General features: G+C 71.0%; 47 protein-coding genes. 26 read left to right on the top strand and 21 right to left on the bottom strand.

Features of this window, described 5'->3' with window-relative positions; all coding sequences use genetic code 11:
• The first annotated feature begins 166 nt into the window (after window positions 1-166).
• Both ACFP2T_RS22470 and ACFP2T_RS22465 read left to right on the top strand, forming a co-directional pair.
• Window positions 167-814: a DUF4360 domain-containing protein gene (locus tag ACFP2T_RS22470; RefSeq protein WP_377424722.1), complete on the top strand. Its 648-nt coding sequence runs from the start codon at window positions 167-169 to the stop codon at window positions 812-814.
• 190 nt (window positions 815-1,004) lie between these two features.
• Window positions 1,005-1,643 (top strand): DUF4360 domain-containing protein, encoded by a 639-nt coding sequence (locus ACFP2T_RS22465; protein WP_377424721.1) that lies wholly within the window; start codon window positions 1,005-1,007, stop codon window positions 1,641-1,643.
• A gap of 426 nt (window positions 1,644-2,069) precedes the next feature.
• Here ACFP2T_RS22465 and ACFP2T_RS22460 read toward each other — a convergent pair whose 3' ends face one another.
• The 3 genes from ACFP2T_RS22460 to ACFP2T_RS22450 all read right to left on the bottom strand — a co-directional run bounded on the left by ACFP2T_RS22460 (window position 2,070) and on the right by ACFP2T_RS22450 (window position 4,411).
• Window positions 2,070-2,501, bottom strand: a complete 432-nt coding sequence (locus ACFP2T_RS22460) for a hypothetical protein (RefSeq protein WP_377424719.1) — start codon at window positions 2,499-2,501, stop codon at window positions 2,070-2,072.
• Between the two features lie 201 nt (window positions 2,502-2,702).
• A complete protein-coding gene (locus tag ACFP2T_RS22455; RefSeq protein WP_377424718.1) occupies window positions 2,703-3,905 on the bottom strand; it encodes a cation:proton antiporter in 1,203 nt (400 codons plus the stop codon).
• Window positions 3,906-3,910: 5 nt separating this feature from the next.
• Window positions 3,911-4,411: a cation:proton antiporter regulatory subunit gene (locus ACFP2T_RS22450; RefSeq protein WP_196202276.1), complete on the bottom strand. Its 501-nt coding sequence runs from the start codon at window positions 4,409-4,411 to the stop codon at window positions 3,911-3,913.
• Between the two features lie 276 nt (window positions 4,412-4,687).
• On the opposite strand from ACFP2T_RS22450, the gene clpB reads away from it, so the two are divergent.
• The 7 genes from clpB (at window position 4,688) to ACFP2T_RS22415 (ending at window position 11,901) form a co-directional block, all read left to right on the top strand.
• Window positions 4,688-7,279, top strand: a complete 2,592-nt coding sequence (gene clpB / locus ACFP2T_RS22445) for an ATP-dependent chaperone ClpB (RefSeq protein WP_377424716.1) — start codon at window positions 4,688-4,690, stop codon at window positions 7,277-7,279.
• Window positions 7,280-7,362: 83 nt separating this feature from the next.
• The gene (locus ACFP2T_RS22440; protein WP_377424715.1) at window positions 7,363-7,740 is read left to right on the top strand and encodes a hypothetical protein; all 378 of its coding nucleotides are present in this window, start codon (window positions 7,363-7,365) and stop codon (window positions 7,738-7,740) included.
• Between the two features lie 204 nt (window positions 7,741-7,944).
• Window positions 7,945-8,751, top strand: a complete 807-nt coding sequence (locus tag ACFP2T_RS22435) for a hypothetical protein (protein WP_377424714.1) — start codon at window positions 7,945-7,947, stop codon at window positions 8,749-8,751.
• A gap of 322 nt (window positions 8,752-9,073) precedes the next feature.
• Window positions 9,074-9,850, top strand: coding sequence for an SDR family NAD(P)-dependent oxidoreductase (locus ACFP2T_RS22430; RefSeq protein ID WP_377425189.1), 777 nt, complete (start codon window positions 9,074-9,076; stop codon window positions 9,848-9,850).
• Between the two features lie 184 nt (window positions 9,851-10,034).
• A complete protein-coding gene (gene pyrE / locus ACFP2T_RS22425; RefSeq protein WP_377424713.1) occupies window positions 10,035-10,574 on the top strand; it encodes an orotate phosphoribosyltransferase in 540 nt (179 codons plus the stop codon).
• A 57-nt stretch (window positions 10,575-10,631) separates the two neighbouring features.
• Window positions 10,632-11,009, top strand: coding sequence for an ArsR/SmtB family transcription factor (locus ACFP2T_RS22420; RefSeq protein WP_007073957.1), 378 nt, complete (start codon window positions 10,632-10,634; stop codon window positions 11,007-11,009).
• Window positions 11,010-11,103: 94 nt separating this feature from the next.
• Window positions 11,104-11,901 (top strand): class II aldolase/adducin family protein, encoded by a 798-nt coding sequence (locus ACFP2T_RS22415; RefSeq protein WP_377424711.1) that lies wholly within the window; start codon window positions 11,104-11,106, stop codon window positions 11,899-11,901.
• Window positions 11,902-11,936: 35 nt separating this feature from the next.
• On the opposite strand, the gene ACFP2T_RS22410 is transcribed toward ACFP2T_RS22415, so the two are convergent.
• From ACFP2T_RS22410 to ACFP2T_RS22395, 4 genes are all read right to left on the bottom strand, one after another.
• Window positions 11,937-12,653 carry a DedA family protein gene (locus ACFP2T_RS22410; RefSeq protein WP_377424710.1) on the bottom strand — a complete coding sequence of 239 codons (717 nt, stop codon included), beginning with the start codon at window positions 12,651-12,653 and terminating at the stop codon, window positions 11,937-11,939.
• Between the two features lie 142 nt (window positions 12,654-12,795).
• On the bottom strand, window positions 12,796-15,354 hold the full coding sequence (locus ACFP2T_RS22405) for a polynucleotide kinase-phosphatase (protein WP_377424709.1): 2,559 nt from the start codon (window positions 15,352-15,354) through the stop codon (window positions 12,796-12,798).
• The gene (locus tag ACFP2T_RS22400; RefSeq protein ID WP_377425188.1) at window positions 15,351-16,871 is read right to left on the bottom strand and encodes a 3' terminal RNA ribose 2'-O-methyltransferase Hen1; all 1,521 of its coding nucleotides are present in this window, start codon (window positions 16,869-16,871) and stop codon (window positions 15,351-15,353) included. The genes ACFP2T_RS22405 and ACFP2T_RS22400 overlap by 4 nt, the downstream gene beginning before the upstream one ends.
• A gap of 139 nt (window positions 16,872-17,010) precedes the next feature.
• A complete protein-coding gene (locus ACFP2T_RS22395; RefSeq protein ID WP_377424707.1) occupies window positions 17,011-18,543 on the bottom strand; it encodes an LPXTG cell wall anchor domain-containing protein in 1,533 nt (510 codons plus the stop codon).
• Window positions 18,544-18,711: 168 nt separating this feature from the next.
• Here ACFP2T_RS22395 and ACFP2T_RS22390 point away from each other — a divergent pair, with 168 nt between their 5' ends.
• The 3 genes from ACFP2T_RS22390 (at window position 18,712) to ACFP2T_RS22380 (ending at window position 22,113) form a co-directional block, all read left to right on the top strand.
• Window positions 18,712-19,191 carry a SigE family RNA polymerase sigma factor gene (locus ACFP2T_RS22390; protein ID WP_377424706.1) on the top strand — a complete coding sequence of 160 codons (480 nt, stop codon included), beginning with the start codon at window positions 18,712-18,714 and terminating at the stop codon, window positions 19,189-19,191.
• Between the two features lies 1 nt (window position 19,192).
• On the top strand, window positions 19,193-20,338 hold the full coding sequence (locus ACFP2T_RS22385; RefSeq protein ID WP_377424705.1) for an LCP family protein: 1,146 nt from the start codon (window positions 19,193-19,195) through the stop codon (window positions 20,336-20,338).
• Between the two features lie 200 nt (window positions 20,339-20,538).
• Window positions 20,539-22,113 (top strand): glycosyltransferase family 4 protein, encoded by a 1,575-nt coding sequence (locus ACFP2T_RS22380; RefSeq protein WP_377425186.1) that lies wholly within the window; start codon window positions 20,539-20,541, stop codon window positions 22,111-22,113.
• On the opposite strand, the gene ACFP2T_RS22375 is transcribed toward ACFP2T_RS22380, so the two are convergent.
• Window positions 22,104-22,316, bottom strand: coding sequence for a hypothetical protein (locus ACFP2T_RS22375; protein ID WP_377424703.1), 213 nt, complete (start codon window positions 22,314-22,316; stop codon window positions 22,104-22,106). The genes ACFP2T_RS22380 and ACFP2T_RS22375 overlap by 10 nt on opposite strands.
• A 136-nt stretch (window positions 22,317-22,452) precedes the next feature.
• On the opposite strand from ACFP2T_RS22375, the gene ACFP2T_RS22370 reads away from it, so the two are divergent.
• Both ACFP2T_RS22370 and fbaA read left to right on the top strand, forming a co-directional pair.
• Window positions 22,453-22,833, top strand: a complete 381-nt coding sequence (locus ACFP2T_RS22370) for a phage holin family protein (RefSeq protein ID WP_377424702.1) — start codon at window positions 22,453-22,455, stop codon at window positions 22,831-22,833.
• 129 nt (window positions 22,834-22,962) lie between these two features.
• The gene (gene fbaA / locus ACFP2T_RS22365) at window positions 22,963-23,988 is read left to right on the top strand and encodes a class II fructose-bisphosphate aldolase (protein WP_377424701.1); all 1,026 of its coding nucleotides are present in this window, start codon (window positions 22,963-22,965) and stop codon (window positions 23,986-23,988) included.
• 58 nt (window positions 23,989-24,046) lie between these two features.
• On the opposite strand, the gene ACFP2T_RS22360 is transcribed toward fbaA, so the two are convergent.
• Window positions 24,047-25,273, bottom strand: a complete 1,227-nt coding sequence (locus ACFP2T_RS22360) for an LOG family protein (protein ID WP_377424700.1) — start codon at window positions 25,271-25,273, stop codon at window positions 24,047-24,049.
• 263 nt (window positions 25,274-25,536) lie between these two features.
• Between ACFP2T_RS22360 and ACFP2T_RS22355 the strand changes: the two genes are divergently transcribed.
• Window positions 25,537-25,965, top strand: coding sequence for a DUF3151 domain-containing protein (locus ACFP2T_RS22355; protein ID WP_377424699.1), 429 nt, complete (start codon window positions 25,537-25,539; stop codon window positions 25,963-25,965).
• A gap of 44 nt (window positions 25,966-26,009) precedes the next feature.
• Here the strand turns inward: ACFP2T_RS22355 and ACFP2T_RS22350 are convergent, their stop codons facing one another.
• A complete protein-coding gene (locus tag ACFP2T_RS22350) occupies window positions 26,010-26,456 on the bottom strand; it encodes an NUDIX hydrolase (protein ID WP_377424698.1) in 447 nt (148 codons plus the stop codon).
• Between the two features lie 77 nt (window positions 26,457-26,533).
• A complete protein-coding gene (locus ACFP2T_RS22345; RefSeq protein WP_377424697.1) occupies window positions 26,534-27,136 on the bottom strand; it encodes a CGNR zinc finger domain-containing protein in 603 nt (200 codons plus the stop codon).
• Window positions 27,137-27,245: 109 nt separating this feature from the next.
• Here ACFP2T_RS22345 and ACFP2T_RS22340 point away from each other — a divergent pair, with 109 nt between their 5' ends.
• Entirely contained in the window at window positions 27,246-28,181 is a 936-nt protein-coding gene (locus ACFP2T_RS22340) for a GNAT family N-acetyltransferase (protein WP_377424696.1), read from the top strand.
• A gap of 15 nt (window positions 28,182-28,196) precedes the next feature.
• On the opposite strand, the gene ACFP2T_RS22335 is transcribed toward ACFP2T_RS22340, so the two are convergent.
• Window positions 28,197-29,822, bottom strand: coding sequence for a MinD/ParA family ATP-binding protein (locus ACFP2T_RS22335; RefSeq protein ID WP_377424695.1), 1,626 nt, complete (start codon window positions 29,820-29,822; stop codon window positions 28,197-28,199).
• 52 nt (window positions 29,823-29,874) lie between these two features.
• Between ACFP2T_RS22335 and ACFP2T_RS22330 the strand changes: the two genes are divergently transcribed.
• Entirely contained in the window at window positions 29,875-30,900 is a 1,026-nt protein-coding gene (locus ACFP2T_RS22330; protein WP_377424694.1) for a hypothetical protein, read from the top strand.
• Between the two features lie 133 nt (window positions 30,901-31,033).
• On the opposite strand, the gene ACFP2T_RS22325 is transcribed toward ACFP2T_RS22330, so the two are convergent.
• Entirely contained in the window at window positions 31,034-32,035 is a 1,002-nt protein-coding gene (locus ACFP2T_RS22325; protein ID WP_377424693.1) for a diacylglycerol kinase family protein, read from the bottom strand.
• A gap of 127 nt (window positions 32,036-32,162) precedes the next feature.
• On the opposite strand from ACFP2T_RS22325, the gene ACFP2T_RS22320 reads away from it, so the two are divergent.
• The 4 genes from ACFP2T_RS22320 (at window position 32,163) to ACFP2T_RS22305 (ending at window position 36,714) form a co-directional block, all read left to right on the top strand.
• Window positions 32,163-33,461: an adenylosuccinate synthase gene (locus ACFP2T_RS22320; protein ID WP_377424692.1), complete on the top strand. Its 1,299-nt coding sequence runs from the start codon at window positions 32,163-32,165 to the stop codon at window positions 33,459-33,461.
• 58 nt (window positions 33,462-33,519) lie between these two features.
• Window positions 33,520-34,809, top strand: coding sequence for a phosphoribosylamine--glycine ligase (gene purD, locus ACFP2T_RS22315; protein WP_377424691.1), 1,290 nt, complete (start codon window positions 33,520-33,522; stop codon window positions 34,807-34,809).
• 244 nt (window positions 34,810-35,053) lie between these two features.
• The gene (locus ACFP2T_RS22310; RefSeq protein WP_377424690.1) at window positions 35,054-35,659 is read left to right on the top strand and encodes a hypothetical protein; all 606 of its coding nucleotides are present in this window, start codon (window positions 35,054-35,056) and stop codon (window positions 35,657-35,659) included.
• 158 nt (window positions 35,660-35,817) lie between these two features.
• Entirely contained in the window at window positions 35,818-36,714 is an 897-nt protein-coding gene (locus ACFP2T_RS22305) for an endonuclease/exonuclease/phosphatase family protein (protein WP_377425184.1), read from the top strand.
• A gap of 49 nt (window positions 36,715-36,763) precedes the next feature.
• On the opposite strand, the gene ACFP2T_RS22300 is transcribed toward ACFP2T_RS22305, so the two are convergent.
• The 3 genes from ACFP2T_RS22300 to ACFP2T_RS22290 all read right to left on the bottom strand — a co-directional run bounded on the left by ACFP2T_RS22300 (window position 36,764) and on the right by ACFP2T_RS22290 (window position 40,203).
• Window positions 36,764-38,353, bottom strand: coding sequence for an AMP-binding protein (locus tag ACFP2T_RS22300; protein ID WP_377424689.1), 1,590 nt, complete (start codon window positions 38,351-38,353; stop codon window positions 36,764-36,766).
• Between the two features lie 3 nt (window positions 38,354-38,356).
• A complete protein-coding gene (locus ACFP2T_RS22295) occupies window positions 38,357-39,571 on the bottom strand; it encodes an acyl-CoA dehydrogenase family protein (protein ID WP_377424688.1) in 1,215 nt (404 codons plus the stop codon).
• A gap of 179 nt (window positions 39,572-39,750) precedes the next feature.
• Window positions 39,751-40,203 (bottom strand): SCP2 sterol-binding domain-containing protein, encoded by a 453-nt coding sequence (locus tag ACFP2T_RS22290; RefSeq protein WP_377424687.1) that lies wholly within the window; start codon window positions 40,201-40,203, stop codon window positions 39,751-39,753.
• 72 nt (window positions 40,204-40,275) lie between these two features.
• On the opposite strand from ACFP2T_RS22290, the gene ACFP2T_RS22285 reads away from it, so the two are divergent.
• The 4 genes from ACFP2T_RS22285 to ACFP2T_RS22270 all read left to right on the top strand — a co-directional run bounded on the left by ACFP2T_RS22285 (window position 40,276) and on the right by ACFP2T_RS22270 (window position 43,417).
• Window positions 40,276-40,920, top strand: a complete 645-nt coding sequence (locus tag ACFP2T_RS22285; protein ID WP_377424686.1) for a TetR/AcrR family transcriptional regulator — start codon at window positions 40,276-40,278, stop codon at window positions 40,918-40,920.
• Between the two features lie 140 nt (window positions 40,921-41,060).
• The gene (locus ACFP2T_RS22280) at window positions 41,061-41,441 is read left to right on the top strand and encodes an ArsR/SmtB family transcription factor (RefSeq protein WP_377424685.1); all 381 of its coding nucleotides are present in this window, start codon (window positions 41,061-41,063) and stop codon (window positions 41,439-41,441) included.
• Window positions 41,438-41,764 carry a hypothetical protein gene (locus ACFP2T_RS22275; RefSeq protein WP_377424684.1) on the top strand — a complete coding sequence of 109 codons (327 nt, stop codon included), beginning with the start codon at window positions 41,438-41,440 and terminating at the stop codon, window positions 41,762-41,764. The genes ACFP2T_RS22280 and ACFP2T_RS22275 overlap by 4 nt, the downstream gene beginning before the upstream one ends.
• 39 nt (window positions 41,765-41,803) lie before the next feature.
• A complete protein-coding gene (locus tag ACFP2T_RS22270; RefSeq protein ID WP_377424683.1) occupies window positions 41,804-43,417 on the top strand; it encodes a serine hydrolase domain-containing protein in 1,614 nt (537 codons plus the stop codon).
• Window positions 43,418-43,542: 125 nt separating this feature from the next.
• Here the strand turns inward: ACFP2T_RS22270 and ACFP2T_RS22265 are convergent, their stop codons facing one another.
• The 3 genes from ACFP2T_RS22265 to ACFP2T_RS22255 all read right to left on the bottom strand — a co-directional run bounded on the left by ACFP2T_RS22265 (window position 43,543) and on the right by ACFP2T_RS22255 (window position 47,092).
• Window positions 43,543-44,415, bottom strand: coding sequence for a pectate lyase family protein (locus tag ACFP2T_RS22265; protein WP_417629209.1), 873 nt, complete (start codon window positions 44,413-44,415; stop codon window positions 43,543-43,545).
• A gap of 324 nt (window positions 44,416-44,739) precedes the next feature.
• Window positions 44,740-45,603 carry a MaoC/PaaZ C-terminal domain-containing protein gene (locus tag ACFP2T_RS22260; protein ID WP_377424681.1) on the bottom strand — a complete coding sequence of 288 codons (864 nt, stop codon included), beginning with the start codon at window positions 45,601-45,603 and terminating at the stop codon, window positions 44,740-44,742.
• A 70-nt stretch (window positions 45,604-45,673) separates the two neighbouring features.
• The gene (locus ACFP2T_RS22255) at window positions 45,674-47,092 is read right to left on the bottom strand and encodes a 3-oxoacyl-ACP reductase (RefSeq protein ID WP_377424679.1); all 1,419 of its coding nucleotides are present in this window, start codon (window positions 47,090-47,092) and stop codon (window positions 45,674-45,676) included.
• Window positions 47,093-47,149: 57 nt separating this feature from the next.
• Here ACFP2T_RS22255 and ACFP2T_RS22250 point away from each other — a divergent pair, with 57 nt between their 5' ends.
• Complete coding sequence (locus ACFP2T_RS22250; protein ID WP_377424677.1) at window positions 47,150-48,442, top strand: acetyl-CoA C-acetyltransferase; 1,293 nt, start codon at window positions 47,150-47,152, stop codon at window positions 48,440-48,442.
• A 133-nt stretch (window positions 48,443-48,575) separates the two neighbouring features.
• On the opposite strand, the gene ACFP2T_RS22245 is transcribed toward ACFP2T_RS22250, so the two are convergent.
• Together ACFP2T_RS22245 and ACFP2T_RS22240 are read right to left on the bottom strand one after the other, a co-directional pair.
• Window positions 48,576-49,307: a hypothetical protein gene (locus ACFP2T_RS22245; protein ID WP_377424676.1), complete on the bottom strand. Its 732-nt coding sequence runs from the start codon at window positions 49,305-49,307 to the stop codon at window positions 48,576-48,578.
• Window positions 49,308-49,390: 83 nt separating this feature from the next.
• Entirely contained in the window at window positions 49,391-50,101 is a 711-nt protein-coding gene (locus ACFP2T_RS22240; protein WP_377424675.1) for a hypothetical protein, read from the bottom strand.
• Window positions 50,102-50,163: the final 62 nt, after the last annotated feature.

The following is a 50,163-nucleotide window of genomic DNA, read 5'->3' as shown; positions in this document are numbered from 1 at the left end:
TTAATGTCCATCCAATCGGCCGGGGGCCCTTGCTTTTGTCGCAAGCCGGGTCGTACCACTAATCACGGCGTAGTGCATCCATTTTTCAGACATTGACGAACATCAATAGTGAGAGTTAAAGTGAACGTGCGCGCGCGACATTATCGCCACGATCGGGAGGGAACCCATGATCAGTGTGCTGGCCATTGGCAGTCTCGTTGCCTCGATGCTCGGCGGCCCGATAGTCATCCCGACGGATCCGCCGGTGGATCCTCCGGATGCGCAAATTGTCATTGATGTCATTACCATCAATGGTTCGGGTTGCCCTGCCGGGACTGCGGCTGTCGCGGTCGCCCCCGACAACACCGCCTTCACTGTGACCTACAGCGACTATCTCGCCCAGGTCGGCGTGGGGGCGCGGCCGACCGACGCCCGGAAGAACTGCCAGCTGGCCCTGCAGGTGCATGTTCCGGAGGGCTTCACCTACGCGATTCTCCAGGCCGACTACCGGGGCTACGGGTACCTGGCGTCCGGTGCGACCGCCGTTTCGCGGGCGAACTACTACTTCCAGGGTTCCTCGCCGACGACGTACAAGAACCATTCGTTCAGCGGCCCACTGGACGACAGTTGGCAGACGACCGACACCTCCGAGCTGACCTCGGTGAGCTACGCGCCCTGCGGGGAGATGCGCTTCCTCAACATCAACACCGAACTGCGGGTGAACGTCGGTACGTCCAACCCGGCGACCACCACCAGTTTCATGGCGATGGACTCGACGGACGGCGGCATCAACACCATCTACCACTTCGCGTGGAAGAAGTGCGAAGAGTCCTGACGTAGTACCTCTGAACAGCGGATGCGGGAAATCTGTTCCCGTACCCCGTCCCAGGGGCGGGTACCCGCCCGGCCGGCATTGTCCAGCCGGTGCGGGTGCCCGACGAAGAGGGCCATCCGATCGATGGATGAAGTGTTATACATCGCGCGGGCAACGGCTCGCGCGACGGTGACCGAAGGGAGCCCCGCAAATGTTGCACACGTTAGTCATCGGCAGTCTGGCGGCGTCGTTATTGGGCTTGCCGGTACTCGACGACCCGGTGCCGACCACAAATCCGCCGGCCGAGCGCATCACCGTCGAGATAGTGACGGTCAACGGGTCGGGCTGCCGGCAGGGGACGGCGGCGGTCGCCACCGCGCCCGACAACACGGCGTTCACGGTGACCTACAGCGACTATCTCGCCCAGGCCGGCGCCGGAACCGCGCCGACCGACTTCCGGAAGAACTGCCAACTGGTCCTACAGGTAAAGGTCCCGGGCGGCTTCACGTACGCGATCGGGCAGGCCGACTATCGCGGCTTCGCCCATCTCGAGCGCGGCGCCAGCGGTATGCAACGGGCGAGCTACTACATCCAGGGCACGTCACCGACCGAGGCCCGGTCGCACTCCTTCGCCGGTCCGGTCAGTGACAGCTGGCAGACGACCGACACCACCGACGTGGCCTCGCTGGTCTACGCCCCCTGCGGCGAAGTGCGGCTGTTCAACATCAACACTGAGCTGCGGGTGAATCGTGGGTCGTCGCAGCCGACGACGACCAGCTTCATGATGATGGACTCCACCGACGGCAGCGTGAGCACGACGTACCACTTCAACTGGATGCGGTGCGACTAGTCAAAACCGGGGCCGGATCCCGGTGCAGACCTAGGAGGGCAACAACGACGCACGCCGGTACGGCAACTGCCGGTCGGCGTCGCGACGGCTCAAGCGAAGATTTCCGCTGGCGCTCGTTGACATGTGGTTCGAGCGCCAGCTCTTCCTGCCGGGCCCCGGGGCCGACGCCCCGGACGGTCCGAGTACCCCGCGGCCGGCTCCCCGATTCGGGCGCACGCGGCCGGTGTGGTCAGTAACCTGACCAGTGGTGCGGCCCGGAATTCGGGGCCATCCGGTACGCAGGTCAGGTCCCCTGCTCCGGCGTCGGCACCAGTGGTGGTTGGTGGTCCGGGGTCCACGGGGGGTCCCGGACCCGCCCTCGCCCGGAACGGCACAGGTCGGCTCGCCCTGCGGAGGCGTCGGCGACCCCGCTCGGGAGAGCCGTGGTCAGCCGAGCCGGCGGGCCTGCCGGACCAGGCCACCCTCACACCAGTCGCGGTAGTCGAACAGATCCGGCCTGGCCTGGAGCATCCGGGTGTTGTGCGCCCAGATGGCCATCTGCTCGTCACCGTGCCGTTCGGCCTGCTCGACCAGCTTGCGCAACCGCCGCTTCGGGTGGGCCTGGAACTTGGTCCGGATCCCGTCCGCCGCATAGATGTAGAGGCAGTGCAGCGCGAACCGGCGGGCCGGACATGATCGGTCCATCGCCAGGTCGAACAGCGTGGTGATCAGCCGGTCGCCGGAGACGAGTAGATCCCAGTCCTTCGGCATCGTGTGCAGCGGCACCGAATCGGGTTCGTACGCCCAGGCCCGCAGCTCGGCGGGTGATGGGTCGACCGGGTTGGCGAATCCTCGGAACGCGGAGTCCTGCACGCTCAAACGGACCGCCCTTCCGGTCGCGCGACCGCCGGAACGCCTGGCTCCGGCAAGTGCCAGTGGCTACTGCGGCGACACGGTAACGCGCTGTTGCCAAGCTGCGGAAGGGTCGCCACGTGCTATTTCATCAACCCGTTACGTGTCGGTGTACTCGGCCGAACGGTGATCCCGCTATGTGGTGCGCGGCGACGGGGCCGCGCACCGTCACTCGGTCGCCGTGGCCGGTGGCAACCCACGGGCCGCCTGCTGGCGGAGCCAGCGCTTGAACCACCCGAAGTCGGGCAACCGGGCCAGCATCGGGCCGGTCACCACGGTCACCAGCACGTACGCGGTGGCGAGCGGGGCGAGCTGCGGATTCACCAGGCTGGTGCCGACCGCCAGCCCGGCGATGACGATCGAGAACTCGCCCCGGGGTGCCAGCGCCAGTCCGGCCCGCCAGCGACCCGGCAGGGCGATGCCCACTCGTCTGGCCGCCAGGTAGCCCGTGACCACCTTGGTGGCCATGGTGACCACGGCCAGCGCGATGGCCGGCAGCAGCACCGGTGGAATGGCCCGCGGATCGGTGTTCAGCCCGAAGAACACGAAGAAGACGGCGGCGAAGAGATCCCGCAGCGGCGAGAGCAGTTCCGTCGCGTTGTGCGCCACCGGCCCGGACAGGGCGATGCCGACCAGGAAGGCGCCCACCGCGGCCGACACCTGTAGGCCCGCGGCGAGTCCGGCGACCAGCAGGGTGAGCCCGAGCACGCCCAGGAGCAGCGCCTCCGGGTCCTGCGCGGAGAACATCCGGGAGATGACGTGGCCGTACCGGATGGCCACCACGAGCACCGCGACCACGGTGACCACCGCGACGGTCAGCGCGATGCTGCCACCGAGCAGTCCCTGGCCGCCGAGGATCGCGGTCACCAACGGCAGGTAGAGGGCCATGGCGAGGTCCTCGATGACCAGGATGGACAGGATCACCGGGGTCTCGCGGTTACCGAGCCGGCCCAGGTCGGCGAGCACCTTGGCGATGACGCCGGACGACGACACCCAGGTCACGCCGGCCAGCACGATCGCGCTGACCCAGCCCCAGCCCAGCAGCAGCCCGAAGGCCGCACCGGGCAACGCGTTGAGGAGACCGTCGACCAACCCGGCCGGGGCGGCCGCGCGCAGGTTGCCGACGAGTTCGCTGGCCGAGTACTCCAGGCCCAGCATGACCAGGAGCAGGATCACACCGATCTCGGCGCCGACCTCGAAGAACTCCTCGCTGGCCGACAGCGGCAGTACCCCGCCGTGCCCGAAGGCGAGCCCGGCGAGCAGGTAGAGCGGGATGGGCGAGAGCCCGATCCGCCGGCTGAGCCGGCTGAGCAGCCCGAGGACGAGCAGCAGCGCACCGACCTCGATGAGCAGGACCGTGGTGTGATGCATACGCCTCAGCCGTCCGGATCGGCTTCGGCGAGGATCGCGGTGACACCGTCGAGTCCCTGGCGGGTGCCGACCACGACCACAACATCGCCGGCCTCGAACCGGAAGGTCGGATCTGGTGAGGCGATCACCTCGCGCTCCCGAAGGACCGCGACGATGGAGGCGCCGGTACGGGTGCGAGTCTGCGTGTCGCCCAACGGGCGGCCGACGTACCGCGAGCCGGCCGGGATGGAGACCTGTTCGGTCAGCAGCCCGGCGGCCTGCTGGCGCAGGCCGGAGAGCTGGCCCAGCATCAGCGAGGCGCCGAGGATGTCCGCCAGCGCCTCCGCCTCGTCATCGGTGAGCGGAATGTCGGCGGTGCAGGAATCCGGGTCGTCGGGGTCGTACAGCACCAGGTCTCGTCGACCATTGCGGTGCGTGACCACGCCGAGCCGACGGCCGGAGGTCGTCACCAGGTCGTGGCGTACACCGATTCCGGGCAGCGCCGTCTGTTCCACACGTACTCGCACGGGCCAACGTTACCGCTTGTCGATCGAGGGGCCGGGGCGTGGTTATTTGGACGGTGCCGAGCCCAGGTTCTGCCTGGGACAGTGGGTGAGCGGCGCCGGGTCGGCCTGCGGGCGGAGCGGATGTGACCGACGTCACGGTCCCGGAGTTGAGTGGAATAGACTCAACTCTGGTTGTGTCGTCAGTACTGGAGGCGGTGTCGCCCGTTGGGCGGCGACGCCGACGCCACGCTGCCGATGCCGGCCCGTACCGCGGCCGGCGGACCGTATTGGGAGCCCATGAACGCCGAACGTCTGACCACGAAGACCCGCGAAGTCATCACCGGCGCCGTCGCGACGGCGAACCAGCGCGGCCATGCCACCGTCGAGCCCTGGCACCTGCTGCTCTCGTTGCTGGACACCGGCGGCTCCACCGCAGCCGGTCTGCTGCGGGCCGTCGGGGCCAATCCGGCCGACGTCCGACGGGCCGCCGCCCGCGCGGTGGAGAACCAGCCGGCCGCCCGGGGATCGAGTGTCGCCGAACCGAGCCTGTCCCGCGAGTTCGTCAACGCCATCGGCGCGGCCGAACAGATCGCCCGGCCGCTCGGCGACGAGTACACCTCCACCGAACACCTGCTGGCCGGGCTGGCCCGGGTCGGCGGCGCGGTCGCGAGCACCCTGAAGAGCGCGGGAGCCAACGAGGAGAACCTGGTCGCCGCCTTCCCGGCGGTGCGTGGCGGCGACCGCCGGGTCACCACCGCCGACCCGGAGCAGACCTACCAGGCGTTGCAGAAGTACGGCGTCGACCTCACCGACCTGGCCCGGGACGGCAAGATCGACCCGGTGATCGGCCGGGACGCCGAGATCCGCCGGGTCGTCCAGGTGCTGTCCCGGCGTACCAAGAACAACCCGGTGCTGATCGGTGAGCCGGGCGTCGGCAAGACCGCGATAGTCGAAGGGCTGGCACAGCGGATCGTGGCCGGCGACGTGCCCGAGTCGCTGCGGAACAAGAAGCTGGTCTCGCTCGACCTCGGCGCGATGGTCGCCGGTGCGCAGTACCGGGGCCAGTTCGAGGAGCGGCTGAAGTCGGTGCTGGAGGAAATCAAGAATTCCGACGGCCAGGTCATCACGTTCCTGGACGAACTGCACACCGTGGTCGGTGCCGGCAAGGGCGAGGGCTCGATGGACGCCGGCAACATGCTCAAGCCGATGCTGGCCCGGGGTGAGCTGCGGATGGTCGGCGCGACCACCCTGGACGAGTATCGCGAGCACATCGAGAAGGACCCGGCGCTGGAGCGGCGGTTCCAGCCGGTCCTGGTCGGCGAGCCGACCATCGAGGACACCATCGGCATCCTGCGGGGCCTCAAGGAACGCTACGAGGTGCACCACGGCGTACGGATCACCGACGCCGCACTGGTCGCCGCCGCCACGCTCTCCGACCGGTACATCACCGAACGGTTCCTGCCGGACAAGGCGATCGACCTGGTCGACGAGTCCGCCTCCCGGCTCCGGATGGAGATCGACTCCCGGCCGACCGAGGTGGACGAGATCGAGCGGGCGGTACGCCGGCTGGAGATCGAGGAGATGGCGCTGGCGAAGGAGCCCGACCCGGCCTCCGCCGAGCGCCTCGAACGGCTCCGCAGGGAACTGGCGGACAAGCGGGAACAGCTCACCGCGCTCAGCGAACGGTGGCGCCTGGAGAAGGAACACATCACCCGGATCTCGACCGCCAAGGAGGAGCTGGAACGGCTCGGTGGCGAGGCGGAGCGGGCCGAGCGGGACGGCGAGCTGGAACGCGCCGCCGAGCTGCGGTACGGCCGCATTCCCGGTCTCCAGGGCGAGCTGTCCCGGGCCGAGGCGGAACTCGCCGGCCTCCAGGCCGACGGGGCGATGCTGAAGGAGGAGGTCGGCGCCGACGACATCGCCGCCGTGGTCGCCTCCTGGACCGGCATCCCGGCCGGTCGGCTGATGGAGGGCGAGACCGCCAAACTGCTCCGGATGGAGTCGTCGCTCGGCGGCCGGGTCGTCGGTCAGGTCGAGGCGGTGGCCGCGGTCTCCGACGCGGTCCGCCGGGCCCGTGCCGGCGTCGCGGACCCGGACCGGCCCACCGGCAGCTTCCTCTTCCTCGGTCCGACCGGCGTGGGCAAGACCGAACTGGGCAAGGCGCTCGCCGAGTTCCTCTTCGACGACGAGCGGGCCATGGTCCGGATCGACATGAGCGAGTACGCCGAGAAGCACTCGGTGGCCCGGCTGGTCGGTGCCCCGCCCGGCTACGTCGGGTACGAGGAGGGCGGGCAGCTCACCGAGGCGGTGCGTCGGCGCCCGTACTCCGTGATCCTGCTGGACGAGGTGGAGAAGGCTCATCCGGACGTCTTCGACGTACTGCTCCAGGTGCTCGACGACGGACGGCTCACCGACGGTCAGGGCCGGACGGTGGACTTCCGCAACGCCATCCTGATCCTCACCTCCAACCTCGGCTCGGCCACGATCGCCGATCCGACCCTGTCGGAGGAGGAGCGCCGGGAGGCGGTGCTCGCCGTGGTGCGGACCCACTTCAAGCCGGAGTTCCTGAACCGGCTGGACGACATCGTGGTCTTCGCCACGCTCACCGGTCCGGAGCTGCGCGGCATCGTGGACATCCAGCTCGACCGGCTCCGGCGGCGGCTCGCCGAACGCCGGCTCGGCCTGGACGTCAGCGACGCGGCCCGGACCTGGCTGGCCGAGCATGGATACGACCCGATCTACGGCGCCCGGCCGTTGCGTCGGCTGGTGCAGTCGGCGATCGGCGACCGGCTGGCGAAGGCGCTGCTGGCCGGCGAGGTGCGCGACGGCGACACGGTGCGGGTCGAGCTGGCCGACAGCAAGGAGGGCCTGACGGTCGTCCGGGCCTGAGCGCCCGGACCCGGCCCGAATGCTCCGGGACCGGCAGGTTGCTCGACGGGCGGACCGCTGTCCGCCGGGCGAGGATTGGTGGCATGACGGAGTTGCCGGGACAGTTCGACGACCTGACGTCGGCGGTGCGCGAGTTGGCCACCGCCGACGTCGTCGCGTTCGGCGGAGTGGGCCTCGCCGGTCAGGTCCTGCCGCCGACCGCGGCGTACCGGGCGATCGAGGCGGCCCTGCCCGAGCGGGGTGAGGCGGTCCGGTCCGGGCTGGACTGGTTGCTGGGCAACGGCTCGGCCGCGGGTCGGGCGTACGCCGCCACGCTGCTCGGCCAGGTCGATCCCGCCGCCGCCCGGGCCGCCTGGCGGGCACTGGCCGACGACGAGGCGGAGCTGACCACGTTCAGCGGCTGTCTGATGGACCAGACCACGCTGGGCGAGTACGCGGCCGCACGGCTCGAACAGGGCTGACGGTCCGCGCCGGTCCGGCTGGCCGTCCGCCCTGGTCACCGGCCGGTCGGCGGCGCCGCCAGCGGCGGTTCGCCCCCCGTCGATGAGGCGGCTACCGATACGGTGGGCCGAACTCTGGGAATCTTGCTCCGGGAGATACCTGATTCGGGGGACCCGACTCCGGGAAATCCTGAGCCAGGGACCTCATCTAGGGAAGGGAGAGCCGTGTCGGAACCAGTGAACCCCGCAGTGGCCGCGAGGCCGCGTCCGGGCAGCGTCACCATCTCCAGCTACCTGCTCTACGCAGCGGCCGTGCTGCTCGCGGTCGTCGCGATCACCGGTCTGGCCACCCTCGGCACCGTCGCCGACGTCTACGGCGACGCGTACGCCGGGTCGTCGGTCGAGGGCGCGGAGGACTTCATCGTCGGCTTCAGCGCGTTCGTCGGGGTGGTGCAGCTGTTGTTCGCCGTCGCCTACGTGGTGCTGGCGATGCTGAACAACCAGGGCCGCAACGCCGCTCGGATCACCACCTGGGTGGTGGCCGGGCTCGGGGTCTGCTGCACCGGGATCGGCCTCGGCGGCTCGGCGGCCGGCGGCATGAACACCAGCTCCACAGGCGACATGCCGGACCCGAAGGTGGTCCAGGAACAGCTGGAGGCGGCCCTGCCGTCGTGGACCGGGCCACTCACGCTGGTCTGCTCGATTCTCGTCTTCCTGCTGCTGCTGGCCGTGATCGTCCTGCTCGCGCTGCCCGCGTCCAACGCCTTCTTCCGGAAGCAGCCGGCCGGCTCCGAGCCGCCGGTACCGGGGGCGGCCTACCCGGGGCAGGCGGGGCCCGGGGGCGATCCTTCCTACCCGGCGTACCCGGGGCAGTCGCCGTCGCCGGGCGCCGATCCGGCCTATCCGGCGTATCCGGGGCAGACGCCGCCGTCCGGCACCGACCCGAGCAACCCGCCGAGCAACCCGCCCGGCCCACCGAGCAACCCGCCCGGCCCGCCGAGCAACCCACCGAGCAACCCACCGACCAGCTGACTTCGCGCGACGATCCCCCGGCCGGACACGACGTACCGCCGGGGGTTCGTCGTGTCCGGGGCCGGATCGCCGTCACCGTCGGGGTGGGGTCTCGTACCGGTGCGTCGTGGTCCGTCCGGCGCCGGTCTTTTCTGGCCGGGACGGCTCCGCTACGTTGTGGGAGCGGTACCGCCACCCCCGTGGTGCCGCAGTCCGAGCTACCCCCTCTGGACGCCGCCGATCTGAGGAACCGCCCGTGGCCCAAGCCTCCACCCGGCACGGCAGCTCGTCCCGCCCTGCCTGGCGATCGGCCGGGGACCGGACCGGGCGGCCGGCGCGGGCCCTGGTCACCGGCGCCACCGCCGGGATCGGCGCGGCCTTCGCGCGGCGGCTCGCCGAGGAGGGCTACCACCTCGTGCTGGTGGCCCGGGACGATCAGCGGCTCGCCGAGACCGCGGCCGAGCTGACCACGCGGTACGGGATCACCGTCGGAACCCTGCCCGCCGACCTGGCCACCGACGAGGGTTGCGCGACGGTCGAGAAGCGGCTGGCCGACGCGTCGGAACCGGTCGACGTGCTCGTCAACAACGCCGGAATCAGCCTCAACCGGTCTTTCGTCCGTTCGACCGTCGAGGACGAGTCGCGGCTGCTCCGGTTGAACGTGCACGCGGTGCTCCGGTTGACCCTCGCCGCCCTGCCAGGGATGACCGAGCGGGGACATGGGGCAGTGATAAATGTCTCTTCCGTTGCCGGCTTCGGGCCGGTCATGCCCGGGTCGACGTACTCGGCCAGCAAGGCATGGGTGACGAACTTCAGTGAGTCGGTGGCCCAGTCGGTGCGCCCGTCCGGAGTGCGGGTGATGGCGCTCTGCCCCGGCTACACCCGTACCGAGTTCCACGACCGGGCCGGCATCAACATGTCGAAGACTCCGGAATGGATGTGGCTGCGCGCCGACGACGTGGTCCGGGACGCCTTACGTGACCTGGATCGGGACCGCATGGTCAGCGTGCCGGACTGGAAGTACAAGTTGGTGGTCTTCGGCCTGCGACACGCACCGGGTCGGCTGTGGCGGGCGGTGGCCCGGGACACCCGGGGGCGGACCGGGCGCGCGGAGGGCTGATAACCCCGCCGCGTGGTGGATCCGAGGGACCGCCCGGCGGGTGCACGGCACCCGGGCAAGGGCAAGATTCAGTGCGGAGAGTAGCCGATTTTACGCCTCGTCGGCCACCGTCCAGGCGGCGTGCCAGGGCTTCCCGCCGGGTCGGCCGTTCGGCTCTCACCTAGGCGCAGTACCCTTACCCGCCATGGGGGACCACGACGACCTGCGTAAATTCATCACTGACCTCGCCGTCGTACACGGACGGGTTGTGTTGTCCTCAGGTCGTGAGGCGGACTGGTACGTCGATCTGCGGCGAGTGACTCTGCATCACGCGGCGGCACCGTTGGTCGGTCGGACCATGCTCGACCTCACGTCCGACTGGGACTTCGAGGCTGTTGGCGGCCTGACGTTGGGTGCGGACCCGATTGCCATCTCGATGCTGCACGTCGCCTCGGCGAGGCAGCGTCGGCTGGATGCCTTCGTGGTACGCAAGGCCGGAAAGACGCATGGTCTGCAGCGCCGGATCGAAGGTCCGGAGGTGAGTGGTCGCCGAGTGTTGGCGGTGGAGGACACCTCCACGACGGGAAGCAGCGTGCTGACCGCAGTGGAGGCGTTACAGGAGGCCGGGGCCGTGGTCGTGGGCGTGGCGGTTATTGTTGATCGAGGTGCGGGCGACGCCGTACGAGCCGCCGGATTGCCATACCGGGCAGCCTATACGTTGGCTGACCTCGGCCTAGTGGCCTAAAAGTTTGCCGATTCGGATCTGCTGATATGCAGGCGGGTCGATGCTGCTGGTGGAAGGATGGAATACGTGGGAACTGCGTTGGCCGAAATGACTATGCCTCAGATCTCGCCGCTTGCCGGCGAGCCGATCGAGCGTGCTGACGCTGAGCGGCTTGCGGGGGTCCTCAAGGCCCTCGCTGACCCCGCTCGGCTGCGGCTGCTCAGCCTCATCCAGTCGGCGCCCGAGGGCGAAGCGTGCGTGTGTGATCTCACCGCGCCGCTTGGCCTCTCGCAGCCGACGGTGAGCCATCACCTCCGTATCCTCACCGAAGCCGGCTTGCTGGAGCGGGAGAAGCGGGGCGTGTGGGCTTACTACCGCCTGGTGCCGACGGCGATCGCGACGATCGCCGATCTGCTGACCCCGCCGCGTAAGCGAGCCACCAAGAAGGCTCGCTGACTCAGCGCGCGGCCCGTCTGGTGTCCGCCCTGTCAAGGACGGCGCCAGGCGGTCCAACCGCTGATGGCGCGGTGGGTCCAGCCGGACCAGCGGCGTGAACTACCTCCAGGGCGACCTGCGGGATCAGCTCGCGTACGTCGGACACGACGTCGTCCGGGCTGGCCTCGTGGTCGGCTCGGGTGGCAACCTGTCCGCCCGGCTGCCCGACGGTGATTCCTGCTGGGTGACCGCGAGCGGCACCTGGTTGGACCGGCTCGACCGGGCCTCCTTCGTCCGGGTACGCATCCCGGACGGGGCGACGTACCCGGCCGGGTCGGTGTCGCCGGGTCCGCCGACTGTCCAGGACGGAACTCCCCTCCTGGACGGTGTCCGGCCGCCCGCGCCACGTGCCCCCGGCACGATGCCGGACCCGACGACACCGGACCCGACGACACCGGAACCGACGACACCGGGGCCGACGCCGACCAGCGAGGTCGGGCTGCACCTGGCGACCTACCGGGCCCGTCCGGACGTCCAGGCGATCGTGCACCTGCACCCGCAGACGGTCCTGCTACTCGACGCGTTGGGCGAACGAATCCGACTGGTCACCACCGATCACGGCTTCTACCTGCGTCGGGTGGCCCGGGTACCCTTCCGGGCACCCGGAACCCCCGAACTCGCCGAGTTGGCCGGCGAGGCGGCCCGGGACGGCACCAACTGCCTGGTGCTGAGCCAGCACGGCTGTTCGGTGCTGGGCGACAGCGTGGAACTGGCCCACAAGCGGGCCGCCAACCTCGAGGAGGCGGCGCGGCTGACCTATCGGGCGCTGGCCGCCGGACGGCTGGATGATCTTCCCGACTGCCCCGCCGAGTTTCTCGCTTGGATAGCCGAAACCGGGCCGACCAGCATCTGACCGGCCGACCCGCCTCGGTTACCTGCCCGCTCTGCCTAGTAGTCGCCGCGCCGGTGCCGCTGGGCCTCCTGCGCGGCGTGCTCCAGCTCAGCCTGCTCGGCCGGGGTGGTGCCGCGCCGGGCGGCCAGCCGGGCCCGCAGGAGTTCGATCGCGATCGGGATCACCGAGACGAAGACGATCCCGATCAGGATCAGCTCGATGTTCTCCTTGACGAACGGGATCTGGCCGAGGAAGAAACCGAGCACCGTGACCCCGGTGCCCCAGAGGATGCCGCCGATCACGTTGTAGACCACGAAGGTGCGGTAGCGCATCCCGCTCACCCCGGCGACGATCGGGGTGAAGGTCCGGACGATGGGCACGAACCGGGCCAGCACGATGGACCGGGCACCGTACTTCTCGAAGAACTCGTGCGCCTTGAGCAGGTTCTCCTGCTTGAACAGCCGGGAGTTGGGCCGGCGGAACAGCGCCGGACCGACCTTCTTGCCGAACGCGTAGCCGACCTGGTCGCCGGCGATCGCCGCGATCGTGATGAGCAGGCAGACGAGCCACAGCGGGTAGGTGATGTACTCGCCGTCCGCGGTGAGCAGTCCGGCGGTGAACAGCAGCGAGTCACCGGGCAGGAAGAAACCGATCAGCAGGCCGGATTCGGCGAAGACGATGGCCAGGATGCCGAGTAGCCCGAACGTGGAGATCAACCACTCCGGATCCAGGAATTCAGGACCTAGGGCCAGCGTGGTGGTGGGCGTCGGCACGAGCAGACCTCCGGAATTCTCGGCATGGCGCGGTGTGGATCCCGCCAGCATGGTGGCGGGTACCACAGCAGTCTAGGCGGACCCCACCGGCAGCCGTCGCGCGATGCCGGCGACGTCGATCCGGCCGAGCGATCATGGCGGTTTACAACCTGGGATCGACCGGCTCCGACTCGTTGGCGAGGATCGCGAAGACCAACTCGTGCCGTCGCCACAGCGGAGCGCCCTCGGCCAGCCGGTCCAGCGCCGCCAGGCCGAGCCCGTGCTCGCGCAGGGCCAGCCCTCGCTTCCGGCCCAGGGACCGGTCCCGGAGTACGGCCAACTGGTCCGGTTCGGCGTACTCCGGACCGTAGATGATCCGCAGGTACTCCCGGCCACGGCACTTGACGCCCGGCTGGAGCAGTCGGCCCCTGGCGTCCCGGGCGGCCAGTCCGGCGTACGGCTTCACCACCATTCCCTCGCCACCGGCGCCGGTCAGCTCCAGCCACCAGTCGGTCGCCTCGGCGATCGCGTCGGCGTCCCCGAGGTCCACCACCCGACGCCGGGTCGGGGTGAACAGTTGCGGATCGGCGGTGTGCAGCCGGTCGGCCAGCGCCAGGTGCCAGCCGTGATCCCGACCGGCGTGCGTGGCGCCCTCGCTGGCGAGCACGGCGAAGGGCGCCAGGGTCACGCCGTCCAGACCGTCGGTCGGTCGTACGTACCCGCGGTACGCCTCGGTGTAGCGGACCAGATCCGCGTGCCGTCGCGCCATCCGGTCCCGGAGTTCGCCGACCGGCAGGGCCCGCCCGTCGGCCCGGTCCAGCATCTCCAGTACGGCCGGCAGCGCCGCCCGCCCCGCCGCGCCGACCGAGGCGTACTGCTCGCGGATCAGTCCACCGGCCTTCGCCGACCAGGGCAGCAACTCGCAGTCGAGCAGCAGCCAGTCGCTGTCGAGTTCCGCCCACAGCCCGCCGGCGGTGACGGCGGCGCGTACCCGGGCCAGCAGGGCCCGGTCCTGCTCACCGCCGAAGAACGGTCGGCCGGTGCGGGTGTACACCACCCCGTCACCCGGGCCGAACCGGCGGGCGCCGGTGCCGTCCCGGCAGACCAGCACCACCGCGCGGGAGCCCATGTGCTTCTCCTCGCAGACCACCCGGTCCACCCCGGCGCTCCGGTAGTCCTCGAACGCCTGGGCCGGATGTTCCAGGAATCCCTCGACCGTGGCGGTCGAGCAGGGTGCCATCGTCGGCGGCAACCAGGGCAGCCAGCGCGGATCGACGGCGAACCGGCTCATCACCTCCAGCGCGGCGGCGGCGTTCTCCGCCGGTACGGTCAGCGTGCCGTAGCCGTAGTCGATGTGCCGGCGTCCGGTGACGTCCCGCAGGTCGAGCCCGAGGTCGTCCCGCTCCACGCCGCTCGGGCTCCCGCCCGCGAGGCCCGGTTCGACGAGAAGTGGCCGGACCGGCGGGTAGTACTCCTTCGCGGCCGGCACCGAGACCAGCTCCCGGCCGGGGTAGCGCAGGGCGGTCAGCGTGCCGCCGAAGACGCAGCCGGTGTCGATGCAGATGGTGTTGTTGATCCACTCGGGTGCCGGGGTCGGGGTGTGGCCGTAGACGACCATGGCCGAGCCACGGTAGTCCCGGGCCCACGGGTAGCGCACCGGCAGGCCGTACTCGTCGGTCTCGCCGGTGGTCTCACCGAACAGCGCGAATGCCCGGACCCGGCCCGACGCCCGGCCCTGGTACTCCGCCTTCAGCCCGGCGTGCGCGACCACCAGCCGGCCACCGTCCAGCACGTAGTGGCTGACCAGGCCGTCGACGAAGGCGGAGATCTCGGCGACGAAGCCGGGCTCCTCGGCGTCGAGCTGGGTCAGGGTCTCGGCCAGCCCGTGCGACACCGTGACGTTGCGGCCGCGCAGCTTGCGGAGCAGCTTCTGCTCGTGGTTGCCGGGCACGCAGAGCGCGGTGCCGGCCGCGACCATCCCCATCACCAGCCGGAGTACGCCGGGCGAGTCCGGCCCCCGGTCGACCAGGTCGCCGACGAAGATCGCGGTACGCCCCTCCGGGTGGATCGCGTTCACCGGTCGCCCGGCCTCGTCGCGGTGCAGCGTCCAGCCGAGCCGGACCAGCAGCGCCTCCAGTTCCGCGCGGCAGCCGTGCACGTCGCCGATGATGTCGTACGGTCCGGTCAGCTCCCGGCGGTCGTTGTACAGCTTCTCGTAACGGATCTCGGCGGCCTCGATCTCCTCGACGCCGCGCAACACGTGCACCTTCCGGAAGCCCTCGCGCTCCAGCCGCCCGATGCTGCGCCGCAGGTCCCGCTGCATCCGACCGAGTACGGGCCGACCGAAGGTCCGATCCGACCGGGCCTGCGTACGCTCCCAGCACAGCGGTTCGGGAACGTCCAGCACGATCGCCACCGGCAGTACGTCGTGTTCCCGGGCGACGGTGACCAGCCCGGCCCGGGCGTGCTGCTGGAGGTTGGTGGCGTCGACCACGGTCAGCCGACCGGCCCGGAGTCGCTTTCCGGCCACGTAGTGCAGCACGTCGAACGCGTCGGTGGAGGCGGACTGGTCGTTCTCGTCGTCGGCGACCATGCCCCGGAAAGTGTCCGAGGAGAGCACCTGGGTCGGCCCGAAGTGCGTGCGGGCGAAGGTCGACTTGCCCGATCCGGAGATGCCGACCAGGGCGACCAGGGCCAGTTCGGGGATGTCCAGTGTGGTCATCGGATCTCCTCTCCCACCACCGGCGTCGGTGCCGTGGGGTCCGCCGGTGCGTTCGGGGTGGACCGGGTGAAGACGGCGAGCTGGGTGGCGGCACCCACCTCGGGGTCCTCGTCGCCGACACCGCTGATCGTCACCGTGTAGCCGTGGCTCGCGGCGACGGTGTCGGCCCAGTCGGCGAACTGGGCCCGGGTCCACTCGAAGCGGTGGTCGTGGTGCCGGAAGGTGCCGGCGGGCAGGCCCGGGTAACGCACGTTGTACTCGACGTTCGGGGTCGTCACGATCACCGTCTCCGGCCGGGCGTGCCCGAACACGGTCGCCTCCAGCGCCGGCAGGCGGGGCGGGTCGAGGTGTTCGACCACCTCCATCAGCACGGCGGCGTCGAACCCGCGCAGCCGGTCGTCCCGGTACGTCAGCGCGGACTGCCACAACTTGATCCGGTCGCGCTGCCGGCTGGGCAGCCGGTCCAGGCGCAGTCGGCGCTCCGCGAGGGCCAGGGTCCGGGACGACACGTCGGTGCCGACGATCTCGGTGTAACGGCGGTCCCGGACCAGGTCGGTCAGCAGCGCCCCGCCGCCGCAGCCCAGGTCGAGGACCCGGGTGGCACCGCAGGAGCGAAGCGCCTCCAGTACGGCGGCCCGGCGCTGCGCCGCGAGCGGCTGCCGGACGACCGTGACCGGCAGCCCGGCGTCCTCGTCGGCCCCACCGTCGGTGGCCTCCACGACGCTGTCCGGATCGGCCGGCTCGTCCGCCAGCCGCAGTTCGGCGAGCCGGGCCAGCGCGGTCCCGGCCAGCGCCCGCCGGTGCGCCAGATAACGGCGGGTGATCAGGCTCCGCTCCGGATGTTCGGCCAGCCATCCCGCGCCGGCCCGGAGCAGCTTGTCGATCTCGTCCGGCGCGACCCAGTAGTGCTTGGCGTCGTCCAGCACCGGCAGCAGGACGTAGACGTGGTTCAGCGCGTCGGCCAGCCGGAGCGTGCCGGTGAGGGTGAGATCGACGTACCGGCTGTCGCCCCAGGCGGGGTGCTCGGGATCGAGCGGGATTCCGGTGGCGGTCACCGTCCAGCCCATCGGGGTGAACAGCCGGGTGGCCAGGTCCGCCCCGCCCCGGCACCGCAGCGCGGGCACCCGCAGCTCCAGCGGGATCGGCGTCGCGGCAAGCTCCGGTCGGTCCTTCGAGGCACCGCGCAGCGCGGAGCGGAACACGATGGACAGTGCCGAGGAGAGCAGGCTCGACGCGGCGTAGGGGCGGTCGTTGACGTACTGGCCGAGGGTGAAGTCGTCGGGTGTGGCGCTGCCGGCACCCCGGCCCGGCCTGCCCCGACGGCGGCCACCGGACAGGGCCAGGGGGTCCGTGTCGAGCAGCAGCGCGGCGGTGCACCGCTCGGTGCTGGCCTCCGGGTACACCACGTACGCCGTACCGGTGGGCACCGTGAACGAATGCACCCGGTCCGGATGCTTGACGAGCAGGTAACCCAGGTCGGTGGCCGGCTGGTGGGTGGTGCTCACGGTGATCAACACGGCAGTCATGCTGACACGTGACCGAGTGGCCCGTCGCCCCGTTTACCGCCGGCCGCGACGCCGACACCCCGGCGACCTGGATCGGGTCGCCGGGGTGTCGGTGTGCCGCAGATGGTGCGCGTTGGTGCGAGTCGGTGCGTCAGACGACGAAGCGGGTACGCCGACGCCGCGCGAGCACGAAGCCGAAGGCCCCGGCCGCGAGCAGCAGGATGCCGGCTCCGGCGACGATGCCGGTCGAGGCGCCGGTGACCGGGAGGCCACCTCCGCCACCCCCCTCGGTCGGGTTCACCAGGATCTGCGCCACGTCGTTCGACGCGTCGAGGTCGCTGGTCCGGCCCTCGCACCGGCAGTCGACGTTGATCTCGACCTTGCCGGAGGCGTTCGCGATCACCTCGTCGATCCGCAGCTTGAACTCGAACGTCTGGCGCTCGTCCTTGACCAGCAGAGACTTCGTGTAGCAGTGGTAGGCGGCGGCGCCCGGGGCGCCCGGGTTCTCACCGTCGCCGCCGCCGTCGGGCAGCAGGGGATTGCACCCCTCGGGTACGGCGACCACGGTGGTCCCGGCCGGCACGTTGAAGTAGATGTTGGTGACCGGTCCGCCACCACGGGTCGAGTCGAGGGTCGCCGGTCCCTCGTTGAGTGCACCGAGCGTCGCGGTCACGACGTCGCCGACCTCGCCGGTAACGGTGTCGCCAAGCGACACCAGGTCGGCGCCGTTGTCGCCGGTGGCCTTGACGATGAAGCCGGACGTGTCGTTCTCCGGGTCGACGTCGGTCTGACCGCCCTTCCGGCTGACGTTGTTCACCTTGGTCAGGGCGAGCTTGCCGGCCGTCCCCTTGGTGCCCGCGACGCGGGCCTGCGCGGTCCGGTCCTCGAAATCGGCCTGGGTCATCCAGCGCACGGAGTTGTAGAACGAACCGGGGGCGAAGGTGTCCGTCCGGAGCGTGAACGGCAGGAGCGCGGTGTACGTGCCACCCGGCTCCAGGACGTCGTCGAAGACGCAGGACTCGAGGATGTCGTCGCGGTAGAGGCAGTTGCTGAACCGCTGCGTGGCGCTGAGCGAGCGGTCGAGATCGAAGTCCGCCGCCACGCCCTGGGCCGGCTTCTCGCCGGCGTTGATCACCGTCACCGGTCCGTCGAAAGTGGCGCCGGGGCGGACGCTGACCTCGTCCTCCGGGCCGCCGACCAGGTCGACGCCCTCGGCGACCCGGATCTTCGCCTGGTGGCTGACCGTTTCGTATCCTTCGGCGCCGAAGCTGACCTTCAGGGTGCCCTCGTCACCGACCTCGGCGTCCTCGTGCGCGGCGAGTTCGACTTCGAAGTGGGCCTCGGTGCCGTACTCGTCGAGTCCGAGCGGGTAGGGGAGCTCGCAGACCAGGGTGTTGCCGGTCGGCGTGCAGTAATCGTTACCGTGCGCCTCCTTGACGGTGACCTTGCCGGTCAGGCCCGAGAGGTCGTACGTCACCTTCACCTGCTGCAGTTCGACCTGCTTCGAGGCGCCCAGTTCGGGTGCCTGCACCGTGCCGTCGTGGTCGACGGCGACGGCGCTGTTGGGGAACTTGACGAATAGGGTGGCGTCGGGCGCCTGGGCCGATGCCGGGCTGGCGACTGCGACGAGCATGCCCGTCGCGCCGAGCCCGGCCAGCCAACGCCGGACGGTCGTGTCTCGCATTGCGGGGGGTTCCTCCCGTGAAAGATCAAGAGCTAGCGGAGCTTAAAGGTTCCTCAACCGTTTGCGGGGTACCGTCGCGCCGAATCCGTCCGAACGGCTGATCTCGACATCCAGCAATCTTTTGGTCCCGTCGATCCGTCCTCTAAGGCAAGAGGCCCGGAGGTGTCCGTGACGTACGAGGAGTTCGCCGACTCCCGGCTCACCGCGCTGCTGCGCTACGCGGTGATGCTGACCGGCGATCCCCATCTCGCCCAGGATCTCGTTCAGGAGACGATGGTGCGGGTCCAGCTCAACTGGCGCCGGGTCGTCCGTGCCGACGTGCCCGAGCGGTACGTCCGCCGAATGCTGACCAACCAGTACCTCGACTGGCAACGGGGGTCCTGGGTCCGACGGGTGCTGCTGCGTGCGGATCCCGACGAGGCGGTGGTCGTACACGTCGACCACGCCGAGGCGACCGTGGACCGGGACCAGGTCTGGACCTGGCTGGCCCGGCTGCCGCGGCGGCAGCGGGCGGCGCTGGTGCTGCGGTACTACGAGGACCTGCCCGACGCCGAGATCGCGGAGGTACTCGGCTGCGCGGTCGGCACCGTCCGGTCGGCCATATCCCGGGCGCTTGCCACCCTTCGTGCCGAATTCGTGGAGGCCTGAGATGAGCGACGACGACAAGCGGGTGTTCGACGACTCGCGCGGGTTCGACGACTCGCGCGGGCCGGACCCACGAGTGGTCGAGGACGAGTTGCGGGCGACGTTCGCCCGGCACGAGCAGTTGGCCCCGGACACCGGACCGCTGCGTACGGCGATCGGGGTCGCGGCGGCGGCCCGGCGGCGCCGGCGACGTTCGGTGCGGGCGGCCGGGGTGGCGTTCGCCATCCTGGCCGTACTCGTGCTGCCGACGCTGGGGCGCGGTGTGGGTGTGGCGCCGATCGTGGAGATCGTCGTACCGCCGCTTGCGGCCGAATCGACCGGGCCCGCCGAGCCGCTGAACTTCCTGTTCCTCGGCATCGACGGCGGGGACGGCCGGGCCAACGGACACCGCGCGGACACCGTGCTGATCGTGCACGTTCCGGCGGACCGTAGCCGGCCCTATCTCGTCTCGATGCCCCGTGACCTCGGCGTCGAGGTGCCCGGTCACGGGTTCGGCAAGCTGAGTTCCGCGTTCTACCTCGGCAGTCACCGGCCCGGCGCCCGGCCCGACCTGGTGGCCGGCGCGGCGCTGACCGAGCGGACCGTCACCGAACTGTCGAAGGTACGGTTCGACGCCACCGCCACGCTCACCTACGCCGGCCTGCGGGAGCTGACCGACGCCCTGGGCGGAGTCCGGGTCTGCCTGCCGGAGCAGGTCAGGTCGCACCACACCCCCCGGACCTTCCCGGCCGGCTGCCAGAAACTCGACGGAGCCGCGGCCCAGGACCTGCTCCGCCAGCGGTACAAGCTGGAGAACGGGGCACACGACCGCGACCGCAACGGGCAACGGTTCGCCGAGGCGCTGATGCACAAGGCCACCGACCCGGCGACCGCGATGAATCCGATCCGGGTCACCGAACTGGTCCGGGCGGTCGGCGACAACCTGGTACTGGATCTCGACGGAACCACACCGGCCGAGTTGTTCAGCACGCTGCGGGGGGTGGCCGCCGCGGACGCGGTCGGGATCGGCTGGACGTACCACTCCGCGCGTGGGCCGGGGGGCGAATACGAGAGCCTGGACCCGGCCGAGAGCCGCAGCCTGTTCGACGCCCTCCACCGGGACACGCTCGCCGAGTGGACCGGGAAACACCCGGCCCGGGTGACCCGCTGAACCGGGCCGACGGCGGACGGATGGGGTGTCGATCGATCTTGTCGTGAGCTGTTCATGTCTTCGTCATCTCGTTCCCGCCCTGGTCAGCAGCGGTGGCCCGTACACTCGCCGGGTCCGCGGGGCGGTCCGGCGGGACGGAGGCGCGAACGATGACGCACGACGACGCCGGACGACCCCGTCGCAGGCCGGGCCGGATCGTCATGCTGGTCGACAACGGCGTGAACGGGGACTCCCGGGTACAGAAGCAGGCCCGTTCGGCCGCCGACGCGGGCTGGGACGTGACCCTGCTGGGGCGGTCGCCGACCAACGCGCCGCAGAGCTGGCGGCTCGGCTCGGCGCTGGTCCGGCTGCTCCCCATGCCGGAGCCGCTGTTCCGGAAACGCCATCAGTTCCGCCGCGCCTGGCTGCGCTGGCCGCTGGCCTATCCCCCCACCGGAATAGCCGAGCACCGGGCCCAGCAGGTGGCGGCCTGGCAGGCGGACCTGCGGGTCCGGGGGGCCCTACTCGATCTCGAAGCCCGGTCCGGGCGGCGTCGGCCGATGGCCGAGCGGTGGCGACGGATCCAACTGGTCCTGGCCAGGCTGCTCGGTTACTGGGTCTGGGTCCGGACCAAGATGCACAACCGGGCCCAGCACGCCCGCCGGTACCGCAACCCGTGGGACCGGGCGTACACCTGGTTCTGGCAGCTGGTGCACGGCGACGGCGCCTGGCGACGGCTGGAACCGGGGCTGTGGGACTACGAGCTGGCGTACGGGCCGGTGCTCGACGAACTCGCCCCGGACCTGATCCACGCGAACGACTTCCGGATGCTCGGGGTGGGTGCCCGGGCCGCGATCCGGGGCCGCGCCGCGGGGCGGCCCGTCAAACTTGTCTGGGACGCCCACGAGTTCCTGCCGGGAATCCGCCCGTGGCAGCAGAACATCCGCTGGCTGCCCGCGCACCGGGCACACGAGCGCGAGTACGCCCCGTACGCCGATGCCGTGATCACCGTCTCGGACGCCCTCGCCGAGCTGCTGCGCGCCGAGCACCACCTCGCCGAGACACCGGCCGTGGTGCTCAACGCCCCCGCCGTCGAACACGGTCCGGGGAGCCCGGACCAGCCCGTTCCGGACCTGCGTCAGCTCTGCGGGGTGGGCCCCGACGTCCCCCTGCTGGTCTACAGCGGCAGTGCCGCCGAGCCGCGTGGGCTCCGCACGATGGTCGACGCCCTGCCCGAGCTGCCCGGCGTACACGTCGCCCTGGTGGTCAACCCCGCCCTGCGGTACGTCGAGAAACTCGTCGCCCACGTCCGCCGGCTCGGCCTGACCGACCGGGTGCACGTGCTGCCGTACGTCGAACACTGGCAGGTCGTGCCGTTCCTGGCCGCCGCCGACATCGGGGTGATCCCGATCCACCACTGGCCCAACCACGAGATCGCCCTGATCACGAAGTTCTTCGAGTACGCCCACGCCCGGCTGCCGGTGGTGGTGAGCGACGTACGGACCATGGCGGACACCGTCCGGTCGACCGGTCAGGGGGAGGTGTTCCGCGCCGAGGACGTCGCCGACTACGTACGCGCGGTCCGGGCCGTGCTGGCCGACCGGGAGCGGTACCGGGCCGCCTACGACCGGCCGGGGCTGCTGGCCGGATGGACCTGGGCGGCCCAGGCCGAGATCCTCGACGGCGTCTACCGCCGCCTGCTGCCCGACCCCGCCGAGCCGCCGGAGAGTTCGTCGCCAACGGCACGGGTACCGGTGTCAGCCTCGGTCGGGTCGACGCGGGGAGATCAGCGGTAGTCGTCCTCGGGGCCGACCACCTGGGCCTGTTCGATCGCGTCCGCCTCGTTGACCTCCAGGCCGCGCGGAACGTCCGACTGCTCCTCGGTCGTCGGGTCCGCGACGGTGGCCTGCTCCACGGCGTCCTCCGGCGACACCTCCGGGTCGCGCTCGTCCGGGGTGAGGTGATCGCCGGGAGCGAAGTCCTCGTCGGGCTGTCCCATGTCGTCTCCTGCCGGTCCGTGCTGCTTTCACCACCGTACGGGCTGATCGCGCCGCCGGCACCGGAGAGCACCGTGCCCCCTCCCTGAGCCGGCTAAACCGCCCGTCCGGGTTTGACCCCCATGTCAGGATGGGACGGTGAGCTTCCTGATCAGGCTGCTGATCGGCGCGGTGGCGCTGTGGATCACCAGTCTGGTGGTGCCCGGAATCGAACTGACCGGCCGGTCCGCCCTGGACGACGCGCTGACGGTGCTCGTCGTAGCGTTGATCTTCGGCGTCGTCAACGCGGTCGTGAAACCGATCATCCGCGTCGTCGGCTGCGCGTTCTACGTCCTCACCCTCGGGCTGTTCGCCCTGGTCGTCAACGCGCTGCTCTTCCTGCTCACGGACTGGATCGCGGACCAGTTCGACCTGCCGTTCGAGATCGACGGCTTCTGGCCGGCGTTCTGGGGCGCCATCGTGATGGCGGTGGTGACCTGGTTGATCGGCGTCGTCGTACCGGACCGGTCCGAGCGCTGAACCTGGACGGGTGGGTTGCGGCGCCCTGACCGGGCTGCGGGATACTTCCGGCGGAGGACAACGCGGTCCGGCGCACTACATCAGACAGCGGCCGTCGAGGCCGAGAGCGGTTAGTAAGGAGCATTTGACATGCCCATCGCCTCCCCCGAGGTCTACGCCGAGATGCTTGACCGCGCCAAGGCGGGCCGGTTCGCGTACCCCGCGATCAACGTGACCTCCTCGCAGACCCTGAACGCGGCGCTGCGCGGCTTCGCCGACGCGGAGAGCGACGGCATCATCCAGGTCTCCACCGGCGGCGCCGAGTACCTCTCCGGCCCCACCGTCAAGGACATGGTCACCGGTGCGGTCGCGTTCGCGGCGTTCGCCCGCGAGGTGGCCAAGAAATACAGCATCAACGTCGCGCTGCACACCGACCACTGCCCGAAGAACAAGCTGGACGGCTTCGTCCGCCCGCTGATGGCCATCTCCAAGGACCGGGTGGCGCGCGGCGAGGAGCCGCTCTTCCAGTCGCACATGTGGGACGGCTCGGCCGTACCGGTGGCGGAGAACCTGGAGATCGCCTCCCAGTTGCTCGACGAGGCGGCCGCCGGGCACATCGTGCTGGAGATCGAGGTCGGCGTGGTCGGCGGTGAGGAGGACGGCGTCGAGGGTGCGATCGACGACAAGCTCTACACCACCGTCTCGGACGGCCTCCAGATGGTCGAGGCGCTCGGCCTCGGCGAGAAGGGCCGCTACATGGCGGCGCTGACCTTCGGCAACGTGCACGGCGTCTACAAGCCCGGCAACGTGAAGCTGCGTCCGGAGATCCTCAACGAGATCCAGCAGGCAGTCGGCGCCAAGTACGGCAAGGACAAGCCGCTGAGCCTGGTCTTCCACGGCGGCTCCGGCTCGCTGCTGGAGGAGATCCGCGAGGCGCTCGACTACGGCGTGGTGAAGATGAACATCGACACCGACACCCAGTACGCGTTCAGCCGCCCGGTCGCGGACCACATGTTCCGGAACTACGACGGCGTGCTGAAGGTCGACGGCGAGGTCGGCAACAAGAAGATGTACGACCCGCGGGTGTGGGGCAAGGCGGCCGAGGGCGGGCTCGCCCAGCGGGTGGTGGAGGCGTGTGAGCACCTCCGTTCCACCGGTACCACGCTGGCCAAGTAGGGCGTCGGACGGCGGATGGCCAGCAGGCCATCCGCCGTCGTCGTACCCGGGCCCCGCGCTACGGGGTCGCGGTGAGCAGTCGTACGGCCTCGTGCACGTCGTCGGTGATGTGCACGAGGCGGGACAGGTCACCGGCCGGCGACAGGGTCAGCAGCGGATGCAGCAGCGCCTCGATCGGCAGGGTCTGGGTCCAGAAGGCGCTGTCCAGGAAGACGTACGGGCCGCTCGCGCCGTCGGTGCCGTAGAACGTCTTGGTCGCCGCCTGGAACACCTCCTGCACGGTGCCGGCCCGACCGGCGGCGAACACGATCCCGCCCCGGGCCAGTCGCAGGATGGTGTCCTCGCGGATCGCGTTGGAGAAGTACTTCGCGATCCGGCCCGCGAACAGGTTCGCCGGCTCGTGCCCGTACAGCCAGGTGGGGATGGCCAGCCCGCCGCGCCGGGCCCAGGCGTGCGGGTCGGTGTCCATGGCACCGCCCCCGGTCCGGGCGCGGGGGACGGCGGGTTCGAACCGGGCCCGGACTCCGAGCGCGGCGGCGGTGTACGGGTCGTGGTCGCTGAAGTCCGGGGCGGTGGCGAGGAGGTCGATCGCCGCGCTCAGCTCGGCCGGGGAGCGTTCGGACAGGTAGGCGCCGAGATTCGCCGCCTCCATCACCCCCGGCCCGCCGCCGGTCACCACGAGCCGACCGGCCCGGGCGAGTTCCCAGCCCAGGGTCGCGGCCAGCCGGTACGCCGCGGTGCCCCGCGGCACGGCGTGCCCACCCATCACCCCGACCATCGAGCCGGGCCCGTGCCGGGCCAGCCAGGAGCGGGTGGCGTCGGCCAGGGCGTTGTCGATGGCGTGGTCGTGCAGCCGCTGGGCCAGTGCCTCCCGTACCTCCGGCAGCGCGCCGCCGTGCAGCCGGAAGTGCTCGTAGACCACGGCGTCGTACATCCCGGCGAAACCGTCCGACGCGAAGCCGGCGGCCAGGTCGTCGGGGGTGTAGAGCCGGGGCGGATGGGTCGGGTACGGCAGGGCGGTGAACGCCGGTACGACGTGCGCGCCACGGCGTACCAGCTCGGCCTCGATCTCCCGGGACGCGAACCGGCAGCCCACGAAGAGGGTCGCGGTCAGGTCGACGCCTGCCAGGTCCGGAACCGGATCGAGATCCAGACGGAGCCCCTGCACGGTCAGCCCGGCGAGGCTGCCGGCCCGGAGATGGAAGTCGAGTTCCGCACGCGACTCGATCTCGTCGGCGGTGTCGTCGTGCGGTTCGAGGATGTCAGCGGGGGGCGGAGTGGGCACCCTGCCATCTTGCTCCGGGCGGGCAACCGGCCGAGCGCCGGGCTCCGGGGCGCCCGGGGAGGGACGAAACCGGCGAGAGCCCGACGACCAGGGTCGCCGGGCTCTCTGTTACCGGGTCCTGGGGAGGCTCCGGACCTATATTTGTAGTCCAGTCGGGGGTGAACCGCACCGGCCGCACGCGTGACGATCGACTCAGCCGTTCAGCCATCATGTGTGACGCACCCCGCTCGTCAGGCCCTGGCCGGGCCGGGTTGAATGGTCCGATGCAGAACCTCTTGCCCGAACCGCCGGCAACGCTCCTACCCGGGGACGACGAAGCCGAGGCGGCACTCGCCGCCGCGCGGGAGGCCGACACCGACGAGGCGTACGCCTCGGTCGCCGCGCAGCACCCGACCTTCAGCGCGGCCTGGGCGGCTCTGGGCGCGCGGGCCATGGCCTCCGGCCAGGTCGTCGCCGCGTACGCGTACGCCCGGACCGGCTACCACCGGGGTCTGGACCAGTTGCGCCGCAGCGGCTGGAAGGGACACGGTCCGGTGCCCTGGTCACACGGCCCCAACCAGGGTTTCCTGCGCTGCCTGCACGTGCTGTCCCGGGCGGCCGGCGAGATCGGCGAGTCCGACGAGGCGGCCCGGTGTGCCCAGTTCCTCCGGGACTGTGACCCGGCGGCCGGTGACGCCCTCTCCAGCACCTGACCCGACCACCCGAGGTCCAGTGCGGCGGTGCCTGGCGGCCTTGCCTAGGGCCAGCCGTCGAGCCGGAAGGCATCGCCGGCACGGTGTGCGGCCACTGCGGCACTGCTGTAGGGAAAGGTGTTGCTGGGCAGCAGATGGGCCGGGGTCCACCTGATCTCGGCGCATTTGTCCGGCTCGGCGTTCACTGGCTCGCCGTGCCGGTGCGGATCGTAGCTGGCGGCGAAGACGAGGGCGATCCGTCCCTGTCCGGCCGGGCTGCGGTGGTGCACCGTCGTGGCCAACCGCAGTTCCGCCGGGTCGAGGTGCAGCCCGATCTCCTCGCGGGTTTCCCGGATGACGGCGGTGCGCGCGTCCTCGCCGGCCTCGAGCTTGCCGCTGGGCAGATTCCACTGACCGTCCGCGTAGCCGGTGCCGTCCCGGAGCGCGAGCAGCACCCGGTCCCCGTGCAACAGCAGGAGCATGACGTCGACCGGGTGGGTCGGGGGCGACATCCGCCGAGACTAACCGGGGCGGTCGACGGGAACCGATCGACCCGCCGACCGATCCGGCCGGCGTGCGTCGGTGGAATTCAGTCGGTGGCCTCGCGCAGCCGTCGCCGATAGCTGCGGTTCTTGTTCCGGGCCCCGCACAGCCGCATCGTGCACCAGCGGCTGGACCCGTTGCGGGACTGGTCGTAGAAGACCCACCGGCAACTGTCGGCCTGACAGACCTTCAGCCGGGACAGCGTGCCGTCGGCGTCGCCGAGGGCCAGCGCCGCCAGGATCGCCGCGAGCGTCCCGGAAAGCCCGGTCCGGGTCGGGGCGAGGGTGATCGTCTCGCCGACCACGACCGTGAGCGGCAGGTCGGCGGCTGCTTCGGCGAGCACGATCCGGCCCCGGGCCGGGCGGTCGGCGTTCGGCTCCGCCGCCGCGGGACCGGGCTGACCGGGTATCGCCGGAACGCTCAGCAGATCCCGGAGCGCCTCCCGGAACCGCAGCGCGCGGTGGACCTCGGCGGCGCCCGTTTCGCGTACGTCCGTCGGATGGCCGTTGGCGTTCAGCCAGTTCACGAGGCTGTCGACCTCGGCGAGATCGTCCCAGCCGCCCTCGAAGTCCACGCTGTTGCAGAAGTCCTGCACGAGGCGGAGCCGGCCCGGTGCGGGGCGGCGGGCGTCGGCACCCTCGGTGGTCATGGAGACCAGCATAACCAGTTGACCGGTATCGCCGTACCGTGATCTACTGCTGCATCGCGATGCCAGTGAAAACACTTAGACGGTATCTCAAGTGCGAAGGACTGCTCCGGTGACGACGATCCGTACCGCCCATCCCGACGAGATTCCGGCCCTGGTCCAGTACCCCGACGACGCTGAGCGGAACGACGCCACCCGCGCGTACCTGACCGACCTGCTCGGCAAGGGCTGCACCCGGCCGCAGTGGTGTCTGGTGGCGCAGGACGGCGACCGGCTGGTCGGCAGCGTCGTGCTGTGGAGCCTGCCCGGCGGCGAGGCGCCCACCGACGTCGTACTCCTGGAGGCTCCCTGGGGCGACCCCGAACTGGCCACCGGGCTCGGGCTGCTCACCGAGGCGGCCACCGTGGCCCGCGCGCACGGGGCCACCAGGTTGGGCCACGCCATCGACTCGCCGGCCCAGGCGCCGCAGTTCCAGCGCGACCGCGAGCGCCGGATCGACCTGCTGAGCCGGTCGGGGTTCGCCGTCGCCCGTGACGGCCGGCGCTTCCGATGGCTGGCCGGCGCCGAGCTGCCCGCGCAGGACCCGAGGTTGCACTTCCGGTCCCTCGCCGAACTGGGCCCCGATCCCTTCGTCGACCTGCTGGAGGCCCTGCTCGCGGACACCGCCGACGCGCGGCTCGGCGCCGACGTCCGGGCGCACGGTCCGCGCAGGGCGGCCGAGCTGCTGTTCGAGGAGACCGCGGAACTCGACCACGAGCCGCAGTGGTGGGAGATCGGGTACGACGCCGACGGGTCTCCGGCCGTGGTCAGCCTGCCGGCCAGCAACCCCAGCTTTCCGGTGATCGGCTTCGTCGGCGTCGCTCCCGACCACCGGGGCAGGGGCTACAGCCGGTCGGTCGTGGCACGCGGGACCAGGATCCTCGTCGAGAACGGTGCCACCGAGATCCGTGGCGACTGCGACGTGGAGAACATCGCGATGTACAAGGGCTTCCAGCGCGCCGGCTACGACAACTTCGCGGACCGGCTCGAATTCGCCCGGTCGCTCTGACCCGGCGAGGTCGCCCTACAGTCCTTCCGCCACCGAGGCGGCGATTTTCAACCAGGCGTCCCGGGTCGCGGACGAGAGCTGCGCGTACCGGATCGGCTCGCCGGTGTCGATCAACCGCTCGTACGGGGCCAGCAGCACCGCCCTGGTCCGGGCCGCGAAGTGCCGCTCGATCGCCGGCAGGTCGATCTCCTTGCGTGACGGCGGCATGGAGACCACCGTCACCGCCTGCCGGACGAGCCGCTGCCGGCCGCTCTGCTCCAGGTGGTCCAGCATCCGGGCGGCCGTCTCGGCGGAGTCGTTACGCGCGGACATGGTCACCACGAGCTGGTCGGTGGCGTCGATCGCCGCCTGCCAGTTCTGGGCCCGGACGTTGTTGCCGGTGTCCACGAAGATCAACTTGTAGAACCGGCTGACCACCTCACGGATCTCCGCGAACGCGGCGGCGGTCAGCATCTCGCCGCCGGTCGCCGACTCGTCCGAGGCGAGTACGTCGAACATGCCCTCGCTCTGCGAACGCACGTACTGCGACAGGTCGCCGACCCTGCCCTGCGCGCCCCGGAACTGGTACAGGTCGCGCAGCATGTCCCGGACCGTCCGGGAGTGGAAGTCCTGCTGGGCCCGCATCCCGAGAGTGCCCTGGGTCTCGTTGTTGTCCCAGGCGAGCACGTAGCCGCCGCGCTTCTGCCCGAAGGTCATCGCCAGCAGCAGGATCGCCACCGTCTTCCCGGCGCCGCCCTTCGGGTTGACCACCGTCACCTGTCGAAGCCCGCCGAAGTTCCGGCGGATCATCTCGATGTCCTGCTTGAACTCCTGCTCCTGCCGACCGGGCGCGAGCTTGACCAGCCCCAGGGTGGTCTTGTTGACCGCGGCCCGTACGCCCATCTGGGCGACGGGGTCGGCCGGGCGGACCGCCCGGCGGCGGGCGAAGTCCTCCGCCGTCGGTGTCCCCGAGTCCGGCGTCCAGAGCGGATCCGGGTAGCTCTGGGACGCCTGGTTCGGCACCCGCTGCACGCCGGGCGCCTCCGGGTACGGCTGCTGCGGCACCTCGGTGACCCCGGGGTGCGGGGGAACGGGCGGCGGTTCGTGTCCGGGCGGCGGTTGCGGTGCCCAGCCGGACTGGTGCCCCGCCGTCGACGGCGGGCCCGGTACCGGCGGCGGATAGGCCGGATACCCCTGGGTGGCCGGGTAGCCGGAGGTGGCCGGATAGTTGGTCGCGGTCGGCGGCGGGTAGGCCACCGGGGGCGGCGGGATGTGCTGGGGCGGAAGCGGGGGAGCCGGCGGATGGACCGGTGGCCCCGGCACCGCCGGGTACGCCGACACCGGATGTGCCGCCGGGTAGGGACCCGGGGCAAGCGTGGGCGGGTACGGGCCGACGACCGGCGGGGCCGATCCCGTCGTGGGTTCCGCTCCGGTGGTCGGCTGGGGAGTGGCCGGTCGCTGCGGCGGTTGTGCCCACGGCGACTCGGTGGCCGGGCGGGGCGTCGAGCCGCCGTCCGGCTGGCTGCGACTGCTGGCCGGCAGCGTCGCCCGACCCCGCGCCGGCGGCTCGGCCGGTCGACTGCTCTGGGCGGCGGCGCCGTCCTCGGGCGGGGCCGCGCCGGTCTCGGTCGCGCCGCCGTCGGGCTGGACGGACTCCCGCAACTCGGCTCCGCTGCCAATGCCGGTCCCGACGTCGGCTCGTCCGGAGTCGCGGGTGGGCTCGGCGACCGGCGTCCCGTCGGCGTTCGGGCTGACCGTCGCTCCGCCGGTGCTCCGGCTGGCCGCGGCCTCACCCGTGGTCGGGGTGGCGGACGCTCCGCTGGCGGTCGGGCTCGCGGACGCCTCGCCGGTGGTGGGTCTGGCGGCCGCCTCACCCGTGGTCGGGCCGGCGGAACCTGTGGTCGGGCCGGCGGAACCTGTGGTCGGGCTCGCGGAACCCGTGGCCGGGTCCGTCGGCGTCCCGCCGATGATCGGGCTGACGGAGGCCGTCCCGGTGGTCGGGCTGACGGACGCCTTTCCGGAGGGCCGTGGCTCGACGGACGCCTTGCCGGTGGTCGGGCTGACGGAGGCCTTTCCGGACGGGCGCGGTTCCACCGACGCCTTGCCGGAGGGTCGCGGCTCGGTCGGCCCGGGGCGCTGCTCGGTGCCGTTCGCCGGCCGGTCCGGTGACTCCGGCCGGGCCCGGCCGATCGCGTCCGTCGACCCGGTGTTCTCCGAACGCCCTGTCGTGTCGGGACGGCGGATGTCGCCGGTGCTCACCGTGGCGCGACCCCGGCTGGAGGTCCCACCGGTGGCGGGCCAGGCGCGGTTGGGGGCCGGTGCGGCCGAGCTCGCTGGCCCGGTGTTCGGCACGCCGGAGTGCGGACCCGGCACGGGCGGAGCCGGCGGCGGCTGGAGCGGGACGGCGGTCACCGGCGGAACGGGTACCGGCTGGCCGACGGCGGGGACGTGCGGAACGGCGGGACCGGGCGGAGGGCCGAAGGCGGGCGGAATGGCCTGTACCGGCGACACGGGGCCGGGAGGTGCCGGTACCGCGGGCGGTGTGGTCGGGTGGAACGGCGGGTTCGAGACGGGCTGCGGGACTCCCGCCAGCGGGTCGGGCGGGGGCGGGGTGGCGTCCGGCAGCGGCGGTGGGGGCGGTGCCCAGCCGGAGATGGGCCCGGAGTCCTCGCGCGGCTCGGCGACGATCTCGTCCGGTGGCCACAGCGGCTCTTCCGCACGCGGCGCCGCCGGCACCTGACCCGGCACGTACACCCGGTTTCCATGATTGTCCACCACGGCCTACCTACCTCCCCTCCCGCTACCGAGGATATGCCCGCCGATCGGCCTTCGGCCGGGCACGGAGGTCCCCACCTACAGCCTTCCACAAGAGATCAGTGGTCGTACACTGCCCACGCCCCCGGCTCGGTCCACCAGGACCGCTTCCGGTTCAGCGTGCCGGAGACGCCGTCGTCCAGGAACGGAACGTCCGGGTCCCGAGGGGTGACGGCGACGGCGCGACCCCGGGCCCGACGCACCTCCAGGCGTACCCGTTGGCGGCCCCAGCGGGACCGGGTCACGACCGGAACGGCCACGGCGACCTCGACCACGCCGTCGGTCGGGTCCGCCGTCGACAGCAGTTCCAGCCCGGACAGTTCGGCATAGCCGCCCGCGTTGCCGATCGCACAGGCGAACAGCGGATCGTCACCACTCGACAGCACGGCGTCGTCGACCTCGACCCGCCCACGCCAGGCCAACGGCTGGCCGGCATCGTTGGCGGCGCCGAGCAGCGCGCCGTCCAGGGTGACCGAACCACCGTCGTTGCGGAGCAGGTCGAGGCGGCGAACCCGGCCGTCCAACACCGCCGCCGCGACCCCGGCGGGGTCTCGGGGCAGCCGGAGTTGCCCGACCAGGTCGCGGAACGTCTCCGGGGCTGCCGTTCCCGACCTGGCCGGATCGAGCGGCAGCAGGCCGATCGGCGGCAGGTCGGGAACCGTGCGATTGCCGGCGAGGTCCGCCGGGCGGCGGCTGGGCGGCGGGGCGTACCGGCGGACCATGCGACGCATTACTGCGCGCAACTGGCCGTCACTCGCAGTAGCGATCACGAGCCGCGTCTTACTATCCGGATCGGGCCAGTCGAGACCGTCCGGCCGGGGTGGGCCGTCCAGCCGGGCCAGTACCGCGTCGATCTCGGCATCGGAGCGGGCGGTCACCGGCTCGACCCGGGCACCCCGGGCCGTGAGAGCGTCCGCACAGGCCAGCACCGGTACGCGTGGGGTGTCCGCACAGTCGGCCCGACTGGCGGCCGGGCCGGAGGAGCAGCAGTCGCCGCCCGAGCCGCAGCCCGCCGAGCCGTCCTCACCCGAGTCGAGGGTGAGCAGTACCACGTCGTACACCGGGAGTCGCCTCCTGCCGCCAGCCCGGCCTCTGCGGGCCGGGTCGTCACTTTTTGTTAGCCTGACACCTCGGGCTCGCCACGCGGTCGCCACCTGGCACCCGAGCCCCCTGGAGGCGGGTTTAAAGATGCCGGCGATCGTGCTCATCGGGGCGCAGTGGGGCGACGAGGGCAAAGGCAAGGTTACCGACCTGCTGGGCGACCGGGTCGACTACGTCGTCCGGTACTCGGGTGGTAACAACGCCGGGCACACGGTGGTCACCCCGGACGGACAGAAGTACGCGCTGCACCTGATGCCGTCGGGTGCGCTGTCTCCGACTGCGATGATCGTGATCGGAAACGGCGTGGTGGTCGACCCCAAGGTCCTGATCTCGGAGATCGACGGTCTGGCCGAACGGGGCGTCGACGTCTCCCGGCTGCGGATCTCCGGAGACGCGCACCTGATCATGCCGCACCACCGGGCCCTGGACCGGGTGGTCGAGCGGTATCTCGGCTCGTCCCGGATCGGCACCACCGGCCGGGGAATCGGCCCGGCGTACGGCGACAAGGTCGCCCGGATGGGCATCCGGGTGCAGGACCTGCTCGACCCGGGCATCCTGCGCAAGAAGCTCGAACTGGCGCTCCGGGAGAAGAACCAGATCCTGTTCAAGGTCTACAACCGCAAGGCGCTGGACATCGACGCGGTGACCGAGGAGTACCTCGGCTACGCGGAGCGGTTGCGGCCCTACATCGCGGAGACCCGGGTGGTCCTCTGGGACGCGCTCGACCGTGGCGAGACGGTGCTGCTCGAAGGCGCCCAGGCGACCATGCTGGACATGGACCACGGCACCTACCCCTTCGTGACCTCGTCCAACCCGACCGTCGGCGGTGCCTGCGTCGGAGCCGGCATCCCGCCGATGTCGATCACCCAGGTGATCGGCGTGACGAAGGCGTACACCACCCGGGTCGGTTCGGGTCCGTTCCCGACCGAGTTGTTCGACGACAACGGCGCCCACCTGCGCAAGATCGGCGCCGAGTACGGCACCACCACCGGCCGGGAACGCCGGTGCGGCTGGTTCGACGCGGTGATCGGCCGGTACGCGGTCCGGCTCAACGGCATCACCGACCTGGTGGTCACGAAGCTCGACGTGCTCTCCGGACTGGACAAGGTACGGATCTGCGTCGGCTACGAGATCGACGGCGAGCGGTTCGACGACATGCCGATGACGCAGACCGCGATCCACCACGCGGTGCCGATCTACGAGGAGTTCGACGGCTGGTGGGAGGACATCTCCAAGGCGCGCTCCGAGGCGGAACTGCCGGAGAACGCCCGCCGCTATCTCGCCCGGCTCGAGGAGCTGTGCCGGTGCCGGATCAGCGTGGTCGGTGTCGGGCCCGGCCGTGAGGAGAATATCGTCCGGCACGAACTGATCCCCGCCCGGCCGTAGGGCGAGGACCCCGGCCAGCCGGTCGCCGGATGCCGGCCAACCCGTAGGATCGGTGGTTGTGCGCGTACTACTTCTCGGTGGCGGCGGGCGGGAGCATGCGCTCGCGCTCGGGCTCGCCGCCGATCCGGCCGTCGACCATCTGATCGCCGCACCGGGGAACCCGGGCATCGCGGCGGTCGCCGAGCTACGCCCGGTGGAGATCACCGATCCGGCGGCGGTCGCGGCGCTCGCCGTCGAGGTCCAGGCCGACCTGGTCGTCGTCGGTCCGGAGGCACCCCTGGTCGCCGGGGTCGCCGACGCGGTACGGGCCAAGGGGATCGTCTGCTTCGGCCCGTCCGGAGCAGCGGCCCGGATCGAGGGCTCGAAGGCGTTCGCCAAGGACGTGATGAACGCGGCCGGCGTACCGACCGCCCGGGCCCGAGCGGTCGTCAACCCCGGCAGCGGGGTCGGGGCCGCCCTGGTGGCGCAGGCGCTCGACGAGTTCGGTGCCCCGTACGTGGTCAAGGACGACGGACTTGCCGCCGGCAAGGGTGTGGTGGTCACCGACGACCGGTCGGCGGCACTGGACCACGCCGCGTCGTGCGATCGGGTCGTCGTCGAGGAGTACCTGGCGGGACCCGAGGTCTCGCTCTTCGTGGTCACCGACGGAGAGACCGCGTTGCCGCTGCTGCCGGCCCAGGACTTCAAGCGGATCGGCGACGGCGACACCGGCCCGAACACCGGCGGCATGGGGGCGTACGCGCCGCTGTCGTGGCTGCCCGAGGGCACGGTCGACGAGGTCATGGCGACGGTGGTCCATCCCACCCTCGCGGAGCTGCGTGGCCGCGGTGCCCCGTTCAGCGGCCTCCTCTACGTCGGTCTCGCCATCACCCGGCAGGGCCCACGGGTGATCGAGTTCAACGCGCGGTTCGGCGACCCGGAGACGCAGGTCGTACTCGCGCTGCTGGAGACGCCGCTCGCCGGCCTGCTGCACGCGGCCGCGACCGGGACGCTGGCCGGGCACCCGCCGCTGCGCTGGCGGTCCGGTGCGGCGGTCACCGTGGTGGTCGCGTCGGCCGGCTATCCGGGCACGGCCCGCAGCGGGGACGTGATCACCGGCGCGGAGCGGGCCGGGATCATCCACGCCGGGACCGCGCGCCGGGCCGCCGACGGCACGCTGGTCTCCGCCGGTGGGCGGGTGCTCTCGGGTACGGGTCTCGGCGCCGACCTGTCCACGGCCCGGGAGGCCGCGTACGCCCTGGTCGCCGGGGTCGGCCTGGACGGTGCGCAGTACCGGCGCGACATCGCGGCGCTCGCCGCGGCGGACCGGCTCGACGCACCGCAGCGGGTCGCACCGACCGACGGCTGAACCCGAGCCTGCCCGGTCTCTCGGCGCGGCGAACGGGCCCGTCCCGCGCCGATCCGCGCCGATCCACTCCGATCCGCTCCGCTCCGATCCACTCCAAACCGTCCGATCTGGACGGCCGGCGGACCGGTACCCGTGACCAACCTGCTCCGGCTGGCACGAAACCGTGATTCGTCGATCACGCCGCGTTCCTACCGTAAGGATCACCCCGGCCGAGGGCCGGGGTTCCCGGCGGTGGAGGAGCGACATGCACAGGTACCTGACTCGGGCGGCCCTGGTCGTCCTCGGTGCGGCGATGACGGTGGGGTCGACCGGTTGCGTGACGATCCAGACCGGCGGGAGTCGCCCGGCCACCTCGACGCCGGCTCCCGGTGACGAGGGTCTGGACAGCGCGCCGCCCGGCGGACCGACCGGTCAGCCGGAGTCGAGCGCGAGCCCGGCCGGCGGTGGCGGCCAGAGCGGAAGCGGCCATACCGGCGGCGGCAAGACCGGCGGTGGCGGAAACTCCGAGGGTACGAAGGACCCGAAGCCGAGCGGCCCGACCATCGTCTCGTTCCGGATCAGCCAGAAGCCGAAGTGCGCGCAGGGCACCAACATCAACCCGATCCCGGGCGTACCGATCATCCTCGAGTGGAAGGTGACCGGCACGGACAAGGTCACCCTCTCCGTCGACGGCCCCGGGGTGTACGACAGCTATCCGGCCCACGGCAGCGCGACGATCGACTTCCCGTGTGCCGGCCCGCCCGGCGACACGGTGACGCACACCTACCAGCTGCGTACGGTCGGCGGTGGCGAGGTGCGGTCGAAGACGTTGACCGGCTCGGCCGTGGTCTACGAGATCGGCGAACTCTGATCGACGGCGGGCTCCGGCTCACCGGTGGACCGTCCGATCTGTACTGACGGGCCCGGCGCAGGACGTTATTCTCCCGGTCATCGAAGGTCCGATCATCGGGAGGCGTGGCGATGCGGGTTCGACGACGGCTCGGAACTCTTGCGGTGACGGTGTTGACCATGGTGACGGCGGCGGTAGTACCGGTCGCCACCCCGGCCGGGGCGGCCGTGGTCAACACCACCTACCACGTCTGGACCTGGAACGTCGCCGGTTGGGCCATGCACCGCGGCGCCACCGGCAACGGACTGGTCACCGCGCTGAGCAATTCGATCCGCAACCGGAGCGCCCATTTCGCCGCCCTCAACGAGTTGTGCTGGAGTCAGTACAAGGCGGTGCAGGCCAACCTGCGCGGCTCCGGCTGGGCTCAGGACGTGGAGAACTTCTCCCGCTTCGAGCCGCACAACGACACCGGCTGTGGCGGCGAGCCGTACGGGCTGGCGATCTTCAGCAAGGCGCCGCTGGGTCCGGCGAACCGGTACGCGTTGGCCGCCGACGGTAGTTCGGAGCGGCGCAAGCTGCTCTGCGCGCCACTGGAGGCCCGGCCCTGGCTGCGGTTCTGCACCACCCACATCACCCCGTCGAACGAGGTGATCGGGACAGAGAAGATCAACGAACGCCAGCTCGGTGAGGTGCTCTCCCGGCTGGACAGCTTCCACGCCGCCGGCGACACCGTGATCATCGCCGGTGACTTCAACGCCCAGCCCGACTACGGGCGGATGAACCCCTGGTACTCGCGGAACCTGAACGTCCCGCTCAACCCCGGCAACACCGGTTCCTACCGCGAACTCGACGACACCGACCCGGCCAGCCCGGGGTACGGCGAGACGACGGTGGCCGACGGCGACACGACGGGACCGAACGGCCAGGGCAAGAAGATCGACCTGGTCTTCGTACACCAGGACCGGATCGTGGGCGGTTACACCGGTGACTCGTTGTCCATCGCCACCACCTGCGGCGGGCCCTGCTCCGACCACCGGATCCTGATCGGCACGGTGACCGTCGCCGTCACCACCTGACCCGGTCCGCTCCGGTCCGCCCCGTCCGCTCCGGCCGGCGGGCGCACCGTCAGGCCTGGTGGTACCGGCGCAGTTCCCGGGTCAGCACCTTTCCGGTGGCGTTGCGCGGCAGCGCCGGTACGAAGATGACGTCCCGGGGGACCGAGAACCTGGCCCGGTAGCGGCGGACGTACTCCCGTACCGCCTCCGGATCGAGCACCTCACCGGGAAGCAGCACCAGGTACGCCGCCAGCCGCTGGCCGTACGTCCGGTCCGGCACGCCGATCACCGCCACCTCGCGTACCTGGGGCAACTCGGCGAGCAGGTTCTCCACCTCGGACGGGTGGACGTTCTCGCCGCCAGAAATGATCATGTCGTCAGCGCGCCCGTCGACGAAGAGCAGTCCGTCGGCGTCCAGATGGCCGAGGTCGCCGGTGTCCAACAGCCCGCCACCGTCACCGCCATCGCCGCCATCGCTGCCGTCGCCCCCGGTGCCCGACGTGTACCCCTCGAACAGCAGCTCGTTGCCGACGAGGATCCGGCCGACCTGACCGTTCGGGGTCGGGTTGCCGTCCCGGTCGAGGATCGCCAGTCGGGTCCCGTGCGGCGGGCGGCCGGCGGTGGTGGGAGCCTGGCGCAGCTCGGCCGGGGTGGCGATGGCGGCCCAGGAGACTTCGGTGGAGCCGTACAGGTTGTAGAGGACGTCGCCGTACCGGTCCATGAACCGGGTCGCCAGGCCGCCGGGCAGGGCGGAACCGCTCACCGCGACGACCTCCAGCGGCGGTTGGGTAGCCGGCGGCGGCACCTCCAGCAGCCGCTGCACCATCACCGGTACGGCGAACAGCGCGGTACACCGGTGCCGCTCTACCGCGTCCAGGGCGGCCTCCGGCTCGAACCTGCGGTGCAGTACGACGGTGCCCCGCAGCGCGAAGGCCATCTGTAGTGCCGCGTACCCCCAGGTGTGGAAGAGCGGGGCCGCGATCATCATCCGGGTCCCGGCGTGCAGCGGGATCCGGTCGATGATGGCGACGAGCGGGCCGAGCCCGTTCGGGGTGGGCCGTCGGGCTCCCTTCGGCGTACCGGTGGTGCCGGAGGTGAGCACGATGGTCCGGCCGTCCCGCCCCGGGCGGCGCAGTTCGCCCAGCGGTGCGGCGGCGACCAGGTCCGCGCACCCGCGTTCGTCGAGCTGGTCCACTTCCGGAGGGAGTCCGATCGTCCGGTCGACGAATTCGGCGTCGTGCACCAGCAGCCGGATCCGCTGCTCCTGCACGACGTCCGCGAGCTGTGCCCCGGAGAGCCCGGTGTTGACCAGCACTATGTCGGCGCCGAGCAGTGGTCCGGCGATGGCCGTCTCGACGAGCCCGTGGTGGTTGCGGCAGAGCACGCCGATCCGGTCGCCCTCGGCGATGCCGTACCTCGCCCGCAGCGACCGGGCCAGCCGTCCGGCCCGGTCCAACAGATCCCGGTAACTGATCTCACCGAGTTCCTCGTCGACCACGGCGATCCGGTCCGGATCCCGGGCGGCGGCCTGACGTAGCTCCCCGGCGAGGCTGAAACCCCAGTTCCGTAGCGCGCCGAGCTGGGCCGCGACCCGGATCGGCGAGCCGGGCTTGAGCAGGCCACGGCGGGTCAGGGTGGCGACGAGAAAGGGTAGGGCCATGGGTCAGCGGATCTGCCGTCCGGAGATGGCTCGGGAGATGACCAGGCGTTGGATCTCGGAGGTCCCCTCGAAGATCGTGTAGATCTTGGCGTCCCGGTACCAGCGTTCGACCGGATGATCGCGCAGGAAGCCGGCGCCGCCGAGGATCTGCACCGCCTTCTCGGTCACCGACACCGCCACCTCACCGGCCTTGAGCTTGGACATGGATCCCTCGCCCGCCGTGAACGGGCGGTTGTTCCGGCCCATCCAGGCCGCCCGCCAGACCAGCAGCCGGGCGGCGTCGATCTCCGTACGCATGTCCGCGAGTTGGAAGGCGATTGCCTGGTTCTCGATGATCGCCCGGCCGAACTGGACCCGCTCCTGGGCGTACGCCAGGGCGTATTCGTACGCCGCGCGGGCCACCCCGATCGCCTGGGCCCCCACGGTGGGTCGGGACAACTCGAACGTACGCATCGCCGCCTGGCTCTTTCCGCGCTGGCCGGAGCGGGCCCGGTCGAGCCGTTCGAGCAACGCCTCGCGTCCGCCCAGCAGGCAGCGGCCGGGCACCCGTACCTCGTCGAGGAAGACGTCGGCGGTGTGCGAGGCGCGCAGGCCCAGCTTCTTGAGCTTCTTTGTCGCGGTCAGCCCCGGGGTGCCGGGCGGCACCACGAAGGCGGCCTGCCCGCGGGAGCCGAGCGAGGGCTCGACCGAGGCGGTCACCACGTGCACGGCGGCGATCCCGCCGTTGGTGGCGTACGCCTTCTGGCCGTTGAGCACCCATTCGTCGGCTGCCTCGTCGTACCGGGCCCGGGTGCGCATGGCGGCGACGTCGGAGCCGGCCTCCGGCTCGGTGCTGCAGAACGCCCCGACCGCCGGTTCGTCGACGCTGCCGAAGCACTGCGGCACCCACTCGACGAGTTGGTCGGGGGTGCCGGCGCCGTAGATGGCGGCCACGGCGAGCGTGGTGCCGAAGATCGACAGCCCGATGCCGGCGTCGCCCCAGAAGAGTTCCTCGCTGGCGATCGGCAGCGAGAGGCCGCTCGGATCGGCCCAGCAGGTGGCGATGAACTCGAAGCCGTACAGCCCGACCTTCGCCGCCTCCTGGATCACCGGCCAGGGGGTCTCCTCGCGGGCGTCCCACTCGGCCGCGGCCGGGCGTACGACGTCGGCGGCGAAGCCGTGCACCCAGTCGCGCAGGTCCCGTTGCTCCTCGTTCAGGTCGAGCGAGAACTCGGTCACGACGTCTCCTCTCCGCGCGTCATCACATCCCGGGCCCGGTCACGTCGGGTCCCGGGATCGGCCATGTCAGGTGTCGGGCCCTGGTCGGGCCTCCGGTCGGTCGGCCCGACCAGGACTTGCACCGGCTCGGATCAGGCCTCGGGATCTCGGGTCAGGCCTTCGGGATCAGGCCTTCGGGATCAGGCCTTCGGGATGTCGAACAGGTTGGCGATGTTGGCCGCCAGCCCGAGGTCACCCTTTGCCTTCAGCTTGCCGGTCATGAACATCATCACCGGGTTGGCGCCACCGGAGACGATCTTCAGGAACTCGACCGGTCCCATCGTGAGGGTCAGCTTCGGGTCCCGCTGCGGGGTCTCCGAGACCGTGCAGGTCGCGTCCTCGATGACGATCTCGTAGGTGTCCGAGCCACCGTCCGGGCGGCCCGTGATGGTCCAGTGGATGACCGTGTTGGTCGAGCCCGCGCGGTCGGCCCGGAACAGCGACGGCATGCGACCGAATACCGCGCCGAGTACGGTGTCCCGCAGGTCGCTCCGCATCACCTCGGCCAGCTTGTCGTCCGGAGTGGACTTGACGAGCTGGGCGAACTGCTTGGGATCGACCGAGGCGAAGGTCGCCGGATCGAAGTCAGTCATGGAGTGGACCTTCCGGGCTGGGTCAGTGGTTACTGATGCGTAACCTTACGCACGAGTAGGTAAGCTCGCAAGGTGTCCACCACGCCCACCTTCAAGCGGCTGCCCCGAGCCGTACGCGAGCAGCAGATGCTCGACGCGGCCGTCAAGGTGTTCTCCCGGCGCGGCTTCCATGCGGCGAGCATGGACGAGATCGCCGACGAGGCCGGGATCTCCAAACCCATGGTCTACGCCTACCTGGGCTCCAAGGAGGAGCTTTTCACAGCTTGCCTGCATCGGGAGGGAACCCGGCTGATGGAGGCGATCGTCGGCGCCGTCGTGCCGGACCTGCCGTTCGACGAGCGGCTGTGGCGTGGCCTGCGGGCGTTCTTCAGGTTCGTCGGGGCGCACCGGGACGGCTGGGCGGTGCTGTACCGGCAGGCGCGCGGGGAGCGCCCGTTCGCGGACGAACTCGCCGCGATGCGCAGTCGGATCATCGAGGTGGTCGCCGGAATGCTCGACCGGGGCCTGGCCGCCGAGGGGCGCGAGGTCCGCGCGGCAGAGCGGGAGGTCATGGCGTACGCCCTGGTCGGCGCGTCGGAGTCGCTGGCCGACTGGCTCGCCGACCATCCGGACGCCGACCCGGACGGGATGGCCACCCGGATGATGAACTTCGGCTGGACCGGCGCCGGCAGCATGCTGGCCGGTCACCAGTGGCGCCCGCCTCCGGTCGACGACTGAGTCGTACCGCCTCCGCACTGACTCTTCCCGCCGCCCGATACCGAACCGGTATCGGGCTTGACGCATGTGGCCGGGGGTGTCAGTCTCTTCTGACAGGGGGGTGTCAGTCCGGACTGACACCCCGGAAGGGAACCAGAGGCATGGACCAGGCTTCGCCCTCCGGCGACGAGTTGCTGCGGGTGCTGACCGCGATGGCCAGCCCGCACCGGCTGCGGATCATCGCCGCGCTCGCCGAGGGTCGCACCTACGTCAGCCAGTTGGCTCGACAGCTGCAGATGAACCGGCCGCTGCTGTACATGCACCTGCAACGGCTGGAGGCCGCCGGCCTGGTCACGGGGGCGCTGGAGACGGCGCGGGACGGAAGCTCGGTGAAGTACTTCGAGCTGGTGCCGTTCGCGCTGGAGTTGACGCCGGAGGCGGTCATCGCGGCGGTGCGGTCGCTGGGCGCGGAACAGGTGGGGATGGATGGGCCGGCACCGGGTGCCCCGGAAACCGGTGGATCGCGAAGGGACGAGAAGTGAGCACAGTAGTACTGAGTGCCGACCTGGACATTGCGCAGACGGCCACGATCGCCTCGACGGTGCTGGTGGTCGCACTGGTCACCGTCGTCGGTCTCGTGGTTCTGGGGTTCTACCGGGCCCGGCGGTCGGCGGTCGGGGCGGATCGGTACGAGGCGCTGGCCGAACGCGTCGCCGAGGCCGGAGCGCGGACCGCGGAGGCCGGCCAGGCCACCGCCACCGAACTCAAGGGCCTGCGCGCGGAACTGGGGGCGGCCCGCGACGAGTTGGCGGAGGTCAAGCAGCGGCTCGCCGAACTGGAGCGCCTGCTGAGTCAAATCGGTTGACCAGGCGTTGGTCGACTCCTCGACTGGAGGGATTGAGACATGGGCGTCCGTTCGCGGTGGGCGGGGATGGGGACGATCCTGTTGGCGGCGCTCACGGCGGTGCTGGTCCCACTGGCCGTGGCCGTTCCGATGGGACCGGCGGCCGGTAACCCGGCCGATTCGGGGTCGACGGCCGATTCCGGGTCGACGGCCGATTCCGGATCGAGCGATGACGATGTCGGCAGGGCCACCGAGCACGAGATCGCCAGGGTGGAGACGTACCTGCGTCGGCACATGGCCGAGATCCGGATACCGGGCCTGGCGTACGCGGTCGTCCGGGGTACCGAGGTGATCGGCCAGGGCACCTGGGGCGTCGACGGCGACGGGGCGCGGGTGACACCGCAGACGCCGTTCGTGGTGGGCTCGGTGTCCAAGTCGTTCACCGCGCTGGCAGTACGGCAACTGGTCGAGGCGGGACGGGTCGAACTCGACGCGCCGGTCCGCCGGTACGTCCCGGAGCTGCGACTGGCGGACGAGTCGGTCGCCGCCCGGATCACCGTACGGCAGTTGCTGACCCACACCACCGGGCTGCCCCAGGTCGTGACGATGGGCCTGAACGACCGGTACGACAACGCGCCGGACGGGCTGGCCCGGTCGGTACGGGACCTGGCGACGGTCTCGCCGACGATGCCGCTCGGCGAGGCCTACCAGTACAGCAACGCCAACTACATGATCCTCGGTCTGCTCGTGGAGACGGTGACCGGGCAGACGTTCGGCGGATACCTACGGGAACACGTGCTGGACCCGCTCGGCATGACACACTCCGCCACCACCGGGGCCGAGGCGCGGGCGGTGGGCGTGCCGCCCGGACACCGTTACTACTTCGGTCACCCGACCCGCTTCGACCCGCCCTTCGACGCCTCCGGTGTGCCGTACGGCCACCTCGCGGCGAGCCTGTCGGACCTGACGCACTACGCCGTAGCCCAGCTGAACGACGGCCGGTACGGCGACGCCACGGTCCTCTCGCCGCAGGGCATCGCCGAGTTGCACGCCGGTCAGGTCGCCGTCGGCGGGGGCGGCAGCTATGGGCTGGGATGGCGGGAGAGCACCCTCGACGGTTTCGGTGACCGCCTCGTCTGGCACGCCGGAGCGGCCGCCAACTACTTCGGGCACATCCTGCTCGTACCGGGATCGGACCTGGCCGTCGTGATCCTGTCCAACGTGTACAGCCTCGCCATGGACTGGCCACTGGCCTCGATGGCGTTCAACGTCGCCCGGATCATGCGGGGCGGCGAGCCGGTCGCGGCTGCCCGGGACTCCGCCCTCACCTGGACGCTCACCGGGTTGCTGGTCGTCGTCGGGCTGCTGCTGATCGTCCTGACCTGGTCGGTGGTCAGGGCCGTCCGGCGCAGACGGAGGGCGGGGGTGCCGGCCGCGCGCCGTCGGATCGTCGTCGGCGCGGCGGGCTGGGTCGTCGGCTGTGCCGCGCTGGTGACCGGCGCGCTCTGGGCGCTTCCGGCGATGTTCGACGGCGCCGGCCTGGCCCAGGCGATGCTCTACACGATGGACATCGGCCACGCGATGGTCGCGGTCGCGGTGCTGGCCGGCACGATCGCGCTGGTACGCCTCGCCGCCGCCGGGTATGCCCTGTCCAGACCGCGCGGCGGCGGATAGCGGGTACGCCACCTCCAGCCCGCTAGGGCGGGGGCAGGTGTGGACGCCGAGGTGCCGGGGTGCTCCGATCGTGTGGATCGGAGCACCCCGGCGGGTGGCGCGTTGCCGTGCGATGGTGCGGACGATCAGATCCGACCGGTGCCGGCACCGCCGGTGACGATCGACTTCACGTTGGCGGCGGGGTCGACGCTGACGCTGTACGGGAGGCTCCGCACGCTGCCGCCGGTCTGGCCACTGCCGGAGTTCACGAAGTGGTTGTTCCGGGCGACCAGGGTGCCGGGGCCGGAGTCGGCCTCGCCCAGGTGGTACGGGTCGTCGGTGTTCTCGAAGTAGTTGCCCTCGACGAGCACACCGGCGCCCTCGGTGGAGGCGACGCCGTAGCCGCCGACACTGTTGTAGTAGTTGTTGAAGACGTGCACCGGGTTACCGAAGCGGACCCGGGGGTGCCGCTGCTCGGAGCCGTCGAACCAGTTGTGGTGGTACGTCACGCGCAGCTTGCCGCTGTCCTCGCCCGAGTTGTCGTCGGAGTGGCCGAGCAGGAACGACTTGTCGTGGTTGAAGACCCGGTTCCAGGAGACGGTGGCGCAGTCCGAGGCCCGCTTGATGTCGACCGCGCCGTCGGAGCCGTTGCTGAAGCTGTTGTGGTCGATCCAGACCCGGGTCGAGTACTGCACGTTGATCGCGTCGTCGCTCCAGTTCCGGAAGTTGATGTTCCGGATGATGACGTTGCTGACGCTGGCGACGTTGAGCCCGCCACCGGTGATGGCCGCGCCGCTGCCCACACCGATGATGGTCTTGTTGGCGGCGACCTTCTGCATGCCGCTGATCGACAGGCTGCCGGAGAACCGGATCACCCGGGCCCCGCTGGCCTGCATTTCGCTGACCAGTTGGCTGCCGCTGGTGACGGTCACCGGGGAGGCGCTACCGCCGCCGGTGGTGCCGCCACACTGGGTCGCCCAGCCCTGCATGTTGAACGAGGCGGCCGACGCGCTGGGCATCGCGGTCAGCGAGGTGGCCGCGAGTACGGCGGCGGTGGCCGCAGCGAGCAGTGGCACCCGGGTGAGCCGCCGGGTGCGGTCGGACTTGGTGGTTCTGGTGCTGGTCACAGCTACCTCCGAGTGGAAGTGGTCCACCCCGGCGGCCGGGTCGCGGGTGGGACGCGGGCGCCGCCAGCGGTAGGTGGACGGGTGCGGCGGGGGGTTCCGCGCACCGGGACGGGGGAGCCTGGAAAGCGCTTTCCAGGTCATAGCGAAGACTATCGATGCACCTTCGGCCCTGTCAACGGTAAATTTCGATGTTTGGTCCAAGCTGTCGGCTTAGCCCTAGATCGACGCCACTCCGCCGACCAGGTACGGCCGGCCGCGCTTGGTGTCGTGCAGGCCGAAGGTCCAGGCCGGGGTGGCGCTGAACGCGACCGTTCCGGGCAGCGCCAGTGGCAGCTTGAACGCCACTTCCACCTCGTACGCGTCCGGCAGCCGGCCCTCCAGCGCGGCCAGGCAGCGGGCCTTGCTCCACATGCCGTGCGCGATCGGCCCCGGGAAGCCGAAAAGCCGGGCCGCGATCCGCGAGGTGTGGATCGGATTGCGGTCCCCGGACACCCGGGCGTAGTCCCGGCCCACCCGGGGCGGCACCCGCCAGAGCGCACTCGGAGCCGGCGGCGCCGGATACTCCCCGGGCTCGCGCCGGCCACCATCCGCCCCGCCGCGCTCCCGCCGCAGGTACGTCGACACGCCGCGCCAGACCACCTCGGGGCCGACCGAGGCGGTGCACAGTACGTCGAACTGCCGCCCCCGGTCGTGCGGACGCAGGTCGACGGCGCGTACCGACAGGTCCAGCGGCTCGGCCGCGTCGATCCGGCGGTGCACGGTGATCCGGTTCGCCACGTGCACCAGACCGACCAGCGGCAGTGGGAACTCCGGCGCGCTCATCAGGCGCAGCGCCAGCGGAAAGGCCAGCACGTGCGGATACGTCGGCGGTAGCGCGTCGGCGAGCCGGAACCCGCACACCCGGTCGTACCCGGTCAGGTGGTCGCGATCGACGGTGACCCCCCGGACCACCAGCTCCAGGTCGGGCAGCCGGTCGGCCCGCCGTCCCGGACCGAAGCCCGGGGCGAGCCCGATGGCCGCCCGGCGGTAGAGCGGCCCAGCGGCCGGAATCGTCGACAGCTCGACCTCGGCGTCGGTCATCACGCCTCCACTCGATCGGTCGTCTCGCCTCGATCGGTCATCAGGCTGCCTCCAGTCGATCGGTCGGTCGTCAGGCCCCGAGCACGCTCTGGCCACAGACCCGGACCACGTTGCCGGTGATCCCGGCCGATCCCGGCGAGGCGAACCAGGCGATGGTCTGCGCCACGTCGACCGGCAGGCCACCCTGGGCCAGGCTGTTCAGCCGCCGGCCCGCCTCGCGGAACATCAGCGGGATCCGGGCGGTCAGTCGGGTCTCGATGAAGCCCGGGGCGACGGCGTTGACCGTGATGCCCCGCTCGGCGAGCAGTGGCGCCATCGAGTGCACCAGCCCGATCACCCCGGCCTTCGAGGTGGCGTAGTTGGTCTGGCCCCGGTTGCCGGCGATCCCCGCGATCGAGGAGACCGCGATCAGCCGGCCGCCGTGCGGAATCAGTCCCCGGTCCAGCAGTACCTCGTTGATCCGCTCCTGGCTGGACAGGTTGACGTCCAGGACCTGGTCCCACCAGTCCGGTTTCATCCGGCCGAGGGTCTTGTCCCGGGTGATCCCGGCGTTGTGCACGACGACGTCCACCCGGCCGTGCCGGTCGGCCAGGTGCTCGGCCAGCCGCACCGGTGCGTCCGGCGCGGTCAGGTCGAGCTGTACCGCCGTACCGCCGACGCCGTTCGCCACCTCGGCGAGCGCGTCCCCGGCAGCCGGTACGTCGAGCGCCACCACCTGGGCGCCGTCGGCGGCCAGCACCTCGGCGACCTTCGCGCCGATGCCCCGGGCCGCCCCGGTGACCAGGGCGATCCGGCCGGCCAGCGGACGTGCCCAGTCGACCTCGGGTACGTCGGCCGGGGTGATCCGGACGACCTGCCCGGAGACGTACGCCGAGCGGCCGGAGAGCAGGAAGCGCAGCGTCGACTCGACGGCCCGTTCGGCACCGGGTGCGACGTAGACGAGTTGGGCGGTCGTGCCCCGGCCGAACTCCTTGCCGATGCTGCGGGTCAGGCCCTCCAACGCGCGCTGCGCGGTGGCCTCCCGGGGGTTGGTGCAGGACTCCGGCGGGCTGCCGAACACGATCACCCGGCCGGACGGGTGCAGTGCCCGGGCCAACGGATGGAAGAAGTCGAAGAGGGCGCGCAGCCCGGTCGAGTCGGTGATCCCGGTGGCGTCGTAGAGCAGGGCGCCGTGGAGGACCGGCCGGGCGGCGGTCGCCGCGCCGTGGTCGGCTCCCTCGACACCGGCGGCCCCCTCGACACCGGTGGCCCCCTCGACATCGGCGGCTGCGTCGGTATCGGCGGAGAGCTCGACACCGGCGGTGGTGAGCAGCTTCGCCAGGGGTTCGCGCAACCGGCCGCCGGGGGCGGCGTCCAGCCGGACCGGTCCGTGGATCAGCGGGTCGCCGGGGCGGTCCCGGCGCAGTCGGGGCGGGTCGGGCAGGCCGAGGCGCTTGACCAGCGCCCGGCCGGGTCCGGTGTGGGCGAAGCTCGCGTACCTGTCACTCATGGGCGTAGCCTACTCACGGGTAAGGTCGTGACAACCCTGTGTTCTGGAGGCGGCACCGTGGAAACCGTACGTCGCGTCGCGGTCATCGGGGGCAACCGGATTCCGTTCGCCCGTTCGAACGGCCGGTACGCCAAGGCATCCAACCAGGACATGCTGACCGCCGCCCTGGACGGGCTGATCGCCCGGTTCGGACTGGCCGGCGAGCGGCTCGGCGAGGTGGCCGCCGGAGCCGTGCTGAAGCACTCCCGGGACTTCAACCTGACCCGCGAGGTCGTACTCGGCTCCCGCCTCGACCCGCGCACCCCGGCGTACGACCTCCAGCAGGCCTGTGGCACCGGTCTGGAGGCGGCGATCCTGGTCGCCAACAAGATCGCACTCGGTCAGATCGAGGTCGGCGTCGCCGGAGGAGTGGACACCACCTCCGACGCGCCGCTGGCGGTGAACGAGGACCTGCGCCGCACCCTCCTGGAGATCAACGCCGCCCGGAGCCTGGGCGGGCGACTCCGGGCCGCCACCCGGCTGCGCCCGGCCCAGCCGTTCCGGCCGGAGATTCCGCGCAACGCCGAGCCGCGTACCGGGCTGTCGATGGGGGAGCATGCCGCGGTCACCGCCCGGCGCTGGAACATCGCCCGGCAGGACCAGGACGAACTGGCGGTACGGTCGCACCAGCGGCTCGCCGCCGCGTACGAGCGCGGGTTCTTCGACGATCTCGTCACGCCGTACCTGGGGCTGACCCGGGACCAGAACCTCCGGCCGGACACCAGTGTGGAGAAACTCGGCGCCCTCCGGCCGGTCTTCGGCACCCGGGGCCCGGACGCCGACCGGGCCAGCATGACGGCCGGGAACTCGTCTCCGCTGACCGACGGCGCCTCGACGGTGCTGCTCGCCTCGGAAGAGTGGGCGAAGGCGCACAACCTGCCGGTGCTCGCCTGGTTCGGCCAGTCCGAGGCCGCCGCCGTCGACTTCGTGCATGGCGACGAGGGGCTGCTGATGGCTCCCGCGTACGCCGTGCCCCGGCTGCTCGCCAGGGCGAAGCTGAGCCTGGCGGACTTCGACTACTACGAGATCCACGAGGCCTTCGCCTCGCAGGTGCTGGCGACCCTCGCCGCGTGGGAGTCACCGGAGTTCTGCAAGGAGAAGCTCGGCCTGGACGCGCCGCTGGGCTCGATCGATCCAGCGAAGGTGAACGTCAACGGCTCGTCCCTGGCCGCCGGGCACCCGTTCGCGGCGACCGGCGGCCGGATCGTCGCCACCCTGGCCAAACTGCTCGCCCAGCGGGGCTCCGGACGGGGCCTGATCTCGATCTGCGCGGCCGGCGGTCAGGGCGTGGTGGCGATCCTGGAGCGCTGAGCGCGGTCAGGAAAGGCAGTCGGTACAGTCGAGGTTCATGGCGACAAGGTTGTCCCGGTTCAGGTGATAGACGAACGGACCGGCAAGCGCCGAGCACACGCGCTCGATCTCCGGTCGGTGCCGCGATAGCCGTTCAATCACCTCTACGGCGCTGAGATCGCCCCGAGGAAATGTGAAGCAGCGCGCTGCGGACAGGCAGAGAGCCCGACGTTCGAGGCGGTTGTACCTGATCCGCTGGTCTGCTCCGAGAAGAATGGTTGACCAAAGTTGATCTGAGGATCGGCGACCACTCTCGCCACTTGTAGCCCGGCAGCGTGACCCGCTCCGCGTATCCGTCGTCGGCGTACTCGATCCGCCGAAGGTACTGTTCGATGACTTCTCGGAAGACGTACTGACCGTCGCGAAGAACGATCAGGGCGCGGCGGGAGCCCCGATCGAGTTCCCCCTCCTCGGCCACCTCCCACAGCAGTTGGGCGCCGACGGCGTACAGGCGGCGGGAGGCTAGCGCGTGCGTGACGTCGAGGCGCTCCTGTACCAGACTCAATGCCGGCCTGATCTGCTGTAGTGGCACTCCCGCCTTCCGCAGGGCGGACAGGAACATAGCTTCGGCGAGGCCGATGAAGGGAACCGATGGGTCCGAAGGGTGCAGCGGGGGAACGTAGGTGATGATCGGGCTGCCCCTGACCACCGATGTGGCCGCCGGCTGAGCCCGCCGGGTTCTCGACCGTCCATGACCGCGTCGCTCGTAGCCCTGAGCCCAGGTACGGAGGGTCGATGCCGGCATGTCGACGTAACGAGCGGCTTCGGCTTGTGAATACAACGGAACGTCGAAACGAGCATCCGGCGCAGCGCCGCTCGGTGCCATGGCACACCCCCTTCGGCTGCTTGGCCCGGCTATCTTCTCACCCCGGGCCGGCCCCCGGCCCGCATCTGCCGCGTGGCTGCCGGTCAGGGCGTGGTGGCGATCCTGGAGCGCCGAGCGCTGCGGTACGGCCGGAGGTAGTCGCGTACCGGCGGGGACAACTCGTCCCAGTCCAGGTTGGCTCCGACGAGTTCGAACCAGGCGACGTTCTCGACCCAGAACCGGTAGACGAAGTGCTCGAAGTCCGGCGCCACCTGTACGAGGTCGGCTGCCGCCTCCGCCGCACCCACCGGCTCGTCGGCGTCGTACTGGTAGGTGCCGCAGGCGATCCGGTGCCCGCCGTCGGGGAGTAGGTAGAGGTACCAGAAGACGCAGCCCTGCTGGTCGTTGAGGAAACGCACCAGCCGGGCACCGTCGCCGAGCGGGCTGGGCACCGGCGCCGTCGACAGGTCCCACCAGCAGGCGGTGCAGGACGGTACGGCGGCCAGTAGTTCGGGTCGACTCATGAACGCGGTGAACGACGCCGGTAGGCCCGGCCCGAGCGCCCGCAGGGTGGGCCCGGCCTCGATCGGCGTCATGTACTCGATCTCGATGTCGTATTCGATGTCGCTGGTCTCGGGGTCGACGATCGGCACCTCCGCCAGCCAGTGGAAGCTGCCGTCGAACCTCTCCTCAGGCAGCGGCGGCAGGCTGTCCACGGGGTAGCCCCGGTAGGTGGCGGCAGACTCCCGGTAGTCGCCGAGATCGCTGCCCACCCATCCCTGGTTGAGTTCCACGGCGGCACCGTAGCGGATCACCCCGACACCCCGCGGTGCCCGCCGGATCCGCCACGCCACCCACCTCCAAATAAGTGTTTGAT

The organism is Plantactinospora solaniradicis (genome assembly GCF_042658085.1).
Lineage (GTDB): Bacteria > Actinomycetota > Actinomycetes > Mycobacteriales > Micromonosporaceae > Plantactinospora > Plantactinospora solaniradicis.
Note: the sequence above shows the minus strand (reverse complement) of the source record. Positions and strands in the feature narration are given on the sequence as shown.

Bases quoted from the DNA above. Each gene is read 5' to 3' on its own strand.
- ACFP2T_RS22470 (WP_377424722.1), top strand. From the start codon at position 167: ATGATCAGTGTGCTGGCCATTGGCAGTCTCGTTGCCTCGATGCTCGGC.
- ACFP2T_RS22465 (WP_377424721.1), top strand. From the start codon at position 1,005: ATGTTGCACACGTTAGTCATCGGCAGTCTGGCGGCGTCGTTATTGGGC.
- ACFP2T_RS22455 (WP_377424718.1), bottom strand. From the start codon at position 3,905: ATGCATCACACCACGGTCCTGCTCATCGAGGTCGGTGCGCTGCTGCTC.
- clpB (WP_377424716.1), top strand. From the start codon at position 4,688: ATGAACGCCGAACGTCTGACCACGAAGACCCGCGAAGTCATCACCGGC.
- ACFP2T_RS22440 (WP_377424715.1), top strand. From the start codon at position 7,363: ATGACGGAGTTGCCGGGACAGTTCGACGACCTGACGTCGGCGGTGCGC.
- pyrE (WP_377424713.1), top strand. From the start codon at position 10,035: ATGGGGGACCACGACGACCTGCGTAAATTCATCACTGACCTCGCCGTC.
- ACFP2T_RS22420 (WP_007073957.1), top strand. From the start codon at position 10,632: ATGGAATACGTGGGAACTGCGTTGGCCGAAATGACTATGCCTCAGATC.
- ACFP2T_RS22405 (WP_377424709.1), bottom strand. From the start codon at position 15,354: ATGACCACACTGGACATCCCCGAACTGGCCCTGGTCGCCCTGGTCGGC.
- ACFP2T_RS22395 (WP_377424707.1), bottom strand. From the start codon at position 18,543: ATGCGAGACACGACCGTCCGGCGTTGGCTGGCCGGGCTCGGCGCGACG.
- ACFP2T_RS22385 (WP_377424705.1), top strand. From the start codon at position 19,193: ATGAGCGACGACGACAAGCGGGTGTTCGACGACTCGCGCGGGTTCGAC.
- ACFP2T_RS22380 (WP_377425186.1), top strand. From the start codon at position 20,539: ATGCTGGTCGACAACGGCGTGAACGGGGACTCCCGGGTACAGAAGCAG.
- ACFP2T_RS22375 (WP_377424703.1), bottom strand. From the start codon at position 22,316: ATGGGACAGCCCGACGAGGACTTCGCTCCCGGCGATCACCTCACCCCG.
- fbaA (WP_377424701.1), top strand. From the start codon at position 22,963: ATGCCCATCGCCTCCCCCGAGGTCTACGCCGAGATGCTTGACCGCGCC.
- ACFP2T_RS22355 (WP_377424699.1), top strand. From the start codon at position 25,537: ATGCAGAACCTCTTGCCCGAACCGCCGGCAACGCTCCTACCCGGGGAC.
- ACFP2T_RS22350 (WP_377424698.1), bottom strand. From the start codon at position 26,456: ATGTCGCCCCCGACCCACCCGGTCGACGTCATGCTCCTGCTGTTGCAC.
- ACFP2T_RS22345 (WP_377424697.1), bottom strand. From the start codon at position 27,136: ATGACCACCGAGGGTGCCGACGCCCGCCGCCCCGCACCGGGCCGGCTC.
- ACFP2T_RS22320 (WP_377424692.1), top strand. From the start codon at position 32,163: ATGCCGGCGATCGTGCTCATCGGGGCGCAGTGGGGCGACGAGGGCAAA.
- ACFP2T_RS22310 (WP_377424690.1), top strand. From the start codon at position 35,054: ATGCACAGGTACCTGACTCGGGCGGCCCTGGTCGTCCTCGGTGCGGCG.
- ACFP2T_RS22305 (WP_377425184.1), top strand. From the start codon at position 35,818: ATGGTGACGGCGGCGGTAGTACCGGTCGCCACCCCGGCCGGGGCGGCC.
- ACFP2T_RS22300 (WP_377424689.1), bottom strand. From the start codon at position 38,353: ATGGCCCTACCCTTTCTCGTCGCCACCCTGACCCGCCGTGGCCTGCTC.
- ACFP2T_RS22290 (WP_377424687.1), bottom strand. From the start codon at position 40,203: ATGACTGACTTCGATCCGGCGACCTTCGCCTCGGTCGATCCCAAGCAG.
- ACFP2T_RS22280 (WP_377424685.1), top strand. From the start codon at position 41,061: ATGGACCAGGCTTCGCCCTCCGGCGACGAGTTGCTGCGGGTGCTGACC.
- ACFP2T_RS22270 (WP_377424683.1), top strand. From the start codon at position 41,804: ATGGGCGTCCGTTCGCGGTGGGCGGGGATGGGGACGATCCTGTTGGCG.
- ACFP2T_RS22265 (WP_417629209.1), bottom strand. From the start codon at position 44,415: ATGCCCAGCGCGTCGGCCGCCTCGTTCAACATGCAGGGCTGGGCGACC.
- ACFP2T_RS22260 (WP_377424681.1), bottom strand. From the start codon at position 45,603: ATGACCGACGCCGAGGTCGAGCTGTCGACGATTCCGGCCGCTGGGCCG.
- ACFP2T_RS22255 (WP_377424679.1), bottom strand. From the start codon at position 47,092: ATGAGTGACAGGTACGCGAGCTTCGCCCACACCGGACCCGGCCGGGCG.
- ACFP2T_RS22245 (WP_377424676.1), bottom strand. From the start codon at position 49,307: ATGGCACCGAGCGGCGCTGCGCCGGATGCTCGTTTCGACGTTCCGTTG.